This window comes from Oscillospiraceae bacterium (assembly GCA_015065085.1).
Classification (GTDB): Bacteria; Bacillota; Clostridia; order Oscillospirales; family SIG627; genus SIG627.
Window position 1 is genome coordinate 1 of the sequence record SVQW01000015.1, and the last position, 57,671, is coordinate 57,671.

The window sequence follows — 57,671 nt, forward strand, 5'->3', positions numbered from 1 at the left end:
GGAACGATTTTTGTTTCTTTCAAGGCATTTTTGCGCAGTTATATGTACATATTACAAGAAAAAATAACGCCGAAAGGGGCGAAAATCGTCCTCGAAACCGACATGAGTTCGGCTCTTTTCGGCTATACGTAAATAACTGCATAGATGTGACATGTTCCCGGAGCAGGCGTATGTTAGAAAGAAAATCGTTTTGTCACGCAAGTTAACAAAAACAAACAAGCACCCTGTGGTGAGGGTGCTTGTTTGCTGAAAGCAATCATTTATATAAGGAGTTAAGATGAATGCTTAGTTAATTATTTGCCCCAAGCGTTTGCAACAACTTCGTTAACGCTCTTGGTTACGGATTCACCGTATGTGGTGTAGGTTTTTGTGCCGAGAGTGTAAGTAACATAGGGGCGTGCAACCAGCTGAGTATCGCGCTGGTCAATTTCGCCTTCGCCTGTTCCGTCGGGAATGTTGGTAACAACAGCGGTGAAGGTCTTAACGGTTCCCTCGGTTTTGAAGATGTTTTTAGCCTGTACTTTTGCAACATTTTCGCCGCCGATAACAGGAGTGGTACCTGCAAGTCCGATAACGGTACCGAACTCGGTAACGGTGCAACCCTCGGGAACTTGTGCAGTGTCAATGGTGAAACCGAATCTCAGTCCGAAAATACCATCGGCTCTTATCTGTGCACCCAGAGCAGCAACACCGAAATCAGCCGCGGGGATAATCTCGGTAACGGTGTAAGTCTTGTTAACGGTGTAGTCTCTGTTAGCGTAGAAGCTTGAAATGTGTACGGTCACATTTTCACCGTCGATGGTGACTTCAACATCAACATCCTCACAAACAGCCTTGATATCTGCAACGATCATATCTTCAATATCGTCTGCGGATTCAACTACATAGTCGAGTTCAAGCGCTTCAACAGCCGCCTTGGCATCTTCAACAGCCTTGGTTTCGTCTGCACCGAATGCTTTCATGGAAGCCTCGTCGGGGAAGAAAGCAATGTAGTAAAGATCGGCATAATAGTTCTTGGTGGGATTCGCATTGCTCTTGAGCTGGAGGAATATATCCTTTACGGGCGAGTAGTTATAATCGGATGAATCCTTCATGTAAGACAGGCTGGGTGCGCTTGAGGTCCTTGCAAGCCATGTAATTCCGTCATAGCCCGTGTAGGATTTGTGGGTTTTGCTGGCTTTCATTATTGCGCCGCTTGCGGTCTCCGGAACAGTATGGTCGTATAGATACAGAAACTCACCTGTGATTTCTGTGTCGGCACGGGAGTAGAAGCTGCCATTTCCGACCTCGTTGGGGTTATGCACGTTTACAACATGATAACCTGTGCGAGTTGAACCGTCGGCGTCAGGGGTCAAAGGATAATGACTGATATAGAACTGAAATTCAGCCGACCAGTTGGTTTTGAACTTGAATTTTACATATGGGTAATCGTAAAGCAGGAAATGTTCATCCTGAGCCAAAGTGAAAGTAGGTTGGTAAGTCTTGTTTGCCGAGCCGGTTTTAGTCATATTGAGATGGTACAGACCGTCAGCAACAGAAACGGATTCGGCATTATCTTTGTCCTTAATGGAGGAGGTGGGAGTAAAAGCTACGGTGCTGTCATCGTTGAAGGTCATTAATTTGTAGGGGTCGTTGCTTTTATAGGAGTAAGCTATCATTTCAGATTCGCTGCTGAAGAATGCAATGTACTCAACCTCTGCATATAAGTCAGCACCGTTGAGACTGGTTATTGTATCTGCATCCATGCCTCTCAACATGATGAAGAAGGTTTCTACCGGTGCCGGTTTGGTTTCCGAGGGGAAAGTGGGACGTGTTGTATTTGTTGCAGAATGTCCCGAGGTTGTCAGTGCATTATTCTTATAGCTGTATGAATATCTGATGTATGAGGTGGCGGTATCGGGGTGCTCTGCGAGCTCCTTTTCTGTCGGGTTTACAGTCGTTGCGGTTATACCTGCTGTACCATGGGGTGGAGCATAAAGCGAAACGGTTTTCCAACCTTCGGTTGCAGCAACACTTTTCTGATGATACAAGTAACCGCCGCCATCTGCACTGAGGTAAAATTGAAGTGTTTTGGGGTAGTTTGTCCTATATTTGAACTGAATATAGGGATAGTCATAAAGATTGAACTGGTGGTCAGCAACCGGAACTTCGAAGTTTGTGCGCTGAGGCGCTTCAATAGCTGTTCCGTCTGCTTTTGTGAGATTTGCAAACGGTATGTCAATTCTTGCAAGACCATTGGATATTGTGGTGGTACCCTTGGCGGATACATCGTTTTTTGCATCACCAAGGATAGAACCGTCTTTGCCGTCAAAGCGTATGATTTTTGAATCTGCCATTGCAAAAACGGTCAATATCATACACAAAGAAACAACAAGAAGCGCGATGCGGAAAAGATTTTTTGCGTTCATGGTTTTTCCTCCTGAAAAAAATTAAAATAAAGTGTTTTGTATCAGAAACACATTTAAATATATGTAATCATCCATGGTGGGGATGTTCACATCAAAAACGGCAATGTGAGCTTAACTCACATGAAGAAAGAACATTGTTTTTCATGACAGTGCATTATAAAAAAGATGGGAAAATTATATTCTTGCAAAAATATTTACACTAATCATCCATAGTATATCATACCATGAAATAAAAGTCAATATATCATTTGATATAAAACAAGCATACATTAAAATATATAGTAAATATCAATTTCTGTAATGCAAGAGGATTAGTTACCTCATTCGGAGTGGCGTGTTTGAGGCTTGTGATGTGGATTTGGCTTCACTTATGTATTGACATTGTCTCTGTTTTGCGGTATAATGTCAATTGTAGGCATTTTATGTTTATAAAACTATGTAAAGGAACAGTCAAAAATGAAATACATACTTTCAGCCGAAAAAATTCAGTCCTTTGAAGGAGATATACTTCCTCTCAGACTTATTGCCGACAGTGATATAACCGACACCGATATAAAATGGTCTGTGTCCGGGGAATGTGTTCAGCTTCGTAAGTTTACCGGAGAAAATTATACGGGCGGCGGCTTTGATGACGCAGAGAATAACCGTACATGCCACATAAAGCTTCACGATCGTGTGCTTCTTACATTGCTTAAAAAAGGAAAGTCAAAGGTCGTTGCAGAGGTGGACGGCGAAAAATATACCTGCACCGTAATCGTAAAGGCGCACAAGGCTAAAAAAGGAAAACGCCCCCAATACTACATAGGCGACCTGCATGTTCACACCACCATGGAGCACGACCATGACCGTTTCTGCGCACGTACTGTCGGGCTTCCCGTTGATACTCTCAATTATATGAGAAACGAAAACAAAATAGATTTTTCCGTTATCAGCGACCATGGCTGTTGTCTTGACGAAAAATGCTTTTTTAATGTTTTTGAGGTGACACGCGACGGCGAGGATTGCCCTGTCGTTTTTGCCGCCAGTGAATCAGAGGTTTCGCATTGGCAGGTTGACAGATTCGGAAACCGCCACAAGAATTCGGGCGAGATGGTCGTATTGAACTCCGATGCCTTTAATAACAGCGATAACTGGGAGGAGTTTTATTCCGAGCTTGCCCACAGCCCCTACGGTGTTGTAACACTGGCTCATCCTCAGATTATCGGCACGCCTGCAGGGGGCGGCGGCGGTGTGTGGAACTTTTCACTGGATAAGAATAACACCCCCGAATTCAAATCCGTGCTCCGCCTTATTGAAAGCGGAAACGGCTCTGACCGCTCGTCCAATTTTATAAATGAATATATGTATTCCGTGGCCCTTGACCAGGGCTTTAAGGTGTCTCTTACCTGTTCCAGCGACAATCATGGTGCTCCCTGGGGTTACGAAGCCTGCCCCGGCAAAACTGTTATAATGGCGCGTGAAAAGAGTCGCGAGGAATTTCTGTATGCTCTTCGCGAAAACCGCGTATATGCAACCGAAAGCGGAAATGTAAAGGTGTACTACACCGTAAACGGCAACCAAGCACCCTGTACGGTGGAAAACGTTACTAAGTACAATTTCCATGTCGAGGTTGATTATTTCCGTGAGGATGAAACCACAGTACCCGTAAAGCTTGAGGTAGTCAGCGACTACGGAAAAAAGGTCAAAACCATTGAGGGCGCTTTTGAGGGAACGGCAGATTTTACTGTGGAAAGCGAAACCGCAAGATATTTCTATCTGCGCTTCACCGACTCTGTGGGACATAAGACCTGGTCCTGTCCGGTATGGACGGGACGTGAATTTGACAAAACCGCAAAATGTCTGCCTTGTCAGTACACGGTTGGAGAGCAGGAAGAGCTCAAGCCCATTCCCAAGGACGGTTTTACTGCTGTTGATGAGCTGAGCGGTAAAAATGCGGATGATATAGTTAATGACACCGTTGATACCGAGTGGACGAGCGGACTAGGCACAGCAAGCTTTGTTATTGATATGAAAAAAGAACACACTGTCCGAGGTGTAGGTCATTATCCCGTATTTCTGCCTGTGACAAATGGTCCCGATGTAAAGGAAAAAATGGGCGGTTTCGCGGCAGAGTGCGAAATTTCGCTAAGCCTTGACGGACAAAGCTACGAAAAATGCATTGACGGATTTGTACGTATCTATGGCGGTGAGGTTATTTTCTCATTTGAACCGACAAAAGCAAGATACGTGAAATTTGACGTAAAATCCAATATCGGTCAGCTTTCCGGATTCCCGCAGCACAGTAACTATCCGCTTCTCATGAACGAACTTACGGTATTTGAATAAATATAAGGCTGTATCAAAAAAGGCTGTATCAAATTTTTGATACAGCCTTATATTGTTTTTGTAGTTTTATATGTGTATTATATAGCTTGGAAGTTTATATTTTTTTCTTTTGCGTATTCTTCTGCCGCACTTCCCGAAGGTGCGTGTATCGTGACGTTTTCACATCTGAAAAAAACGTCCTTTCCGAAAGTTTTGACACTTGCGGGAATGGTTATATCCTTAAGCCCGTAGCATCTGCCGTATGCCCAGTCGCCAATGCTTTTTACGGTATCGGGCAGAGTCATTTGGGTAATGTTTTTACATCCGTCGAACAGGCTGTTGCTTACACGAGTAACACCGTAAGGCACCTTCATTTCGGTAACACCGAAGCAATCATAGAACACAGCCTCGCCCATGAATTTGATGTTTTCGGGAATATCGATTTTTTTAAGCTCCATGCATTCCCATAATGAGTTTTGACCCAGGTATGTAACGCTCTTGGGAATTACAAGGTCACAAATGCTGATGCACATTGCAAAAGCGCCCTTGCCGATGGTTGTAATGCCGTCATGAAGCCTGATGCTTTTAAGCTTTTTGCACTTGTAGAACAGCCATTCGCTTACCTCGGTAAGACCCTTTGGAATATTTGCGTATTCCAGTGCAATGCATTCGTAGAATATATTCTTGCCGAGCTCTGTTACACTCTCGGGTATGACAATGCCTTTGAGTGAATTGCATAATGCAAAGGCACTTTGACCGATGCGTTTTAAACCATCGTTGAGCTTTATATTTTCAAGACTTATACATCTGAAAAACGCGTAATCACCGATAGAGGTGAGAGCTTTGGGTATGTTTATGCTTTTAAGCGCCTGACAATGAACAAATGCACCATTTCCGATTTCGGTAACACTTTCGGGCAAAAAAATGCTTTCCATATTCTCGCATCTGTCAAATGCGTATTCGCCGATAGTCTTAATGCCGTCGGGTACTTTAACCTCGGCATCATTGCCGCAGTACTTTTTAAGAATATCGTTTTCAACAATAAAATCCATATTTCGTCTCCTTTTCGGATGTTAAAAAGATTTTACGTCATTATAGCATTTTTTCACCTGCAAGTCAATATTTTTACCAAAAAACATTTTGCGTATTTTGTTGAAATATTCACAAATGGATGCTACAATGTATATATAACAAAAGAATAAACGCAGTTCATCTGAATATTTCGGTATTCGTTATCGGACATATGAAATACTGTGTTCGATGATAAGGAAATCGCGGTGAGAATCCGCGGCAACAGCCATTACCGTATCTCCCGCAGGTTGGGTCAAGTCGGAATGCTTATCGTTCTGCGCACATAAAAGTCTCTTGGGCAATGGGGGGATTGTGTATCGGGGCGGGGACGCGTACCCACGCCGTTCTTTGGCCTGGCAGGATGCCGAAGATTTTTCACAAGTACCTCTTGAAGGTACTTTTATTTTATCCTTTTGAAAACACGAAAGGATGCATAAAATGAAAAAAACATTAAACTCATCAGTTCTTATTGTACTTGCGCTTACTTTTATTGTCTGCCTTTTTTCCTGCACTGCACCGGATAATTCCGACGTGTGGGAGAATGCCGTTTACAAAGAGAATACCGAATTGGGCAACGGCGCAAAAGTCGTAACTGCAGAGGTTACGGCGGCGGAAAAGACAGTAGCGTTTACAATACACACAGACAAGCAGACCGTGGGCGAGGCTCTCATGGAGCACGGGCTTATTGACGGCGAACAAGGTCCCTACGGACTGTACGTGAAGGTCGTAAACGGTATTACCGCAGATTACGACGTTGATCAGAGCTATTGGGCGTTCAACATAAACGGCGAATATGCCATGACAGGTGTGGACAGCACTCCCATAGCAGAGGGTGAAGTATATCAGCTTGTGTACACAAAGTAAAAAACGTGCGGTAAACATACGGGAAATGGCAGTTTTTGCAATGCTGGGCACCGTTATGTTCTGTTCAAAAATATTAATGGAAATCCTGCCAAACATTCATCTTCTGGGTATGTTCACAATGACATATACCGTTGTATTCCGCAAAAAGGCACTTATACCGATATATCTGTATGTAATGATGAACGGCTTGTATGCCGGCTTCACATTCTGGTGGATGCCCTATCTGTACATTTGGACGATTCTTTGGGCGGCAACAATGCTTCTGCCGAAAAAAATGCCCAAAAGAATAAAATGCGTTGTCTATCCTGCCGTATGCGGTATCCACGGCTTTTTGTTCGGCATACTTTATGCACCCGCGCAGGCTTTGATGATGGGTTTTGGTTTTGAGCAGACACTTGCCTGGATAACTGCGGGTTTGCCGTGGGACATTGTTCACGGAATAAGTAATTCCATTGTGGGTATGCTTATTATCCCGCTGAGCCAAGTTCTTGAAAAGCTTATGAAAAGGCAGAATATTGTTTAAAAACTGTTTGCGGAAATTTTTAATATCACGAAAACGAAATATTTTGTGCGCATTCAATGAAAAAAACGACAGGTCGAAACCTGTCGTTTTTTCTATCGAAGTGTGGAGACTCGAACTCCAGGCCTCCAGTACCCGAAACTGGCGCGCTACCAACTGCGCTACACCTCGAAATCTTCAATACAGACTATGCTAATGCAAAGATTATTATAACATAATATTCCCTTAAAGTCAATAGCTAAATTTAAAAAAATAGTGCTGACCGAAAAATAATGGGTACTTACACAAAATTGTTGACACGAATTATGTCGAATGTGCAAAAATTGCCGTTTTTTGAAGAAAGTATCAGAATAATTTTAATGTTTTTTGTACATTCTTTTTTCTATAAAAACCTTTAAATAAAGATAAAAATTTCAAAATAGAAACTGCACGATTTGTTAAAAAATTAATTGTATCATATTATCGTCCGATAAAACTACATAGGAGGAATGAAGATGAATAATTCGTTTGATAACTATGAGAACCGCTGGAGCTACGACAGTTATACTTCCGAACAGCATCACACACCCGTGTCTCCCGTAAAAAAGAGCAAAAAGGGATGGAAGATAGCGGGAATGTTCTTTTCCGTGGTGCTTATTGTGGCATTGACTGCCTTTTCCACCGTTCTCATTATGAATGAAGTTTACCCCGCCAACCGTGGCGGTCATATACTTTCGCCCTCGGCTGCAAATATGCCTACGGTGGACAGCACAAATAAGCTTCAGAATTATAACACAAAGAATAACAATAACAACAACATACCCGTTCCCGTTGGCGAGGCGCTCACAAATCAGCAGATAATCGAAAAGGGCAAGCCGGGTGTAGTCGGAATACTTGTTGAAAGCGAAGTATATTCCTTCGGCAGAACCTATACACAGCAGAGCGTAGGCTCCGGTTTTATAGTTACCGTAGACGGCTATATTATAACCAATGCACATGTTGTTGAGGGTGCTACCAAGATTACCGTCATAATGCACGACAAAAGTGAGCACGAAGCAACCCTCGTGGGCGAGGACGCACTCAGCGACGTTGCAGTGGTCAAGATTGAAAAAAATGACCTTCCTGCCGTTGAACTGGGCAATTCCGACGAGCTGGTTCAGGGCGACCCGGTTATCGCAATCGGCACTCCTGCAGGAATTGAATTTGCAGGAACGGCAACTCACGGTATGATTTCTGCCATTAACCGCGATGTTAAGATCACTGACTACTACGGCAACACCACCAAGACCATGACAGTTATCCAGATAGATGCGCCCATCAACTCGGGTAACTCCGGCGGACCGCTGTTTGACCGCTTCGGCAGAGTTATCGGTATGAACTCCCTTAAATTGGGCAACGGCTTTGAGGGCATGGGCTTTGCACTTCCCATAAACGGCGTTATCAGCATAGCTAATGAGCTTATGGAAAACGGTGAGGTCATCGAGCGTCCTGACGGTGATTTTGTAACAGGCAAGGCATATCTGGGCATCGAATTTTATGAAGTGACCGAGGCACAGGCAAAATATTACGATATCCCGGAGGGCGTACTGGTATATCAGCTTACCCCCGGCGGTGCGGCGCTTAAGGCAGGTATACGTCGTGGTGATATAATAATCGGTTTCAACGGAAAAGAAATCAAGAATGCCGAGAATCTGACCGAGGAGATAAACAAAGTAAAGCCGGGAGATAAAGTAACCGTGCGCGTTGACCGCGGCGGCGAAAATATCGACGTTGAAGTAATAATGGGCTATCAGTCGTAACGGATATTTCATTCACAATAAAAATAAGAAGAAAACGGCGGACATTGTCCGCCGTTTTTGATGTTAATTGCGCATTGCAAATTTTAATACTTCACCGTTCTTTTTGATACCATGTACCGACCTATTTTGGCAAGATATTCGTATCCGAATTTTTTTACTTCTTCGGGACCGGGAGCTGAAATTTCGAAATTGAGATTTCCGCGGTAGTTTACCTCGTCCAGCGCCTTAATGATTTCGTCCCAGTCGATTCTCATTGGCTTCCAGGCGTTACTGTAAGGGGTCTGGTAAACGGAGTAGGGGTAAGCGTGCAGGTCGCTTATACCGTCGTTGTCGTGCAGGTGAAGGACGGCAAGTCTGTCACCGCTGATGCGTATCATCTCGGCGGCATCGTCCTGGGTCAGTGGGCCGTGTCCCACGTCAACGCAGATTTTGAATCTTTCGCCCAGACGGTCGCACATATCCACCATTTCCTGCGCGTGGGAGAAAATAGTGGAACAAATATTGGTGTATACGGGATCTACCATCCACATGTTTTCAACACAGCCGTAAACATCGTATTCCTCAAGGTAGGGGATAAGTCTTGAATAAAAGTCAGCCGACTGTTCAAAGTTTTCTTTTACGTAGTAATCGTAGTATCTTCTGCGGTCTATAATGGGGTGAATGACTACATACTTACAGCCTAACCAGTGTGCCGCTTTTATGCAGGCTGCTTCCCTTTTTACTATTTCGTCAATGTTGTGGTCATATTCTCTGGGATGTCCGCCGAACTGTGAGTGTATCTGTCCCACCTCAAAGCATACCTTGTCCGCTTCGCTTTTGAGATTGGTGAAGTATTCCTCTATCTGCTTGTCGGTAACATTGTCAATGTCGCCGAATATGCCGTTTCGGTGGAAATACTTTTCAAACGAAAAATCTACCGCATCAAATCCGCATTCCTTGAGATATGCGAACATCTGCGTGTCTTTTACGGGAACTCCAATGTCGGAAACAGAAATCTTCATATGTAATCTCCTTATATTTGTTGTTGATTTTATTATACAATAATAAAGGTATATTGTCAACGCTTTTACGGTATTTGTGAGGATAAAAAAACACCTTGTCTTTTCAGACAAGGTGAATATGGGAGCTACAGGGATCGAACCTGTGACCTCCTGCTTGTAAGGCAGATGCTCTCCCAGCTGAGCTAAGCTCCCGAACGTGTATTATTATATCACGAAAAAAAGAAAATGTCAAGTGTTTTTTGAAATATTTTTAAAATAGTATTGATTTATTTTTCAAACTTTGATATAATATAAATTCGGATAATACTATAAGGAAGCAGATATATTTTGATGAAAAGAATTTATGCGGCTTTTTTTGTTGTATTGATGTGTCTTTTGATATCCTGCACAAAAAACCAACCGCCGCCCGATATACAACCCCCTGCGCAAGATGACGAGGCTCAGCAGGTGGTTCCGGCACCCGAGCCTGAACCCGAGCCCGAGCCCGAGCCTGAGCCCGAGCCTGAGCCTGAACCGCAACCTGAGCCCGAAGCAGAAGAAAAGTTTTTCAATGAGCTTACCGGACTTGAAATAACCGAACAGCAATCGCTTAACAGGCCCATTGCCGTGATGATTAATAATAATATTCGTTCGCTTCCCCAGTCGGGTATAGCCGCGGCAGATGTTATTTTCGAATGTGAGGCAGAGGGCGGCGAGACCCGAATGCTGGCACTGTATAAATCCTATGAAGAATTGGGTGTCATAGGAAGCGTGCGCAGCGCACGTGATTATTTTATTGATTTCGCGCAGATATTTGACGCGCTTTATATCCACGCGGGCGGAAGCCCTCAGGCGTATGTTCACCTTAAAGAGCGCGGTATAAACAATCTTGACGGCGTGAATATGTACCTTCCGAATTGCTTCTGGCGTGATAGTGAGCGCAAAGCAACCTCGGCTATGGAGCATACCCTTGTGACCTCGGGAGAAAAAATAGCCGCCGAAATCAAGAATTTTGGTTACAGAACCGTTCTTTCCATAAGGTATAAGCCGTCCTTCACCTTCGCTGAGCAACAGTATATCCCCGTCGGCGGGGACGCAAATTATCTTAAAATCCCCCGTGTATTTCCCTCGGAGTTCAATTATGACCCCGAAACCGAACTGTACACTCACACACAGCACTCACGTGTGCAAAGCGACAGGGAAACAGGTGAGCAGCTTACCTTCAAAAATGTTCTTGTGCTGTTTTGCCCACAGAAAATTCTGGGCGACGAAAAGAACCGTATAAGCGTTGATTTTACGGGTGAGGGGAAAGGATATTTTCTTACCATGGGAAAATATATTCCTGTCATCTGGCAACGCGAAAGCCGTGACGGCGGTGTCAGTGTGATTGACGAAACGGGAATGCCCGTTGAGCTTAACCCCGGCAAAACTTTTGTGAGCATAGTTAATTCTTATTACTCCAAAAGTCTTACCTTCAAGTGAAAATAAAGAGAAAGGCATGATAAATATATGAAAAAAGCAGAAGCGCTTATCTCAGGCGAGCTTTTAAAGAAAATAAACTCCATTGCTCCCGATGCTGTTACGGCACAGGATATGGAAAGTATGTTTACCGTTCCCCCCGAACAGGAAATGGGCGATTTGGCATTTGCCTGCTTCAAGCTTTCAAAGGTTATGCGTAAAGCACCCCAGATGATTGCACAGCAGCTTTGCGAGGGCTTTGAATGTGAAGCTGTCAGCCGTGTTGAAGCGGTTGCCGGTTATCTTAATTTTTACATTTCCGACAGCTTCCGTACGAATGTAATGTTGAAAGGTATCCTTGAAAAAGGCGATGACTACGGCAAAATCTCCATCGGCGAGGGCAAGACCATGGTCATTGACTATTCTTCCCCCAATATCGCCAAGCCTTTTCACATCGGACATCTCGGCACTACCGCTATCGGTAACTCCATCAAGCGTATCTATTCCTACTGTGGCTATAACTGCATAGGCATCAACCATTTGGGCGACTGGGGCACACAGTTCGGACGTCTTATCGTTGCTTATAAGAACTGGGGCAGTAAGGAAGCCATTGAACAGCTGGGTGTCAAGGAATTGGCACGCATCTATAAGGATTTCTATGTAAAAGCCGAAGAAGACCCATCTCTCAACGACCTGGCGCGTGCCGAATTCACGAAAATCGAAAACGGCGACGAAGAAGCTCTTGCACTGTGGCGCTGGTTCAAGGATATAAGCCTTAAAGAATTCATGAAGACCTACGACCGTCTGGGTATTTCCTTTGAAAGCTACAACGGCGAGGCGTTCTATAACGATAAAATGGACCGTGTCGTAAACGAGCTTACCGAAAAAGGTCTTCTCAAGGAAAGCGACGGCGCAATGCTTGTTGATCTTGAGGAATACGACATGGCACCCTGCCTTATACTTAAAAATGACGGCTCTACTCTTTACGCAACCCGTGATATAGCTGCCGCTCTTTACCGCAAGGATACCTATGATTTCGATAAATGCATCTACGTTACCGATGCAGGTCAAAGTCTGCATTTTGCCCAGTTCTTCAAAGTAATAGGCCTTATGGGCTATGACTGGAACGATAAAATGGTTCATGTACCCTACGGCAAAATAAGCATAAACGGCGAAAAGCTTGCTACCCGTACAGGTAATGTAGTGCTTCTTGAGGAGCTTTTTGATGACGCTTCTCAGCGCGCACTCAAAATTATCGAGCAAAAAAATCCCGACCTTGAAAACAAGGAATATATTGCTGATAAAGTTGGTATCGGTGCGGTTATCTTCAATCAACTTTCCACAGGCAGAATCAAGGACGTCAACTTTGTCTGGGAGGAAGCGCTCAGCTTCGAGGGCAACACAGGACCCTACGTTCAGTATACCTACGCCCGTACCTGCAGTGTGCTTTCCAAGGCGGATATTCCCGCATCTCTTCCCGAGGGTGTAGCTCTCAACGAGGACGAAAAGGCGCTTATCAGCGTTCTTTCACGTTTTCCTCAGAAGGTGGAGCAGGCGCACAACGACTATGAGCCGTCCTACATTTCACGTTATCTGCTTGATGTCTGTGCCGCTTTCAACCGCTTCTACCACAACTGTCCTATTCTTAAGGAAGAGGGTGCTGTCCGCGATCTGCGCGTAGCTCTTACCAAGGCAGCGAATACCGTTATCGGAAACGGCCTGTGGTTAATCGGTCTGGAAAAAACACCCCAAATTTAAGCTTCGCATTGCCAAAAAATACTGCGTTACGGCGCACTTCAGACTCAGTCGAGTACATTCGGTACACTCCCTCGTCTTCGGTACGCCAAGCCTTGTCTTTTTTGACACTGCTTGCTTAAAGAATCGTAAAAGCTTCGCATTGCTGAAAAATACTGCGTTACGGCACTGTTATTGAAGTGAGCGAAAGCGCCCCTTGCCTAAAGGGGAGAGGGCCACGAAGTGGCGAGGGGATTTGTATGCTCCCCATTTAACTTGAAAATAATAGAATTGTGAGGATAAAATCATGTCAGGACATTCCAAATGGAAGAATATTATGCACAAAAAAGAGAAGACCGACGCACAGCGTGCCAAGATCTTCACCAAAATAGGTAAGGAAATATCCATTGCCGTTAAGGCGGGCGGCCCCGACCCTGTTTCCAACACCAAGCTTAAGGACCTTATTTCAAAAGCTAAGGCAAATAACGTTCCCAACGACAACATTGACCGCATAATCAAAAAGGCGGCTTCCGACGACAGCGAAGCCTATGAGGAAATCGTGTACGAGGGTTACGGACCCTCGGGTATTGCCGTAATCGTCGAGACCACCACCGACAACCGTAACCGTACCGGTGCCGACTTGCGTCACTATTTTGATAAATTCGGCGGAAATCTGGGTACTACCGGTTGTGTGTCCTTCATGTTTGAAAGCAAGGGTATCATCGTTATCGAATCTGCCAAGGCATCCGAGGACGAGGTTATGGAAGCGGCACTCAATGCAGGCGCTCTGGACTTTGTTGTTGAGGACGGCGCATACGAGATTTACACCGAACCTGCAGATCTTGATGCTGTCAAGGAAGAACTTGCTTCTGCCGGTTTTGAATACATTTCTGCTGAGGTTGAAAAGATTCCTTCTACTTACGTAACTCTCACCGACGAAGAAAGCATCACCAAAATGGGCAGACTTCTTGAAATGCTGGACGAGAACGAAGATGTCATCAATGTATGGCATAACTGGGAGAACGAAGAATAAATAGCTTCGAAAAAGCGAGAAATACTGCGTTACGGTAACCTGCAGGCTCAGTCGAGTACATTCGGTACACTCCATCGCCTGCAGAACCCCAAGCCTTGTCTTTCACGCTTTTTCTTTGCTATTAGTTTCGAAAAAGCGAGAAATATTGCGTTACGGGAACCTGCAGACTCAGTCGAGTACTGTGTGTACACTCCATCGCCTGCAGAACCCCAAGCCTTGTCTTTCACGCTTTTTCTTTGCTATTAGTTTTGAAAAAGCGAGAAATACTGCGTTACGGAACCTGCAGACTCAGTTGAGTACTATGTGTACACTCCATCGCCTGCAGAACCCCAAGCCTTGTCTTTCACGCTTTTTCTTTTCTGTTGGCTCATGCTTACACAAACTGCGCATTTTGAAAGCGTGTTTATATCTTCCGAAAGGAACTCACTATGAAAATAATAACTCTCGGCACAGGTCACGGCGACCCCACATATTGTCGCTTTAATTCCTCAACGCTTTATGAAAGTCCCACGGGAGATTTATATCTTTTGGACTGCGGTGCGCCCGCTGATGCACTTATGGTCAGGGTTAATAAGGATATTTCAAGGGTGAAAGCTGTTTTTAACACCCATGTCCATGCCGACCATTTCGGCGGACTTCCCGTGATGTTAAAATCGTATGTCAAGGCGTGCGGAAAGAAAAACAGAGAATGCGCTCTCACGGTTTTTTGTGCTGAAGAGCGTGTTATACAGCCCGTAAAAGACCTTTATACCGCCATGTATGCACAGAGAAGCTACGAATTTGATTCATGCATAACAATGGACACTGTTCATGAAGGAAAGCTGTACGAGGACGAAAATATTTCCGTACGCGCCGTTGCTACCAAGCACATGAACTATTGCGGAGGCACATCATATTCGTTTGTGCTCACCGAAAAGCAAAGCGGAAAGGTGCTTTTGTATACCGGTGACCTTGATGCTGAATTCTCGGATTTTCCTTTGGGAATAAAAGCGGATGTCTGCATTTGCGAAGCCACCCACTACAAGCAGGAGAGTGCGGGAAAGGTGCTTCCGGAATGTGATTTCAAGCGCTTTATATTCAATCATGTTCATGATACCTGGCACGGCGATGAGGGGGAAAAACTTCTTTTGTCACTTAATTCCCATTTGCCGTATCCCGTCAACGTTGCACATGACATGGAAGAATTTGAAATATGATATGTAAAAACAGGCTGAGCCAATGGCTCAGCCTCAGACTGTCGAGAAAGTCGTGATACCGCGACGGAAAAAATTGTATTTAAAAAACGAAAATAAAGCAAAAAATAATTTAACAGCAGGTGATACATCGAATATCACCTGCTGTTTGTCGCTTTTTGCCGCTTCAAGCCTTACCGTACCTTTGTACGCCGACAGGCTTAAATCGGCAAAATATCCCTGACTTTTCGAAAGTCTTACAGTGTGTCGACAGGTTTATCGACACACTGGGGCTGAGCCAATGGCTCAGCCTGTTTTGTGTTTTATTCTTTGCGGTTATTATATTCTTGCGAAAATTTCCTTAAGATGCTTGAGGCCTTTTTCGATACCCTGAATGCAGTCCTCCGCTCCCTCATACTCGATGGAAAGGAATCCCTCATAGCCCGCCTTGAGCAAAATGCGTATGCACTTTTCTATGGGTACATCACCCTCACCCAGTGCACAGCATTTCAGGTAGTTACAGCCGCGGGAAACAAGTGTGTGACCCGGCAACGGCTTTTCTCTCACTGCCATGTCCTTTGCATGAACGTGGAAAGCATACGGTGCAAGACGGCTTACCGCCACAGCGGGATTTTCGTCAACGCACAGAAAGTTGCCCATGTCAATAAGAAGACCGTAGTTATCGTGGTTTACGGCGTTAAACAGTCTTTCCATGCGGTCGCTGTCCTGAGCCAGCATACCGTGGTTCTCACTGCAGGTTCTTATTCCGAGACTCTGTGCATACTCGGTTATTTTTCTTGCGCTGTCTGCCAAATCGGGCAGCATAAGGTCAAAGCTTCTGCCTTTTCCTGCTTTTGCAAGATTCCAGCATACGTCATGGCGCAAAAGCTTTACACCCAATACGGCGGCAATATCAAGCTGATCTTTAACTTTCTGTATTTCTGCCTCTCTTGCCTCTGCGGTGTCGGCAAAAAGATTTGCGCCGATGGTGTAAGCGTTTATTTCAATACCCACTTTTTCCGCTTCTGCCTTTATTGCACGTGCAAGCTCTGTTTTTTCCTCTTTGGTTTCACCCTTGAGGTCGATAAATTCAATGGCGTCAAAGCCCATTTCCTTTGCTTTTGCCACGCAGTCAAGCTGGGTCATTTTGCCGGCGTTGATATATTGGGCAAAAGAATAAGAACTAACTGAAAATTTCATATTTTTTCTCCTTTATCTTATTTATCTGTAAAAAATATCCCTTGCATTTCGTATATTTTCCCGCCTGACATGTAGTAGTTTTTCAGAGCACGGAAAAGACTTGTGGTTTCGGGCAGAACGCTTACATCGCTGACCGAGTTTCTGTCACGTCCGAAAACATGGTAGAAAATACCCTTTGAATCAGACCATACGGCGATGCTGTTGAAGCGTGCCAGAAACTTTGCAATGTTTGTATCTTCGCCCAGAACGTATTTAAGCTGAGGGTCCATAAGCCAGCTGTGGCAATGGAACGCCTTGTAATCATACTCGGGGTAATATTTTGCCAAAAATTCTATACCGCGTGCTATGGAGTCGTCCACCGCCTCGGGGGTCATGCCGCCTCCTGCGGGAATATGCAGACTGACAATGTAGTCTCCCTTTTCAAGCACTTTTTTCCACTGGCTTTTGAGCAGCGTGACGGGGGTGCTCCTTACATATCCCATTTCGGAATGCGGATATCCTGTCCAGGCATCTTCTGTTTCGGTTACCACAGGTGTCCAGCTTCCTTCTTCATCCTCGTAGCCTGTCATGCCGAGAGGATAACCGGTTTTGTGAAGCTGCTTTTCATGTGCAAGTATAACGGTTTCACCCTCGGAATTTCTGAAAACCGTCGCGCCTGCGTCAAATTTTCTTTCAATTTCAATTTCCAGTCTGCCGAGTCTGTAAAGCTTGCAGTCAATTGACAGCTGGAACCATGCCATAAGGTCAAAACCGGGATAGCCGTGATTCTTTATATGCTTTGTTACGGTATGCTCAGGCAGGCGCAGTGCTTCAGTGACAATGTCGTCCGGTATGCCGCGCGCCTTCATTTTTTCATGACTGTATGGTATCATGGTAGCCATAGCGAGTCCGCGAAGCATATCGATTGCAAGATCCGGCTTGCCGTCGGCTGATTTGGGATAGCTGAAAGACATTTCGCCGCGCGCCTTTTCTCTGTTCTTCAAAACAGTTGCAAGAAGCAGAAGAAAAATGCTCAGTGGCTCACTTTGGGAAATCTTTTCTGCTGCCTTGATATAATACTCAAGCACATCGTTGAGAACGCTGTACTTTTCGTGAAGAGCAATGTAGTAAGCAGGGTCGGCATATTTACAGCCGCACTCACTGTACTCCTTTATTACCTCAGGGTATAAGTCGTACCAACGCTGAGGCCATTTTTCGCAGCCCAATTCCCGCATAAGTGTCTCTATTGTTGCAAATTTGTTATCCATGTCGTCTCCCATATCCAAAAAGGTTATAATATAAAAAACACGGGATAGGTCGAATAATACGGTGATATACATTTACCGTTATATTTTAACATATCCCGTGAAGATTTTCAATTTGCGGATTTTTCGTAAAATAGGAATTGTTTATCGAATTTATCCGATAATGCTTTTAAGAAAGTCGCGTGCAGTGATTATGTCTGCGGCAGGGTCTGCACCAACCTCGCGTTCAATGGTCAAGAAGCCCTTATAGCCGATTTCGTCCAACGCCTTGAGATAGTTGGGGAAGTCTACACTTCCTGTGCCCAGAGGAACTTCTTCAAAGAACTTGATACCTGCAATATCCTCAGGTACGGGATGAACTGCGCGGTAGATGTACTCGGGATTGGATTCGCGAAGCTTGTTGCCGTCCTTTGCGTGAGTGTGAACGATGTACTTCTTGAGGGTATGTACAGCCTTTACGGGGTCATCGCCTGTAACCATCTTGAAGTTTGCGGGGTCAAGGTTTACAGCAACACCGGTAGAGCCCAGGTCGTCCAGGAACATTTTCAGTGTATCGGCTGTTTCGGGACCTGTTTCAATGGCAAAGTGAGCTTCCATGCTGTCCGCAAAATGCGCAAGCTCAAAGCATGCTTCCTGCATTATCTTATATCTTTCGTGATTTTTGTCTGCGGGAACAACACCGATGTGGGTGGTGATTATGTCGGTGCCCAGATCTTTTGCAAGCTCAACTATGCGCTTGGATTTTTCAATAAGTTCGGGATTAAGCTCCTTGTTGCCAAAACCTTTTCCAAGGTCTCCGCACAGTGCGGAAAATACCAGACCGTAGGATTCTACCTCGGATTTGAGCGCTTTGCGCTGCTCGGCGCTGAGATTTTCGGGGGAATTTTCACCTTTGGTGGCATACATCTGAATACCGTTTGCGCCTATTTCGGCTGCTTTTTTGATTGCATCGCTGCGATTCATTCTGAAAGATTCAAGAATTACGCCTATCGGGAAATTGAACATAAATACTTTCTCCTTTTGAATGTTGTATTTTGAATAAGATAACAAGTTTATTGTAGCATTATTAAACGGATTTGTCAATATAAAATTTCAATATAAGTATGATAATGGCACGAAAATGTGTATAACGGGTCATGTAAGAGTTGCAAAAAAGGCGAGAATATAACATAATTATTAAAAAAAATGCGAAAAAATTATGTTAAAATCTTGACATACGGGTGAAAAAGATATATACTGTACTAAACAAAATTAAACCATGGAGGTTTTAAAAATGAAATTCACAAAAATTCTTACACTTGCACTTGTTGCTGTTTTTTGCTTTGCAATGCTGGCAGGATGCAGCGAAACCAACTATGCGGCTGACAATGCCGAGTTTGTTATAGGTGTTTCCGGTCCTCTTACCGGAGGTGCCGCAATGTACGGTCAGGCAGTTGCCAACGCGGCTCAGATTGCTGTTGATGAAATCAATGCCGCAGGTGGCTTCAATGGTGTAAACTTCAAGCTGGTTGCTGTCGACGATATGCACGATGCTACTAAGATTTCCACCAACTACTCTTCACTTTACGAAGGCGGTATGCAGGTATCTCTCGGTACCGTTACCACTGCTCCCGGTCTTGAGTTCAAAAATCTTTCCAAGGACGACAACGTGTTCTTCCTTACCCCCTCCGCTTCCGGCGACAAGATTCCCGAGTTTGACAACGGATACCAGATGTGCTTTGCGGACGGTAACCAGGGTAAGGTTGCCGCTGAGTTTGTAAATGCAAACTTCGCAGGTCAGACCATTGGTGCTTTCTACAAGTCCGATGAGGCTTATTCCAAGGGTATTTATGACCAGTTCAAGGCTAACCTTGATGAGTCTGTAACTGTTATTGAAACCACCTTCACCGATGCTAACGCAACTGACTTTTCCACCCAGATTGACACTCTCAAGGATTGCGGATTTATCTTTATGCCTACATACTACACCCCCGCATCTCTCTTTATGACTCAGGCAAAGGATATTATGGCTCCCGAGGCTGTTTACTACGGTTGTGACGGCTTTGACGGCATCGATAACATCGAAGGCTTCGATATTACACTTATTCCTCAGGAAGTAACCATGCTTTCTCACTTCAACTCCAAGGCTACCGATGGTATGGCTAAGGAATTTATCGACAAATATGTTGCAAAATTCGGTGCAGAGACCCTCAACCAGTTCGGCGCATCCGCATATGACTGTGTATATGCTATTTACGGTGCAATGCAGAAGGCTGTTGCGGAGGGTAAGGAAATCCCCGTTAACATCAGCGCATCTGACCTTTGCGAAATCCTTAAGGCACAGTTCGCAGGCGGCTACACTGTTGAAAATGCTGTTACAGGTAACAACATTTCCTGGGAAGCAAACGGCTATGTAAACAAGGGCGCTATCAAATACGTAATCAAAGCGGCAGGTCTGCCTGTCGATGAGAAATAATTCAATACGACAGATTTGATATATTTGGTATATTGCCGGTCATTACGACCGGCAATATACTAATATCCAAACTTTTCATACTAAATTTGATTTTTAAGGTATAAAAATGGAACTGATATTATCTACGCTTATTAACGGTCTGAGTCTCGGCGGAATTTATGCCATGATAGCTCTGGGCTACACCATGGTTTACGGTATCGCCAAAATGCTCAACTTCGCTCACGGCGACATTATTATGGTGGGCGGATATGTTATATATGTCTTTATGGCGCTGAAAAATCCCTTGCTTGCCATTATTATGGCGGTTGTTTTCTGTGTTATACTGGGCATGACAATAGAAAAGATTGCATATAAACCCTTACGCGGTGCATCTCCTCTGGCAGTTCTCATAACAGCTATCGGCGTAAGCTACCTGCTCCAGAGTCTGGCGCAGATGATTTTCGGTTCTGCCAATAAAATGGTAACCGTTTATGACTTCGGTTCAATAAAATTCATGGGTGTTTCCGTACAGGTGTCTGCGCTGGTAACACTGGCGGTAACGGTTGTTGTCATGACGGCACTTACAATGTTTGTAAAATATACCCGTATAGGACGTGCAATGATTGCCGTATCAGAGGATAAGGGTGCGGCACAGCTTATGGGTATTAATGTAAACGGTATTATTACAATTACGTTTGCCATCGGCTCGGCACTGGCGGCACTGGCAGGTCTTTTCTATCTGCTTAAAGCCCCCAGCATTTCAAATACTCTCGGCGCAATGCCGGGTATCAAGGCGTTCACAGCCGCGGTTATCGGCGGTATAGGCTCTATTCCGGGCGCTATGCTGGGCGGAATACTGCTCGGCATGGTAGAGTGTATTTCCTACAAAATAACAGTTATCGCTCCTTACACGGATGCTATCGAATTCTCAATTCTGATAATAATTCTCCTTGTAAGACCGACAGGCTTTCTCGGTAAGAAGAGGAGGGAAAAAGTATAATGAAAAAATTGAAAAGAATAAGCTGGCAGCATTATATAAATTACATTGTGATCGGTATTTTTACTGCCGCAATGTCAGTTATCACCTTTACGGGCGGACATCTCAGCAGCTCTTTGCTGTACCTTTTGGAAAAAATGGCAATAAGCATAATACTTGCAGTGTCCCTCAGCCTTGTTGTAGGTTTTTTGGGCGAGCTTTCGCTGGGTCACGCAGGCTTTATGTGCGTGGGCGCATATCTGGGTGGTAAGCTTTCCGCAGTACTTGAACCTGTAATAGGCAACAGCCCTCTTAACTTTGTTATATGCGTTATTGCAGGCGGTGCAATTGCGGCAGTGTGCGGTGTTGTTATCGGTATGCCTGCTTTGAGATTGCGCGGAGACTACCTTGCCATTGTAACACTGGCTTTCGGCGAAATAGTAAAGTCCATTTTCCAGAACACAAGCGACGATACCTTCGGCGGTGCGTTGGGTCTTGCAACTCCCAGATACGACAAAAAATATCTTTTCATTTTTGCCTTTGTTCTGGTGATTATTACACTTTTTATTATTCAGAACTTTATCCGCTCCAAGCACGGCAGAGCCGTTACCGCCATACGCGATAACGAAATTGCCGCACGTGCAAGCGGTATAAACGTTACTAAGTATAAGCTTCTGGCGTTTACCGTATCTGCGTTTTTTGCAGGTATTGCGGGTGTTTTGTACAGCTTCTCCAACTACAATGTTCAGAGTGCCAAATTCGGCTATAACTATTCCATTGAAATTCTGGTTATGGTGGTTCTTGGCGGCATGGGAAGCATAAACGGCTCCATCATAGCCGCGGCGCTCATAACCTTCCTCAATACCAAGCTTGCAACTATTCTCACGGGTGACCTTGCAGTGCTTCAGAATTTCCTGTACGCACTTATTCTCATAGTTATAGTTATTTATAATAACGCTCCCGCACTCAAGAACTTCCGAGATAAATATAATTTCGGTACGCTGATTTCCAAGGTGTTCAAGCGCAAGCATGACCCGGCAGACAGACGTGACGACAAGGCAAAATGGGACGTTGTGCCTACTAAAATAGAAATGAACGAGATTCTTTCCATCGATATGACACCTCAGGACAAAAAAGGAAACTACGGAAACGGAGGGGATAACTGATGGCTGAATATATTCTTGAAACTAAAGGTCTGGGTATTTCCTTCGGCGGTCTTAAGGCGGCTCAGGACGTCAATATCCGCATAAAGAAGAATCAGATATATGGTCTTATAGGCCCCAATGGCGCGGGAAAAACAACTATTTTCAATCTTCTCACCGGCGTATATAAGCCTACTGCGGGAACTTTTTATTTGGATGGCGAGGAGATTAAGGGACTTAGACAGGACAAAATAAACCACAAAGGTATCGCTCGTACATTTCAGAACATCCGTCTTTTTAATAATATGACGGTTGTACGAAATGTTATGGTGGGTCTGCATGACCGACCCGAATATAAATGCAGTGTTTTGGAGTCATTTCTGAGATTGCCCCGACATTTTAAGGTGGAAAAGGCTATGCGTGAAAAAGCCAAGGAGCTGCTTCGCATTTTCGACCTTGAAGAAGAACGCAATAATCTTGCCTGCAATCTGCCATACGGCAAGCAGAGAAAACTGGAAATAGCACGCGCTCTTGCCACCAACCCCAAGCTGTTGCTATTGGACGAGCCTGCGGCAGGTATGAATCCTCACGAAACAGAAGACCTTGTAAAGACCATAAGATTTATACGCGACCGCTTCGACATGACCATTCTGCTTATTGAGCACGACATGAAGTTCGTGTCAGGTCTGTGCGATGAGGTTACTGTCCTCAACTTCGGTACTGTGCTTGCCGAGGGTGACACAAAAACTGCCTTGAACGACCCCGAAGTCATAAAGGCATATATCGGAGGTTAATCCATGGCAATGCTTGAAGTAAAGGATTTAGAAGTATACTACGGCGTCATCTGTGCGCTTAAGGGTATAAGCTTTGAGGTAAATCAGGGCGAGATAGTAACTCTCATAGGCGCAAACGGAGCAGGTAAAACAACTACAATGCAGAGCGTTGTGGGTCTTATCCCCGCAAGGGCGGGCAAAGTGACCTTTGACGGAAAAGACATCACAAAGGTGCCCTGCCATAAAATAGTCCATATTGGCATGACCCAGGTGCCCGAGGGCAGACGTATATTCCAGGAACTGACCGTGTACGAGAATCTCCTTATGGGCGCTTACTCTATCAAGGATCAGTCGGGCTTTAAAAAGGACCTTGATGCTATTTATACCCGTTTTCCGCGTCTTGCTGAACGCAAAAATCAGATAGCAGGTACTCTTTCGGGCGGTGAACAACAAATGCTTGCCATGGGACGCGCAATTATGAGCCACCCCAAGCTTCTCATGCTGGACGAGCCGTCTATGGGACTTTCACCGCTTCTGGTGGATCAGGTGTTTGAAATTATCAAGGACATCAATAAAGACGGAACAACAATTCTTCTCGTTGAGCAGAATGCGGGCAAGTCGCTTGCAATTTCTGACCGTGCCTATGTTCTGGAAAACGGAAAAATTGTTCTCACGGGTACAGGCAGTGAGCTTGCCGCCAGTGAGATGGTTAAGAAAGCATATCTTGGCGGTTAAAACCGAAAGGAATTTTATATGGAAATAAATCAGATAGAACTGGTTATGGAGTCGCAGAAGAATATTGCGCTAATAGCCCACGACAGCAAAAAACATGACCTTATTGACTGGTGTAAAAAGAACAAGGAAATTCTTGAGCATCATTTCCTCTGCGGAACGGGAACAACCGCAAAGATGGTTGCTGAGCATACGGGTCTTCCCGTGCGCGGCTACAACAGCGGTCCTCTTGGCGGAGACCAGCAGATAGGTGCACGCATTGTAGAGGGCAAGATAGATATAGTCATCTTCTTTTCCGACCCCCTTGCCGCACAGCCTCATGACCCCGACGTAAAGGCGCTTCTCAGAATAGCGCAGGTTTATGATATTCCCATAGCAAATAACCGTGCAACAGCGGATTTCATAATCACCAGCCCTTACATGGAGGGTACCTATTCTCATATGCTTAAAAACTTTAAAGCCGAAGTTAACCACCGCGCCAAAACACTTTGAATTTAATTTTATAATGATAATGAGGGGGAGCCTTTTACAAAAGGCTCCCCCTCAAACTCCCCCGCGAAAACTTGAAATTAAATAAAAAATAGGAATTATTCCAACAAATTGTATATTTTTCTCCAGTATATGCTATTACAGATTGCTGAAATTGTTTTGACTATTTGAGATATTATACATGTTAATGACACCAGAAACAAAATAACAATCAGAAAAGTATCAACAAATTTTTTAATATAATTCATATGCATATAAGGCAATAACAATCTGATTAAACAAAGCGATGAAATGGCATAAAAGCCATAATGTAACGCAAGTAATCCAACAGTATCTGCGTAACTGTTCACGTTTTGCGTTTTATCTACTATGCGGTTGTACTTACAATACAGAGCTTTTTTTGAATTGCTCAACATACTTACCTTTTTATTAAATATTTTTAGTCTGTACATGTTTAACTTGTAGCTGTTGCTGACACGAAGATAGTCGTTTTTTTTACGCATGATTTTATTTATTATGTAGTAATAATAATTAATGTTATGATAATTTTTATTATTTATTTGGTAATATTTATTGTAATTATATCATATAAAAAAATAGTTGTCAAGAGTGTATAATAATTCTTGAGGTGAAAACGTAAAATGAACGATGAATTTGCTCAGAATTATACCAAAATCGGTCTCAAAGTGTCATATTATAGAAAACTTAAGGGCATGACACAGGAACAGCTTGCAAATAAAATGAATGTTGCTACCAGTTTCATCGGACAGATTGAAGCACCTAATATATATAAACCAATAAGCCTTGATACACTTTTCAGAATTGCAAAATGTCTGGAAGTTGAGCCGTATAGATTTTTGGATTTTGAATAACAGATTACCGACAAAATAACGGTACGCCTTGGCGTACCGTTATTTGTGTTTACTAATGTTTAATTGTCTTGAATTTCCATGCACACGTTACATTTATTCTTTATATCAAAAGCTTCAAAATAGCGCTGTTCCATGGGTATCCAATCGTCAAAAAAACGTTGCGCCATATCGGGATTGCGGTGCAGTATGCGCTTTTTCTGCATTTCGGGGTCGATATTCAGAAAAACACTTAAATTGTAATACTTACTAAGCTCCGGACGCATGCAGTATGCACCCTCAATGACAGTCAGCTTTTTGGGGATTATTTCAACTGCGGGTTGCATTTTCATTGAAGTACAGTCAAAACGGCGGTAATTTACAGTTTTGTTTTCATTAAGCGGTTTAAGTACTTCTTCATGAAACCTTTCATAGTCAACATTTCCGCCGATTTGCTCAAAGCGTTCGGGTGTGCGCTGATGAGGCTGTAAAAAGAAATCGTCCATGTGAAAAACGGTGCAGTCATAAACCTCTCCAAGAATTTTTGCAAGAGTGGTTTTTCCGCTTGCCGCGCTACCCTCTATTGCAACAACAGCATTTCCCTTTGAAAGCAGCATGTCAATTCTCGTGAACAGCTCCGTAAACGGAATGAATTTGTTTGAAATTACACGGTATGCGGGCTGATACTCTTTGTTGAAGCTTTCCGAGTGGTGCAAGGCGGGGTAGCCTTCCGATTTCCATTTTTGCACCGCTTTTTCAAACTCGCTTTTGTCAAGCGGTATGGCACCGTCCGAAATAAGCCTTTTCAGAACGGCAAGCTTTTCTTCAAGAAGATTTTCACTTTGCTTGGAGCATTTTGAGGAAAGGTAAAACAGCTTGGCGAATGTTTCACGGCTCATGCCGTTGTTTATAAATCCAAGCCACACACGACTGTAATCCCCGTCAAGCACTTCAATAAGCTCTTTTGCGCGGGGCTTTTGTTCCAGCTCCTCAGATATGCGTTTCAGTACATCACGATAATCTGAAATCATGTGCTCACAGCCGAAACAACTCTGGTGCAGAAATTTGAAAAGGTCGCCGATTTGTGCTTTATTATATGTATTAAAGTGGGTGATAAGTCTGTTGCGGGTAGAGCACATTTATAAAATTCTCCTCAGCAAAGCTTTTTGAAAACAGGTGTTTTTTCAAGGACAATGACAATAATGGGTACAAGTATAATTTGGATTACAATACCGGGAATTGCATTGGTGAAAGCGCCCGCAACGAATGCGGAAAGCCCGAAAGTGTTTCCTGCCATGCCCATGCAAACAAACATTGCTGCTCCCCATACCAGTCTGCCCAGTATCATTGAAATAATGAGGGAGCAGTATATAAAGGGGATTCTTTTTGGGAAAAGCTTATAGAGAATACCGCAAAGAGCGCCGTAGGCGGCAAGCTCAAAAGCCATGCATATTGCAGTAAGTATGGGCGGCATACCCAACATAAGCGAACGCATCAGCGGAGCTATAACACCCACTGCCAGTCCCCAGTGCCAACCGCAGATAAATCCGCATAAAAGAACGGGAATATGCATAGGACAAAGCATAGAGCCTATTTCGGGTATTTGTCCTGTCAGAAATGGCATTACATAAGCCAGTGCTGCAAAAAATGCTGCCAACACCATTTTCAGAATATGTGTTTTTGTTTTCATGTTTCTTCCTTTCTGTGCATTACACAAACCAAAAGACATACGCCGACCTTGTGGACGGCATATGTCTTGTGACATAAATTCATAAATGAAAGTGTTATCGGCTTGTGCCGCGGAAGTAAACTTGTGTTTACAAACTACGGTATATTATATCATATGAATCCCGAATTGTCAATGAGTATATGTTATTTCCGGATTATATTCTCTATTTTCTTAAGTGCATCGTTTATCATGTCACTCACATTCATACCGTCCACGCCCGCGATAAGATTGTTACAGCGATTTGCGGGAATGAGGATTTTGACAGCATTGCTTTGCGAGACGGCGAGAGCCATATCGGGCGTTATTTCACCCAGCATGGAGTCCGCAATCACAATGCCTATCGGACCCACAATTATGTCAGCTGTACGGCAATTTACGACCACGGCATTTTCACCGGTGGCACATAGCTTTGCACCGCCCTTTATCATGGCGGAGGTCGCAATGGTATTAGTTCCCACCGCAACAAGCTCGATATCTTTAAAACGCGCCAGAATAGATTCGCACAGCTCTTTGCCCAGCTTTCCGCCCTGACCGTCTATAAGCAGAATTTTCATATTGTTACCTCTAAATACAGGGAACGACATTTTGTCGTTCCCTGTCAGTTACATTTATTGCGGACTTACGCTGTAGTTGGGCGCTTCCTTGGTGATGTAAATGTCATGAGGATGGGACTCCTTAAGACCTGCGCCGGTAATGCGTACAAACTGAGCATTTTTCTGCAAAGTGGTAACGTCGGGAGCACCGCAGTAGCCCATACCGCTTCTCAGACCACCCATGAGCTGATAAACCGTGTCAGCCAGAGTTCCCTTGTAAGGAACACGTCCTTCAACGCCCTCGGGAACAAGCTTTTTGTTGTTTTCCTGGAAATATCTGTCCTTTGAACCACACTGCATTGCGCTGATAGAGCCCATACCGCGGTAAACCTTGAAGCTTCTGCCCTGATAGATTTCGGTGTCGCCGGGGCTTTCTTCACAGCCTGCAACCAGTGAACCTACCATTACAACGTCAGCACCTGCCGCGATTGCCTTGGTTATATCACCGCTGTATTTAACACCGCCGTCTGCAATAACGGGAATACCGTGCTTCTGTGCAACACAGGCAACGTCATAAACTGCACTTATCTGAGGCACGCCTATACCCGAAACAACACGGGTTGTACAGATAGAACCGGGACCTATACCTACCTTGACCGCATCGGCACCTGCCGCAATGAGCTCCTCGGCTGCTGCTGCGGTAGCAATATTACCTGCAATAACCTGAACGGTGGGGAATTTAGCTTTAACCTTGGAAAGGGCGTTTACAATGTTCTGGGAGTGACCGTGAGCCGAGTCCAGAACAAGAACGTCAGCACCTGCCTCTATGAGAGCACCTGCTCTGTCAAGTACATCCTTGGTGGCACCGATTGCCGCACCGCATACAAGTCTTCCCGCGGCATCCTTTGCTGCATGAGGATATTTTACTGCTTTTTCGATGTCCTTGATTGTTATGAGACCCTTGAGATGTCCATCGCTGTCAACAAGAGGAAGCTTTTCTATACGATGCCTTGAAAGGATTTCCTTCGCCTGCTCGAGAGTGGTACCCACATCGGCAGTTACAAGATTATCCTTGGTCATAACGTCTTCAATTTTCATATCGTGATTGGTCAGAAAACGCATATCACGGTTGGTCAGAATACCAACAAGCTTGCCGTCACGGCAAATCGGCACACCTGAAATACGGTATTTGCCCATAAGCTGATCAGCTTCGTAAACATAGTTTTCGGGGGCAAGGAAAAAAGGATTGACAATAACACCGTTTTCGCTTCTCTTAACGCGGTCAACCTCCTGAACCTGCATTTCGATGGGCATATTCTTGTGTATTATACCTATGCCGCCCTCACGCGCTATGGCAATAGCCATGCGGCTTTCGGTGACAGTATCCATTGCGGCTGTCATGAGCGGGATATTAAGTCTTATTTTTGAGGTCAGATTGGTGACAAGGTTGATATCCGCAGGCAGAACATCGCTTTTTGCAGGAATCAAAAGCACGTCATCAAATGTCAGACCTTCTTTGATAAATTTTTCACTGTAAACGTCGTTAACCATTTCAGCACCGTCCTTTATTTTATTAAATCAAAAAGTTCAATATTGAATTCTTCTTTCAGCATCATGCCCAGCTTGCAAACGGGAAGCCCCACAATGTTGAAAAAGTCGCCCTCGGTACGCTCCACAAAGATGCTCGCCGTGTCCTGAATACCATAGGCGCCTGCTTTGTCCATCGGCTCGCCCGAAGCAATGTATTTTTCGATTTCGTGAGAGGAAAGCTCACGGAATTTTACTCTTGTAACCTCGTAATCCACGGCAATTTTGTTGTCGTAGGCTATGGCAACGCCGGTGTATACCTCATGCCAGTTGCCCGACAGCATGGTAAGCATTGTGAAGGCATCGTCCTCGTTTTCAGGCTTACCCATTATCAGACCGTCGTAGGAAACTACTGTATCTGCACAGATTATAAGATCGTCATCGTTGTAATTTTTCTGTTCCCTTGCCGCCCTCAGCTTGCGTACCGCAAGCCCCGAAACGTATTCGTCGGGAGGAAGGTCGGGAACATTTTTTTCGTCCGCGTCGGAAGGAGCGGTTTTAAAGCTTATACCCAGATTCTGCAATATTTTCTGACGTCTTTTGGATTTGGACGCGAGAAATATGTTCATTGGTTTAGTCCTTTCGAAACTTTTATGTATTTTCACCCATACTTCTGGCAACTGCGGCTTTGAAAAATTCGTCTGCATCATGGCTCTTGCTGTCCGCTTCGCTTTTTTGTGACGAAGTTTCGACAAGCTGAGAGACATTCAGTATTCCGCGCTGATGCCAGCTTTCAAGGATGGAATTCATGTATTTGAGAGAGGGCTTTGAAATGCGGTCCACAGTTATCTCATACGCTTTTTCAACCAGACAAAAGTCAATACTCCACTCCTTGAACCATACGCCTATAAGTTTTTTCTCCGAAGGCGTCAGTTCCCTTGAAGTAAATCCGCACAGTTTACGGAGCTTATGCTCTTGCTCGTTATACCTAAGCTTTGCACCGAGATAATCCTCTACATCGCTGTAACGGGTTATGTTGTTGTCGCTCATGGTTATGAGTATTTTTTCCATGTACCCCAACGACGGCTTTTCAATTATACAGCAGTGCTCCGCGACCAGCATAATGATGTCGGGCTCAAAGCCGAGATTGTCGTAAAAGGAGTACAGCATAGAAAGCTGAGAGGGGTTAAAAAGCTTGTTAAACTTGTGTTGGCAGAAATCCACCAGTGCTTTCATGCCCGTTGTGTTTTCGATAGCCTGAGCAACCTGTGCCGCAGGATAAATGGGACGCGCACCCGGTTTTTTCACAACAGTATTTTGTTCCTCTGAAGCGGAATTTTTGCTTTTGAGAGCTTTTGCGCTTTTAATTATTCCTGCGCCTCTCCAAAATGCCAGGGAAAAATTCACTTCCTCATCGGAAAGAGAGAGCTTTTCGGCAATTTCATGAATATTCTCGGCGTCAAAACCGTTTTTTAACTCGGAATAAAGAAAAATTATGACCTTCAAGTCGCTTTCCGAGGCGCCTGCAAGATGAGGCAGGATGTCGCGCGGTAAGCCGAATATTCCGTCATTTTCTGCCGACTTCAAAATATAAGGCATATCCGTCTTTCCTTTCTCACCGCAGATTTTAGAATATTTACATCTATTATAACATAAATCTTGACAAAATTCAATATGTATTATGAAAAAAAGAGGTATATCTCACAATTATCTTTTGTGCTTTTTTATGAATAAAAGAAGCGCCGTGTGTTTTTCACACGGCGCATGATTTTCAGTTGATTAAAGAGTGTTTGCAGAGCCGAGAACGTCCTTGATTTTGTGAGCAACCATAGCCTTAACCTCGGAACGTGCAACGGTGAGGTAGGTTCTGGGGTCAAATACGTCGGGCTGGTCGTGCATTACACGGCGGATACCTGCAGTCATGGCAAGACGGATATCGGAGTCGATATTAATCTTGCAAACTGCAAGAGAAGCTGCCTTTCTGAGCTGTTCCTCGGGAATACCTACTGCATCGGGAAGTGCGCCGCCGATGGAGTTGATTTCCTTAACGTGAGCCTGAGAAACAGAAGAAGCACCGTGAAGAACGATAGGGAAGCCGGGAATTCTCTTCATGATTTCTTCGAGAATGTCAAAGCGCAGCGGAGGGGGAACAAGAATGCCCTCTTCGTTTCTGGTGCACTGCTCGGGCTTGAATTTGTAAGCACCGTGAGAAGTACCGATAGCGATGGCAAGAGAGTCAACACCGGTCTTTTCAACGAATTCTTCGACTTCTTCGGGACGGGTGTAGGAGGAGTCTTCATCGGAAACATTTACATCGTCCTCAACGCCTGCAAGTCTGCCCAGCTCGCCTTCAACAACAACGCCGCGTGCGTGAGCATATTCAACTACTTTCTTGGTAACGGCAATGTTATCTTCAAAGGTGTGATGAGAGCCGTCGATCATAACGGAGGTAAAACCACCGTCGATACAAGCTTTGCAAATTTCGAAATCAGCGCCGTGGTCAAGGTGAAGAGCGAGGTCGATACCGGAATCGGCGATAGCCGCCTTTGCAAGAGCGAGGAGGTATTCCTGCTTTGCATACTTTCTTGCGCCTGCGGAAACCTGAAGAATTACAGGGCTCTTAAGCTCTCCTGCGGCTTCGGTAATAGCCTGGATGATCTCCATGTTGTTGATGTTGAACGCGCCGATAGCGTATTTACCGGCGTAAGCTTTTTTGAACATTTCGGTTGTATTAACCAATGCCATTGTGAAAACACCTGTCTTTCATAATATTATATATAACAGATATATTATACATTTTTTGTGCAAAAAAGCAATAGAATTTCCGAAATTCACAGAAATTTTTCATTTGTGCTTTCAGAAACGGTTTGATAATGGAAAGATAGTATTGTAATTAAATAGGTTTTATGATAGAATAGATGCATAGGAAAAGCAAGGGAGATATTACTATGAAACACATTGTTCCCGGGGTTCAATTTCCCCTTGATACTCATGAACGCACCGAATCGGATTTTACCGAACTGGATCGCTTGTACAGCGGTAAAAAGGCATACTTCGGTGACTTTCACGCCCATGCCGCAACAGGCGGCACCAGTGACGGAGAAACAACGCTTTCCGAATGGAAACAAGCTATGGAAAAAATGAATATGGATTTTGTAGGTATAATGGATCACCGCCAGGTTCGCCATATGTATCTTGACGAATTCGATCCGTCATTTTTTCTGTATGGGACCGAGCCGGCGGGCGTATGGCATGAGCCAAGACTGGTTTTTCACTATCTCATGATTTTTCCACAGCGCGGAACTTTGGAAAAAATACTGGAAGAATTTCCTGATGTATTTGAATTTGAAGGCACAAGCGAGGGACATTTCAAGTACATACGTGTTGATAAGAACCGTTTTATGCAGGTTAAAGATGCGGTTATTGAAGCGGGCGGCGCGTTCATCCACGCTCACCCGAAGCAGCAGATGGAGAGCACCAATGTTGATGATTTCAATTTTGGTGACGGCACAGGAATGGAAATAATATATACCACCACCTTTAACGACCCGCTCAATCCTCATACTGTTGCAAACTACAAGTTGTGGACGGAGCTGTTGTCTAAAGGCGTGAAAATGTACAATACTGCCACAAAGGATGCCCACGGAGCTCCCGGTATCAGCGGTCTGAATGCGGTTTATGCCGCGGAAAAGCACGCCTCGGATATTGCAATGTGCGTCGCAAAGGGAAATGTGAATTCGGGAATTGCGGCAGTAAAAATGTGCATCGGTGAGGCTTGTGTCGGCGCGACAGCAAAATACGAGGATGGAATGGAGCTTCAGCTTAAGGTTGACGATTTCCATTCAAGCTTCGATGTGGCGGGCAATTACCGTGTGGATATTATTACCGATAAGGGAATTGCGTATTCCGCACCCCTTACCCCGGATTTTGCGGTAAGTCTTAAGGTGAAAAAGCGCGCTTTTTACCGTGCCGAAATACTACGTGAATGTGATGGTGCGCCCATGGCAATCGGAAACCCGATATGGCTTGACTGATATTAAAAAGGTATTATGCCGAGGCATAATACCTTTTTGTCATTATACTGCCTGCCATACTATACGGTTGCCATCGATGGAGCAGGTGATTTTTCCGCTTTCCTTAAGCCACGCAAGATATGAACGCAGGGTACTGCCAATGAGTACGTATTGCTCATAGGTCATGGTGAGGGCGTAATGAGTGAAAACACTGTCAAGCAATTCTTCAAAGGTCACGGGCTTACTGCACAGAGTAACTATTTCCGTTGCTATTGACATCACTTTGTCACGGTTCAGCTTGGCTAAATCGGAAATATCCTTTGTCGGCTGCGCGTGAGAGGGGATATATACCGAAGCGGTTATGCTTGGCAGAGCTTCCAGTGTTTTAAGGTAAGCCTCTGCATCATAAAGAAACGACAGATGATATTTTTCGAGTGCTGTTTCACTTGAAAGACAGTCGGCAATAAAAAATGTTCCGTCGGGTAATTTAAAGCCCACCATGTCAAAAAAATGACCCGGCAGAGGGATTATTTCCACTTCTTTCGGAAAATCCGCATCCTCAAAGGAGCTCACATCACATGGCTGAGCCATTAAGAATTTGTGCTTCAATTCAGAAAACGGAAAACCGCCGTACAGAAAAGCAGGCTCGAGAATTGGATTTTTAGTGAAAGCGGCTTCAATTCCACCTGCAAAAACTTTACAGCCGTATTGGCTCTGAAGGTAGGCGCATCCGCCGATGTGGTCGGCATTGGAATGCGTGATGAGTATTCCCTTGAGACACCAGCCCTGCTCGTCAAGAATTTTTTTGCAACGACGGCCCGCATCCTTGTCGTTTCCGCTGTCGATAAGGTATGCGTCACAGTCGTTTTTCAGATAAATTCCTATTTTGGCAGGGGATTGTATGTAATATGAAATGTCGCTGATTTTAACAAGCTCGTACATGTTATCACTCCGTAAAATTATTTTGTACAGTATACATCATTTTTACAATATTGTCGAGCTTTTTCAAAAAAATACACAATAAAACTGCAAATTCCACAAATATTGCAATATATTTGTTGACTTTTTATTATGTATGATGTAGAATATAAATACAAGTTGAAAATATGTTTTTTAAAAGGAGATAGAATTATGGAACTCAGAATTTGTTTGGATTCAAAGGCGCTCGGCAAATCTGCCGCAGATTATATCGTAGGGCTTCTTCAGCAGGCTATCAATAAAAAGGGACACGCGAGAATACTTATGTCAACGGGCGCTTCCCAGTTTGATACCATTGCTGCACTTATCGAAAAGGACTTTGATTGGAGCAAGGTTGAAATGTTCCACCTTGATGAATATGTAGGCATAGAGGAAACTCACATAGCTTCCTTCCGCAAGTACCTTAAGGAAAAATTCATTTCAAAGGTCAACCTTAAGGCGGCTTATCTTATAGACGGCACTCCGGAATGTATTCCTGCTATCACCGAAAAGCTCCGCGAGGAAGAAATTGATGTCGGACTTATCGGAATCGGTGAAAATGCTCACATTGCGTTTAATGACCCCCCTGCAGATTTCGATACCAGGGAAGCATATATAGTTGTTAATCTTAATGACACCTGCAAAAAACAGCAGGTGGGCGAGGGCTGGTTTGCCACAGTTGATGACGTGCCCAAGCAGGCGGTTTCTATGACCTGCTATCAGATAATGCAGTGTAAGCACATTGTTTCCTGCGTTCCTCATTCCGTTAAGGCTAACGCTATTCATGACACTCTCGTGAATGACCTTACCAATATGACCCCTGCGACACTTCTCAAAAAGCACCCCAGCGCAGTTATTTACACCGACCTTAATTCCGCCGCAAGAGTTAACGGCGCAGAGATAAAATTTGATATTTGAAATAATTTGGTTTTGTTGCTGAGCGGAGGAGCCTTTTTAAGGCTCCTCCGCTCAAATCACCCACAGCAAAATTTAAAGATAATATTGTTATATATTAATTTCTATTATTACTTTTTCATTCTTCCCGGCGTATTCCGGTGTAATGTAATAATCATGCTTATCACCTCATATACTGATTATATCATGCTTTCATTATATAATTCAATAGTCTATATGTAAAAACATCTGATGTATTAATATATCTTTATAAAATGAGATATGGAGTGATTAGGTGATAAGGCTTAACGCAATGGAATTGTTAAAATCACGCGGTAAAACAAAATATTGGTTGTATAAGCAAATGGGTATGAGTTATCAGAATTTTTCAAAAATGATAAACAACCAAACCAAGTCAATACAATATGAAAACATCGAAACCATGTGCTTTCTTTTGGAATGTACACCGAACGAATTGTTTGTAATAAGCGACGATTGATAAAGAAAAAAGGTTTTCGCAAATGCGAAAACCTTTTTTGTTTATAATTTCGTGTATTACAGCTGAGGACCCGCTTTTACAAGTGCTTTGCCCGCGTCGTTGCCGGTGTACTTAACAAAGTTCTTAACAAAACGTGCTGCAAGGTCTTTAGCCTTTGCATCCCACTCAGCAGGGTCTGCATAGGTGTCGCGGGAGTCAAGAATCTTAGTGTCAACGCCGGGCAGCTCGGTGGGAACAGCAAGATTGAAGTAAGGAATGGTCTTGGTTTCAGCCTTGTTGATGGAGCCGTCAAGGATAGCGTCGATGATTCCGCGGGTGTCCTTGATGGAGATACGCTTGCCGGTACCGTTCCAGCCGGTGTTTACAAGGTATGCCTTTGCACCGCTCTTTTCCATCTTCTTAACCAGCTCTTCTGCATACTTGGTAGGATGCAGTTCCAGGAATGCCTGACCGAAGCAAGCGGAGAAGGTGGGGGTGGGCTCGGTAATGCCGCGCTCGGTACCTGCCAGCTTGGAGGTGAATCCGGACAGGAAGTAGTACTGAGCCTGCTCGGGTGTAAGGATAGAAACAGGAGGCAGTACGCCGAAAGCGTCAGCGGAAAGGAAGATTACGTTCTTTGCATCGGGAGCTGCGGAAACGGGACGAACGATCTTTTCGATGTGGTCGATGGGGTAGGAAACACGGGTGTTTTCGGTTACGGAGCCGTCAGCAAAGTCGCAAACGCCCTTCTCATCAACGGTAACGTTTTCAAGCAGTGCATTGCGCTTGATAGCATTGAAAATGTCGGGCTCGGATTCCTTGTCAAGGTTGATAACCTTTGCATAGCATCCGCCCTCAAAGTTGAACACGCCCTTGTCGTCCCAGCCGTGCTCGTCGTCACCAATGAGGAGACGCTTGGGGTCGGTGGAAAGTGTGGTCTTACCTGTACCGGAAAGACCGAAGAACAGAGCGGTGTTTTCGCCATTCATGTCGGTGTTTGCAGAGCAGTGCATGGAAGCTATACCGTTAAGGGGCAGGTAGTAGTTCATCATGGAGAACATACCTTTTTTCATTTCGCCGCCGTACCAGGTGTTGAGGATAACCTGTTCACGGGAGGTGATGTTGAAAACAACTGCGGTTTCGGAGTTGAGACCCAGCTCCTTGTAGTTTTCAACCTTTGCCTTGGATGCGTTGTAGCATACAAAGTCGGGCTCGAAGTTCTCAAGCTCTTTTTCAGTGGGGTTGATGAACATGTTCTTTACAAAGTGTGCCTGCCAAGCAACTTCCATAATGAAACGGATAGCCATACGGGAGTCTTCGTTAGCGCCACAGAATACGTCAACAACGTAAAGCTTCTTGTCGCTGAGCTCCTTTATAGCAAGCTCTTTAAGAGCCTTCCAGGACTCTTCAGTGCAGGGATGGTTGTCGTTCTTGAACTCGTCGGAGGTCCACCAAACGGTGTCCTTGGAGTTTTCATCCATAACGATGAACTTATCTTTGGGGGAACGTCCGGTATAAATACCGGTCATAACGTTTACAGCGCCCAGTTCGGTTGCCTGACCCTTCTCAAAGCCCTCGAGAGCGGGATCGGTTTCAGCCACAAACAGCTCCTCATAAGAAGGGTTGTGGATGATTTCCTTGGCACCGGTAATGCCGTACTTTGTTAAATCAAGCTGTTTCATTTTATTGAACCTCTTTTCATATTTTTTTGTTTTTGATGACCGCAGGTCAGTTTCTTGCAATATTATATGCATCTTTTACTGCGGTAGCCAAAGGGAAATTTTGTTCATTTGCGCCAATTTTAACAAATACATTATATCACAAAACATTTTGCTTGTCAATGACTATAAGGTAAAATTTGCATAAAGTCACGTTTCTTTTTCAATTTGCTAATAAATTGGAAAACCCGACGGCAAATACCGTCGGGTGAAAAGTTATTCCTCGTCAACAAAAACCTTTTTCACTGCTTCAAGATAGCCGTAGCCGTCCACATTGTCCGGCTCAAGATAGCTGGATTCCGTCCATTCGTTCCAGCTGTTGACGGTGATGAGCTTTACATTCGTTTTGTCGGCAAAAGCCTTTGCTTTTCTCAGTGCGTTTTCAAAATGCGCGGGACTGCAGTTGTTCATTGTGCCCGGCCAGAACATTTCAAATCTGGGATTGTTGTCCCAGCCGATGGAAACATGGGGGTAGTAGGGGACTTTGTATTCCTGTACCATCTTTGCCCATTCCTTTTCAACGTCAACCATGACATCGGTGTAGTCTCTGTCCATTGCGGCAAAGTGTACGAACTGATAGTGGGTGAGGGAATCAAATCCCAGCTCTTCAATAAGCTTTACGCCCGTTTCGGTCACACCGCCGTCTACGCCGGTCAGGTTTCTTTCCTGCCTGCCGCTCCAGCGGATGAACTGGAAGTGCACACCCGTAAGCCCCGCCTTTACAGCCTCGTTCTCCAGCCATATAAGCGCTTCTTTTGCCTTTTCGACACCGCCCAGACCGTTTACGAAGTTGTTGAGGTCGTAAATGCTGACAACCGGCTTGCCGTCAATGCGATAGTAGTTGGGACGTGTGAAGTACATATCAATCCAGCGCTTGCCGATAATCTCAAACTGTGTGCGGTCGACCGCTCCCTGCCAGACGTTGGAGCCTTGTCCCTTTTTTCCGGCGATTCTCTTGTCCCAAACAGTGTTGGCATCATGGTTAGCCCACATGATGTAAAACTTCATATCGCCGTTGTTGGGGGCTTTAAGAAATCCGTTGTCCAGACATTGCTCCAGAAAAGGTCTGTTGTCATACCAGTACCAGTCGTATATAAAAACATTGACACCGTGAGCCAGTGCGGCATTTATCTGACCGGCCATGACAAACGGGTCTGCCTCATTGACATATCCCCAAACGGGTTTTCTGTTCCAGTAATAACCGTTTTCCTTGCGTACGGAATTTTTGACTGTCTGCCATTCACCTATGCCCTCCGGCCAGAAAATACGGCTTCTGGGCTCGTCACCCGTATATGCAGGCCATATGTATGCGGCGATATCGTATTTACTCATGATAATTCTCCTTGATATAATACCTTTTGCTTATATTATAATGTGTTTATTTTGAGTTGTCAAGAACAATCACAAATATGGCTCAATTTTTCCACACGAAGTTGTAATTTATGGATTCTCCGCCGTCTACAAGAATATTCTGACCCGTACAGAAGGCGTTGGTTACCGTAAGGAAAAAAGCCCATTCTGCAATTTCCTCGGGAGTTGCCCAACGCTTCAGCGGTGTTTCGTCCATGATTTGCGACCATAAATCAGCATCATTGATAACACATTCGTTCAAAGGTGTCAATACACCTCCCGGGTCGAGGCTGTTACAGGTGGCACCATATTTTGCTATCCGCATGGCGACATTTTTGGTGTACGCCAGAATTCCGCCCTTGCTGGCACAGTATTCCGGAAATTCAGAGCCGGTGTGGGCACTTGCCGAGCCTATGTTCAGCACGGAACGGATTTTTTCCTGTACACCGTATTTTTCGGTGATGTGAATGAGGGCTTTAAGATTTATATCAATATCGTCCTCGTTTTGCGTACCTGCGTTGTTTATTAAAATGTTGACATCTTCGATGTGGGGAAGACTGTCGTAATCCCGCACGTCGCATACATAATGAATGTATTCCGGATGGCTTATTGTTTCTTTTTGTCTGTCAATTCCGAAAACCGTGTGACCGTCCTTCAGAAAACGCTGTGCAATGGCTTTGCCGATGCCCTGTGAAGTTCCTGTTATAAGTACTTTCATTTATGTCCTCCGTTAATATAATCAAGGTATTCCTGTCCGATTTTATGTTTTTTCCATGCCGTGATTATGCGATACCCGATAGGCGAGAACACAACTTCCATAATAAGCTCCGCTACGGCACCTGTCAGAGCGCACATGGAGCATTGTAAAAACGTCCAGCAAAATCCGTCCCAGTAAACGGGTGCAAAAAATATAAACACGATAACAGAAAAGATAAGGTTATCCATGAATTGACCGATAAAGGTGGAAATGTAGGCACTTGCCGCATACGCAAGCTTTGAATCGGGATTTTTCCTGAATTTCTTTGTAATTACCCAATTCAGAAAATTATTTATCACCGCAGATGCCAGAAATGCAACGGTACTGCCCAGAAGTATGAACCATGTACCCCCGAGAATACCGTCAAGTGCGGTGTAATCGTTGGCACTTGAGGGAATTATGCTTGCAACATAGAATACGGCGCAAGTAAGCAGATTTATGGAGGAAGCAAGCACCGCAACCTTATTTGATGCTTTCGGACCGAAATACTTTGTGATTATGTCCATACACATAAAGGAAAGCCAGGAAATCAGTATTCCGCCGTCGAGAGCTATCCATTCGGATTGAAAAAGGGTTTTGTTTGCCAGAAGATTCATGGATATGACGCTGACTACAAAAAGGGAAACAACGGTTGAGGGGATGTTGCGAAGCAGTATTTTTGTTTCCTCCCGTTCGCGTTTTATGCATAAAACGAATGAGGAAAGCACATTGTTTGACATAATATCTCCTAAAAAAATATGGTTTTGCATTTTGCAAAACCATAACTGAAAAAGTATTCTTAAGCATTAGTCCTGGTTTTGTTTAATGACAGGATGGTACAAACGAACTGTCACGGCAATTATTAGCAATTATTAAAAGAAGCTACTGCGAAAAACGACCAAGTCAGCGACTTGGTCGTTTTCTATGGGAGCGGGTGGATTCGGACCACCGAAGTCACTGACAACAGATTTACAGTCTGCCCCCTTTGGCCACTCGGGAACGCTCCCATAAATATTAGGTTAAGTTGCGTGGAGCTGGTGAAGGGACTTGAACCCCCAACCTGCTGATTACAAATCAGCTGCTCTGCCAGTTGAGCTACACCAGCATATGCTGTGATGCGGAACTGTCGTTCGCAACGTATTGTATTATATCACAGTTTGCTCGGTTTGTCAATAGCTTTTTTAAATTTTTTTTGGATTTTTGAAAAAATATGTTTTGAATATTAAAAGGCTGTCTGACGGTGTAACGTTTACAGACAGCCTTTTGGTTAAATCTTCAGTTTTTCCGACCGTTCCAGCATTGCATCCGCAATAACACGCCCCACGTTGAATATATTTTCCATAGCCACATTGAAAATATCAGCCGCTTCCTCACTGTCGTCAGAGGTGAGACTGTGCTGGGTGGTGACAGACCAGAGCTTTTCCGGGGTCATATCGTTCGTGAAAACGTCCATATTCACCGCACCGCGCACAGCTATGAAGCGGTCAAGCATTCCCATTCTGTCCATTACAACTGCCAGTGCGGAATCCTCCATTTCGGAGGATATGAACGGGTCGGGACAACCGTATGCTTCGGTCATGGCAATTCCGTTTGCATGTCCGCGCATACCTTTCCAATAGTTGTCACCCGAAAGTGTGGTGGCGCGCAGTACTGCGGGTTCGCGTATTGCCCATTCTGCACCATCAAAGGCGTCTGACATGTATTTTCGTGTTAAAGGTGTGGTTTTCGGAACTATATTTTTAACAAGCTCGTACACCTTTTCACACAGCTTTTTGTCCAGCACTTTGAAGGATGAGCTGTTGTATGATGCGTCCGGCATCCAGGTGGTAAAGCTGTCGCCGGACAGCTCGGTGCTGTCCACTCTGTGACCTATATCATAATCTACGCAGGCGGTTATGAGATATACATCTCCCATAACACCCTTTTCGTACGCCGCACCGCAACATCCCGTGCTGAGTACGTAGGCATCTGAAAAGTCAAAGCGTGCGTCGGTCAGCAGGACAGTGAGGCTGATTGCGGCGTTTACCTTTCCCATGCCCGCAACGTACAGTGCAACACCGTTTTTCACATAAAGCTTGTTATTTTCGTATGCAGCGACAATTTCATACTCCTCTCCGCCCTTGACATAGGCGTCGTAGTAGAACTGCGCTTCGCCGGGTGCATCTCCGCTCATTTCTCCCACCTCAAATTTGGGGAGAATGAGAAGTTTTATTTTAATTTTTTCCATAGTGTGTTCCTTTTGTAAGCATCAGGTCTGATTGCCCGCAAACTGAGTAATATAAAGCTCGTAATATCTGCCCTTCTGAGCCAGAAGCTCCTCGTGATTGCCTATTTCCACAACTCTGCCTTTATCCATAACAACTATCTTATCCGCATCACGAATGGTGGAAAGACGGTGAGCGATTATAAGGCTGGTGCGGTTTTTCATAAGCTTCACCATTGCATCCTGAATATTTTTTTCGGTACGTGTATCAACCGAGGAGGTAGCTTCATCCAGTATGAGTATCTTGGGGTCGGCAAGCACCGCGCGGGCGATGGCGAGAAGCTGGCGTTGACCCTGAGAAAGATTGGAACCTGCCTGTTTGAGAAAGGTATCATACTTTTCAGGCAGACGTTCAATAAAATATGATGAATTGCTCATGTCCGCCGCTTGCTTGACCTGCTCAAGGCAGGCAGTCATGTCCGAATAACGGATGTTGTTGCAGATAGTATCGGAGAACAGTACCGTATCCTGAAGAACGATAGCGATATTACGTCGAAGCTCGTCCGTTTTGATGTCGTTGATATTTACGCCGTCAATAAGAATTTCACCGCTGTCAATATCGTAGAAGTGCATCAGGAGGTTTACAACTGTGGTTTTTCCGCTTCCCGTTGCACCTACAAGTGCGATTTTCTGTCCCGGCGATACGTCAAGGTCAAAGTCGTAAAGTACCTGCTTGTCGGGCACATACGAGAAATTTACGTGATTGAAAGAAACCTCGCCCTTTATGTTGCTGAGGTCTCTGTCACCGCCGTCATCCTCGTCGGGCTGGTCGATAAGCTCGAATACACGCTCTGCACCTGCAAGAGCGGTCTGTAATGCACCGTACAGCATGGCGATTTCGTTGATGGGGCGTGAGAACTGTTTTGCGTAAATGATAAATGCTGAAATATCACCAACCGAAATCAATCCGTTCAGTGCAAAATATCCGCCGAATGCCGCCACTATAACAAAGCTTATGTTGGAAATACAGTTCATTATGGGGCCCATTGAACCGCCCAGAATTTCGGCGCGTATGCTTACGCTTGTAAGCTCGTCCGACATGGCGTTGAATTCCGATATTACGTGTTCCTCACTGCTGTATGAAACGATGGTTTTGTATCCTGTTATCATTTCCTCCGAATGACCGTTGAGGCGTCCCAACGCTATGGAACGTTTTTTGTACATGCGGCGCATGATTTTGGAAAGATACTTTGTTACAACAATTGTAAGAACTACCGTCAGCATTGTTATAAGGGTCAACTGCCAGCAGTAGTAGAACATTATTGCTATTGTTCCCACAATTGTCAGTACACCCGAAACCAGTGAGCCAAGACTTTGTGATACGGTGTTTGAAATGTTTTCAACATCGTTGGTCATACGGCTCATTATATCGCCGTTGGAGTGGGTGTCAAGATATTTTATGGGGAGATTTACTATTTTGTTAAACAGGTCGTGACGCATATGCCGTACTATACGTTGGCTGAGATGTGCCGAAAGAAGTGTCTGCCCCAGTGTGCACAGCACGTTGAGTGCATATACTATGAGCAGTACCGCCAGAATAACATAAAGCTGTTCCCAGCCTCCAAGGTCAATGGAGTCGATTGCCTGTCCCTGCAGTGCAGGCGCAATAAGAGAGGTGAGGGTTACAAGAATTACCGCGATAATAAGAGGGAGAAGAAGTTTGGCTTCCGTTTTGAAATAACTCAAAAGACGGCGTATGGTTTTTCCTGCATCTCTTGGCCTTTCAACTGCACGTCCCATAGCACCGGGACCGGGACCGCGACGCATCATGGGTCGGTTTTGCATGGGATCCTGTTCTTTGAACATTGTACCTTGACCGGGTCTTTTCTCAAAGCCGCGGGGAAGCTCTTTGGCATTGTTTTCGGGAGTCATCATATGTTGTCACCTTCTTCCTTAAGCTGTGAGCGGTAAATGTCACTGTAAATATCCGATGTCTTTAACAGCTCTTCGTGTGTGCCCATTGCGCTTATTCTTCCGTTTTCAAGCACGGCTATACGGTCGGCGTTCTTTACGGAGGCAATTCGTTGAGCAATTATTATTTTGGTGGTGTCGGGACAATGCTCTTTCAGTGCCGCATAGAGATTTGCTTCGGTTTTAAGGTCGAGAGCACTGGTGGCATCGTCAAAAATAAGTATTTCCGAATTTTTAAGTACCGCACGCGCAATTGAAATTCGCTGCTTCTGACCGCCCGAAAGCGAATGTCCGCCCTCGGTTACAGGGGTGTAGTAGCCATAGGGAGCGGCACAAATAAAATCGTCCGCCTGGGCGATTTCCGCCGCTTTTTTAATTTCCCACTCGGTAGCATCCTGCTTTCCGAAGCGTATGTTTTCTTCAATGGAACGGGAATAAAGCTCCGCTTTTTGCAAAACCGTTGTTATACGGTTTCTCAGATCTTCAAGGGTATAATTCTTTACGTTGATGCCGTTTACCAGGACCTCACCCTCGGTGGCATCGTAAAAACGGGGAATAAGATTGATAAGCGAGGTCTTTCCGCATCCCGTTGCACCCATTACAGCAAGTGTTTCACCCTTTTTCAGCTTGAAGGAAATGTTGTCCAGCACCTTTTCTCCGCCCGAGTTGGGGTAAGAGAAACTCACGTTTCTGAACTCTATTTCGCCGCATATGGTATTTTCCTCGGGAATGGTGCCGTCGGTTATAATCTTTTCGCTGGAAAGTACTTCATTGATACGGTCGGCGGAGGCCTTTGCACGTGTGAATACCTGGAATATGTTTGCCATAAAGGTTACACCGTGAAGAATCATTGCAACATAGGTTATTGCCGCCATTATTTCACCTGTTGTAATGCCGGCACCGCTTTTTACATTAAGACCGCCTACCATTATAACGCCTACCACACATAGGTTGAGAACGATGTTCATGCAGGGTCCCATGAATGCCAGTAAGGATTGAACTCTGAGGTTGACTGAGCAAAGCTCGTCGTTGGCTTTGTCAAAGCGTTGCATTTCGTAATCTTCTTTTACGTATGCCTTGACAACACGGGCGCCTGCCACATCCTCCTGCATTACGTTGTTTACTCCGTCCAGCTTTTTCTGAACCACGGTGAAAAGCTTTGAGGCTTTTCCCATGAAGAAGATTACTATCAAAACCACAAAGGGCAGACCGCAGGCGGTTACCCATGCAAATACGGGCGCCTGACGGTACAGCATGATAATACCGCCTATGAACATGAAGGTACTGCGCACAAATCCGCGCACCGACATCATAACAAGAAACTGTACCTGTGTTACGTCATTGGTAAGACGGGTGACAAGTGAGCCGGTGGATATTTTGTCGGTCTGCTGAAAGGAGAGATTCATTATTTTTGAAAAAAGATCTTTTCTCAGGTCATTGCCGAATCTCTGACCCGCAAGGTTTGTAAATACACCGCACAGAAATCCGCTGATACCGCCCAGCAGTACCAGAACTATCATTTTTAAGCCTACATCCAGAACGAGTGCCATGTTTCCCGCCAGAACGCCGTCGTCAACAATGGTTTTCATCAGGTCGGGCTGTACAAGGTCCATGCCTATTTCGCCCAGCATGAAAAGCGGTGCGATTATGAGCAGAAACCAATATTTTTTCAGATACTTGAACATTTCTTTTCCTTTCTATAATTGCTTAGCTATTATGTCATTGATTTTTTGCAAAGTGCGGTTAAACATCTCCTTTTCACTGTCATCCAGTGCGTCGGAAATTACTTTTTCCGCATGCTGGATTTTCTCGCGTATACGGTTGTCGCACTCTATCCCTTTGTGTGTGAGGGACAGCTTGGCGTATCGTCTGTCGTTGTCGTCCGTTTCCTTGTTTATATAGCCCGTAAGCTCCATTTCCTTGACGGTACGGCTGATGGCGGCATAAGTTGTGTGGCTGAATTGTGCCAACTCCTTCTGACTTGCCTCACCATGGCGCGCGAGAAACATGATGACAGTGCGGTAGGAATCGGGAATACCCGCTTCCATGGCAATTTTGCGCATATACCCGCCCCAGGCGCGGTCGGTATGCTTTAATGTAAGCATTAACGGCTTTTTTTCCATTTTTCCTCCTTCAAAACAATTAGTTATCAAATTAACTGTTTTGTATTATAGCATACATTACCTTATTTGTCAATCAATATGTGAAAAAACATACGTTATTAACCAAAATTTAAGTATTGACAAAACCGAAAAACAGGTGTATAATAAGGATGTATATCTGGGCTCGCAGTGAAACGCCCGTGCGTAAGATGCTTACAGAGAGAGGTCGGTGGGTGAAAGACCTTACATCGCGTGACGGGATACCTGGCTGCATAAGTGAGCGCCGCAGGAAATGGCGGCCGTATTCCGCGTTAAGGAAAAATGAGTTAAACACTCGGGTGGAACCGTGTATCAGGCACCCCGACATTTGTCGGGGTGCTTTTTTAAGTTTGAAAATATTTTCACATAAAAGAAAGAGGTACAAAATGATTAAGATTACTCTTAAAGACGGCTCAATAAAGGAGCTTGAAGCCCCTCAGAGCGCCTACGAAATTGCAAAAGGTCTGAGCAATAAGCTTGCAAAGGTTGCGCTTTGCGCAAAAATCGACGGCGAGGTACGCGACCTTGCCACCGTTATTGACAAGGATAGCACTCTCGAAATTCTCACCTTTGAGGACGACGAGGCTAAAAAGGTGTACCGCCACACCGCCTCCCACATTCTTGCACAGGCAGTAAAAAGACTTTATCCCAATGTAAAGCTTACTATCGGTCCCGCTATTGAAAACGGTTTTTACTATGACTTTGACAGCGAAGAAAGCTTCTCTCCCGAGGTGCTCACCAAGCTTGAAAAGGAAATGAATAAAATAATGGCGGAGAATCTCCCCATCGAGCGCTTTACCCTCAGCCGTGAAGAAGCTGTAAAACTTATGACCGAAAGGAACGAGCCTTATAAGGTTGAGCTTATCAATGAGCTGCCCGAAGGCGAGGAAATATCCTTCTACCGTCAGGGCGAATTTGTTGACCTTTGTGCAGGCAGCCACCTTATGTCCACCGCTGCAGTCAAGGCGGTAAAGCTTACCCAGTGCACCGGTGCATACTGGAGAGGCGATGCCAACAACAAAATGCTTCAGCGCGTATACGGTACCGCATTCCCCAAGGCAGAGGAGCTGAAAGCATATCTTGATGCCGTTGAAGAAGCCAAAAAACGCGACCACAATAAATTGGGACGCGAGCTTGAATACTTCACCACCGTTGACTCCATCGGTCAGGGACTTCCCATACTTCTGCCCAAGGGTGCGCGTACCATTCAGCGTTTACAGCGCTGGGTAGAGGACACTGAGGAAAAAGCAGGCTACCTGCTCACCAAAACTCCTCTTATGGCAAAGCGTGACCTTTACCGCATTTCGGGTCACTGGGACCACTATCTTGACGGTATGTTTATTCTGGGCGATCCTATGGACGAAACCAAAGAGTGCTTCGCGCTTCGCCCCATGACCTGCCCGTTCCAGTACCAGGTATACCTCAACCGTCAGCGCTCTTACCGCGAGCTTCCCATGCGTCTGGGCGAGACCTCTACATTGTTCCGCAATGAGGACAGCGGTGAAATGCACGGTCTTATCCGCGTACGTCAGTTCACCATTTCCGAAGGACATCTTGTTCTTCGTCCCGACCAGCTTGAAGAAGAATTCAAGGGCTGTCTTGACCTTGCAAAATATTTTCTCGGCACTGTCGGAATGCTCGAAAACTGCACTTTCCGATTTTCTCAGTGGGACCCCGCTAACCCCAACAACAAATATGAGGGCACCGCGGAGCAGTGGAATACCGCACAGGAAATTATGGGCAGAATACTCGACAATCTGGGTATCAATTATACTATCGGTATCGACGAAGCTGCATTCTACGGACCTAAATTGGATATCCAGTATAAAAACGTGTTCGGAAAAGAGGATACCATCGTAACCATCCAGATAGATATGCTTCTTGCCGAAAAGTTCGGTATGTACTATATCGACGAAAACGGCGAAAAGAAGCTTCCTTACATCATTCACCGTACCTCTCTTGGCTGCTACGAGCGTACTCTTGCTTACCTTATTGAGCAGTTTGCAGGCGCAATGCCTACCTGGCTTTCTCCCTTACAGGTTGCAATTCTGCCTATTTCCGATCGTCAGCACGAGTTTGCCGAGGATATGGCAAAGCAGCTTGAAATGTGCGGCGTAAGAGTAGAGGTTGACACCCGTAACGAAAAAATCGGCTATAAGATACGTCAGGCACAGCTTGAAAAGACACCTTACATGCTGGTCATCGGTGACAAGGAACAGCAGGACGGCACCGTTGCACTGCGTGCACGCGGTATCGGCGATGTGGGTGTTCTCAGCTTCAATGACTTCAAGGCTAAGCTTCTTGAAGAAATTTCCACCAAGAATAAAGATATTACCATTAAGAGCATATGAAATATATAGGAATTGATATCGGCGGTACAAAAACCGCCGTTGTCGTTGGTAACGACAAGGGTGAAATACTGAAAAAGACCCGTTTTGATACTCCGAAAGTAAATGAGGCGTTGAAGAATATATGCGACATTATTGATGCCGAGTCGGATTTCTGCTCCATAGGCATAAGCTGTGGAGGACCGCTGGACAGTAAAAAGGGCATAATTCAGTCTCCACCCAATCTTCCCGGATGGGATGATATACATATTACAGATATGCTGACAAAACGTTACGGTGTACCTGCGTATCTTTGTAACGATGCTAATGCCTGTGCACTTGCCGAGTGGAAATTCGGTGCGGGAAAAGGGTGCGATAATATGATATTTCTCACCTTTGGCACGGGACTTGGTGCCGGGCTTATACTGGACGGAAAGCTTTACGAGGGTACCAACGGTATGGCAGGTGAGGCAGGACATATACGTCTTTCGCCTTTCGGCGGAGTGGGTTACGGCAAGGCAGGCTCATTTGAGAGCTTTTGCAGCGGCGGCGGTATTGCACAGCTGGCACGAACCCGCGCACTGGAGCTGTTTCAGCAGGGAAAAAAAGCGGCTTTCTGTCAAAATCCGGACGAAATTAACGGTATAACCGCAAAAACTGTTGCGGAATACGCCGTAAACGGCGACAGCGATGCACTTGAAATATTCCGTATCTGCGGTGAAAAGCTGGGCGAGGGGCTTTCGGTGCTGGTTGATATTTTAAATCCTCAGCGTATTGTAATCGGAAGCATTTTCGCCCGTTGCGAACAGCTTTTAAGACCGCACGCGCAGCGTGTTATGGAAAGGGAATGTCTTGCCGTGTCGCTGGGTGTGTGCGAGCTTGTGCCCGCACAGCTGGGCGAATCTATTGGAGATATGGCGGCTCTTGCCGTTGCGGTTTCACACATAAATTGAATCGAGGTAGAAATGGAACAGCTTATTTTGCGCTATCCTGCGCTTGAAGTTTGTCGCGAGAGTATGCATAAGGCATTTGATATGCTTTTTGAAACATACTGCTTGGGCGGAAAAATATTACTTTGCGGCAACGGCGGAAGCTGTTGTGACTGCGAGCACATTGTAGGCGAATTAATGAAAGGGTTTATGCTTGAAAGAAAGCCCTCGGAAGAGTTCGTCTCACAGCTTGAAAAGCTTTACGGCAGACAGCTTGCCGAACAAATGGCAAAAAATCTCCAGGGTGCAATCCCTGCAATTTCACTGCCCTCACAGGCATCCGTAATATCGGCATTTTCAAACGATGTGGATGCTGATATGGTTTATGCACAGCTCGTTTACGGCTATGCAAAGCCGGGAGATACCGTTGTGGGTCTTACCACCTCGGGAAATTCTCTGAATGTAGTTAATGCATTGATGGTTGCCAAGTCTATGGGAGTAAAAACATTGGCGCTTACAGGGAACAAGCCCTCAAAGTGCGACGAAATATGCGATTGTGTTATAAAAGCGCCCGAAAGCGAAACATACAAGGTTCAGGAATATCATCTTCCAATATATCACTGGCTGTGTGCACAGCTGGAAAAAAAGATTTTCAAAAGTTGAGAAAGAGGGCGTAAAGGTTGAATAAACAGCCGAAAATCAAGAAAATCGACTATTCATGGGTGATTATCGGATTGTGTATTATGATGATTTTCACCTGCCTGGGCTTTTGCAGTTCAAACAGAAGTCTGTACCTTTCACCTATAACCCAAGCGCTTGATATAAAGCGCAGTATTTTTTCGATAAGCGACAGCGTACGTTTTGTAACTACCGCCGTGATAAATCTTTTTTTCGGAACACTCATTGCACGTCTCGGTGTCAAAAAGCTTATCGGTGCAGGTTTTTTGTGCCTCATATGCTCCTGCCTGCTCAATGCTGTGGCAAGTAATGTACTTGTTTTTTATCTTGCGGGAATGTTCCTTGGCCTTGGCCTTTCCTGGACAACCACAACAATGGTAGGTGCGATAGTCAACAGATGGTGCACCAATAACCGCGGAACTGTCATGGGTGCCGTACTGGCATCCAACGGGCTGGGCGGTGCACTTGCGGCACAGATAGTCACTCCGATTATCTATAACGGTGAGCCTTTTGGTTACAGAAAAGCATATTTTCTTATTGCGGCACTGCTTGTAACAGTGGGCGCTGTTATACTGATTTTCATGAAAGAAGAACCGTCGGGCGGTTCAGGTAATTATACCGCCGCCAAAAAGAAGTCAAAGGGCCAGTCATGGATTGGTATGGAGCCCAAAGTGGCTTTCCGTAAGAAATGGTTTTATGCTGCGGCGGGATGCATTTTTCTTACGGGAATGGTACTTCAGGGGATTTCAGGAATTGCCGCCGCGCACATGAAGGATGTAGGACTCGATGCGGACTTTATCGCTGCAACCCTCAGTATTGGCTCTCTTGCGCTGACCGGCTCCAAGCTTCTGAACGGCATCATGTATGATAAGCTTGGTTTGCGCTTCACCATGACAGTGTGTGATGTATGTGCCGTGATTACTATGCTTATACTGGCATTTATGGCAAACTCTTTTTTGGGTCATGTTCTGGCGTGGTCATATACAATTATCCATGTTATCGCATTACCGCTGGAAACGGTAATGCTTCCGCTGTTTGCGGCGGATTTGTTTGGTGAAAAAGCCTTTAACAAAATGATGGGCTTGTTCGTATCCATTAACACGGCAGGTTACGCTGTGGGCACTCCCGTGGTTAATATTGTGTTTGACAAATTCGGAACATATAAGCCCATACTTTTTATATGCGCCGGCATAATGGTGTGTGTTACAATTGTTTTTCAGTTTATACTCACCGCGGCACACAAAGAAAGAGACAGAATAATTAAAAATGCTGAGTGATCGGCGCAGTATCCCAAATGATACCGCATTCGGTTTTAAAACCGAATATATCGAGTTGTCGTAAGACAACATATAACTAATAAAAAAACCTCTGAATTTGACTTTTCATGTCGCTTCAGAGGTTTTTATTTATTTTTTTTACTATCCTTCAGAACACAACACCATTCACTCAGCATTTTTCTTTGCCTGTAATCCTTCGCGTATCTTCCAGCTTATAAATCCGTAAAGGTCATTTACCAGAAACATTACAAAGCATATTATCATGGGGAAGTATTCAAAGCTTTCAATGGTTGCCATTATCCACAGAGCTATAAGAACTATGTCGTTTGCCGCATAAGCAACTGCATAATAGGAATTGCGCATCATCAAAAGGAAGCAGGCAACGTAGCTTGTTGTTACCGAAACAGTGCTTGTCAAAAGATTGGGGGTGTCAAAGAATTTGAGAATATAGTAGAATACCCATGTCACAAGTATTGCCGAAACCACCATTATGACTTTTTGTGTTTTTGTAAGGCGGTGTATCTCCACCTCGTTTCTGTCCTCGCGGAAAGGGTGCTTCAACCAGGTGATAACCGACATTGCGGCGATGGGCACACTCATGCCTACGTAGGTTATCATTTCACCGTAATACCTGAAGCGGTATGACACCACTGCATAAAGAATGCCGAATATTACTGACAGTATTTGTCCCCACACGTCACCACGTGCCGCAAGTATCAGCGCCGTAACACCCATTGATGTGGCGATAAGCGTGATGGCATCTATATTGCCGCACATGATGTTGGATGTCAGCGTGACAATAAGCGAAACACTCCATAAAATCCATTCCCATTTTGTAAAGGATTTAAACGGATTTTTAAACATAAAATACCTCTTTCAAAAGAAAAGCGCCCGAAATACACATCTTCAAAGACCTAACGATGTGTATACGAGCGCTTATTTCTAAACGTTGGGGTTACCCGGTGGCAACCGCTTTGTGTTTTATTATTTTGTACCGAAAATTCTGTCGCCTGCATCGCCCAGACCGGGAACGATATAGCCGTTTTCGTTGAGACATTTGTCAAGGCATCCGCAGTATATCTGAATGTCGGGATGAGCCTCGGCAAGAGCTTTTACGCCTTCGGGTGCGGCAATAATGCACATAAACTTGATATGTGAGCAGCCACGCTTCTTGATGGCATCAACCGCCGCCAGAGCCGAGCCGCCTGTCGCCAGCATGGGGTCAAGCAGAGTTACCATACGGTTTTCGATATCGTCCGGCAACTTGCAGTAATACTCGTGCGGCTCCAGTGTATCATGGTCGCGGAACATACCGATGTGACCGACCTTTGCGGTAGGAACAAGGGCGTGAATACCGTTTACCATACCAAGTCCTGCACGCAGTATAGGCACAATGGCAAGCTTTTTACCGCTGATGGTTTTTGCCATGGTTTTGGTAATGGGGGTGGTTATTTCTATTTCCTCGGTAGGAAGATCGCGCATGGCTTCATAGCCCATGAGCGTTGCAATTTCTTCAATGAGCTGACGGAACTGCATGCTTCCCGTTTTTACATCGCGCAGAAGAGTAATCTTGTGTGATATAAGAGGATGGTCAAATACTGTAACGTTGGGATACATAGTACACTTCCTTTGAATTTAAGGGTTATTATTCTTCGGTTTTTTCTTTCTTTTCACCGATGGAAAGCAGGAGATTTACAATAACACCTACAACAACCGCTACGAACAGACCGGAAATGTTGAGGGTTATATCGCCTATGGTAACATTGAGACCGCCGATAGCATTTATACCAAGACCGAATACCAGTATGCAACCAACAACTATAAGGTTCTTGGAAGCAGTGAAATCAAGGTTGGATTCAGCCAGTGTTCTGATACCGATAGCCGCAATCATGCCGAACAGCATAACCTCTACACCGCCCTTAACAGGACCGGGAATAGTTTGCAGAACAGCACCGAACTTGCCGATAAATGCAAGAACAATAGCGATAACTGCGGTAACTCGGAGAATCTTGGGGTTGTAGTTCTTAGTGGTAGCCAGAACGCCGGTGTTTTCAGAATAGGTCGTATTTGCGGGACCGCCGATAAGACCTGCAAAAGCGGTTGCAAGACCGTCACCCATGAGGGTTCTGTGAAGACCGGGATCCTTGAGGAAGTTCTGTCCTACAACGGCACTGTTGGTGGTAACGTCGCCGATGTGCTCCATAAAGGTTACCAGTGCGATGGGAGCAATGGAAAGAATGTAACCGGGGTCAAACTCGGGAAGAGTTATAAACTGAACACCGTTTACATCGGTTGTCATAAACGGAACATTTATCCAGTGCGCGTCCGCGATAGCCTTGAAGTTCATAACAGACCAGTCAAGAACGCCGATAAGGCAAAGAATGATGCAAAGAACATAACCGCTGGCAAGACCAATGAGAATAGGCACCAGCCTGAAGAAGCCCTTGGCAAAAATAGAGCATACAATAACTACTGCCAGTGTGAATATTGCGATAAGTACGTTAGTGAGAACCTCGGGGGTCATATTGCTGTTAAATCCGCAGTCGGTAATAGCGGTGGAAGAAAGCTGAATACCGATAACTACGATAACGGGACCTGTAACGATAGGCGGGAAAATCTTTTTGATGTTGTCCGCGCCTACAAAGAAAGCGATAAGCGAAAATAAAAGATAAACAAGACCTGCAACGATTATACCGCCCTGCACCTTGGGAACAAGTGTGGGGTCAACAATTCCCTCGGCTGTATAAACACTGCATGCGCCCAAAAAGGCAAAAGAAGAGCCCAGGAAAACGGGAACCTTACCCTTTGTGCAAAGGTGGAAAATAAGTGTTCCGAGTCCTGCGGCTAAAAGTGCAGTGGAAGGATTAAGACCTGTAATAAGGGGAACGAGGATAGTTGCGCCGAACATGGCGAACAAATGCTGAACTGCAAGGACATAATCGGTGGGTTTGAGCTTTTGGTTAGTCATTTTTGTTTCCTCCTGTTTTTTAATAGCATGTGCTATTTTTATTATTATAACAAAAAAACGTAACAAATGCAATAGTTTATATAAAATTTCTCTACAAATTTCGACAAATTCCCATTTAAAGGAAATCGTGAAAACGGCAGTTAACCGTTCTCACGATTTTATGTTTCAGAAATTATTCGGAAGATAATTTTCCTCACACTCTGCCGTTACTTCCGAAGATACGGATTTTGGCACGTACGGCTTCTCTCATTCCCGCGCGTGCTTCTTCAAAAACAAAGGCAGGCCAGGTGGAGGGGTTAGTAATGGTATTAAGTTTATTTTTCAATCCTGCATTCAGCGCGTAGATAACGTCGGAAAAGATGTTTATTTTGGTAATTCCGTGTGCTATGGCTGTCTGCATCTGCTCGTCCGGTGTGCCGCTTCCGCCGTGCAGCACAAGGGGACGGTCGCATACTGCGGTTATTTCGTCCAGACGGTCGATGCGCAGTGTGGGAGTTTTGAGGTAAACGCCGTGTGCTGTTCCGATTGCAACCGCAAGTGCATCAACATCTGTCTTTTCAACAAATTTTATTACCTCTTCGGGTACGGTGAGAGTGTCCTCGGGGTCTTCGTTGTTTACCTTGTCATTGATATTTCCCACCATGGCGTTTCCTACGTGACCTAATTCAGCTTCAACGGTAACACCGTGTGCGTGCGCATAGGCGGTCACCTCTGCGGTGATTTTTGCATTTTCTTCAAAGGGCAGAACCGAGCCGTCAAACATTACCGAGCTGAAGCCTGCCGCAATGCCTGCCTTGATGGACTCAAGGTCGGTTGCATGGTCCAGGTGGAAGCAAACGGGAACAGTGTAAAAATCCGATGCGGCACGCACCATTGATGTAATGAGATTAAGTGCTTTTCCCTCAAGGTCAACACCCAGACCCATCAGAAGGGCAGGGGAGCGTTCCTGTTCGCACACGTCCAGAACAGCACGCATCATTTCGTAATTGCTTATGTCAAAGGCAGGGATGGCGTAGTGCTTTGCCTTTGCATCCGCAAGCATTTCTTTCATGGTAACCAGCATATGTATATCCTCCGTAAAACTATAATACTTGACAAGATTTTATTTATGAATGACAGCCTCTTTCGCGGAGGAGTTCGAGAATAACATCGGGATTGTTGCAGGTAATAAGATACGCTCCGCATTCAATGGCTCTGTCCACACTTTGTGCATCCCTTACACCGGCGCCTGCCCAGGGTTGAACGCCCTTTTTCAGCATATCGCCGAATTCCTCTTTTGAAGCAATGTATTCCTTTTCGCCGAACATACATACACAGTAGGCATAGCTGTACGGGTCAACCGATATCGGACCAACGTGCTTGGAGCAGGGGTAATATACGTGCTGTCTGTACTTTTTGGCGTACTTTTTGAAAACATATTCATTAAGCCCTGCGTGCCCGGAATTAATTACACAGCGGTCGGCATAGCCGTATTCGTCTATCATGGCAAGCACCTTGTCGCATACACTGTATGCCCACTGCTCCTGCCCTTGCGTGGGATAAACCTTAAGCTCTACGTCTATTGTGAGCGTGGGATGGTCCTTTATGAGTTCAAGAAATTCCCTGAACGTAGGCACTTTTTCACCCTTGAAGCATTCTCCCTTTTTTATCCCCGCATCCAGAGCTTTAATTTGTTCAAGTGTCATATCCTTTACAGCACCCGTCCCGTCGGTTGTGCGGTCGACCATTGCGTCGTGCATTACAATAATTTCGCCGTCTTTTGTGGAATGCACATCCATTTCTATTTGGTCAACACCCAACTCAAGCGCTTTTCTGAACGCAATCATGGTGTTTTCGGGATACTTTTCACACCATCCTCGGTGCGCCGCTACATAAATGTTTTTTTCATTCTGCGACCAGTAATTCATGATAACTCCTTATTTGCAGTAGGTGAATTCTTCCCAGGGGATGTTCACTTCTTTTTTGTCCGAAATTATTTCATCTATGTGCATGAGAAGCGGAAAATCCTTTGCATCAAGAATACCCTTTTGTACGTTTATTTTTATAGCCTTTGCAACTCTTACCGCAACCACAAGAGATTCCAGCGTTACGCCGTTAAGCTCCTCTTTAGCTTCATCTATATTCAGACCGCGCCCCAGAAGAATACCCACAAGGCGGGTTCTTCCGCCGTAAACGGTGACGTAAAGGTCGCCTGCTCCCACGCACAGATTGTCAAGAGAGGGCGCGTTCTGGAATGCCAGAAGCTTTGACATCTCCTTAACCGCCTGACCGAATACCGCCGCCTGGGAATTGAAATGCAATTCGCTGTCAAGCCCGAATTTTTTCTGATTGAGACCTATTGTGAGCGCAATACCCAGTGCGTAGCCGTTTTTGAGAGCAACGGCACTTTCTATTCCGGTAACATCCGTGGAAAGGCTGATGTGGTAATAGTCGGTTGCCATAATACTTTTGAGATACTTCAAAACCTCAATATCTTTTCCGCAAAATGCCACCTCTGTCTGGTCATGAGCCACAAGCTCATAACTTGTGCAGGGACCGCCGATGGCGTTGAGCGACAGCTTTTTGCCGATGGAATCAAGCTTTTTTTGCCATATGTCGGGATAGGTTATGAGTTTTCCGTCGGGGGTGTCCATAAGCCCCTTTGTAACGGTGAGTACTTTCATATTTTCGGGAAGGATGGGCAGAATTTTATCTGCAAACCAATCCACTCCGAAGCTGCTGACACCGCCTATTACCATGTCACAGCCTTTAAGTGCCTCGTCAAGCTCCTCAATCTGATAAAAGCTTATGCCGTGGGGAAAATCTTTTGTGAATTTGGGGTGTCTGTTGGTTTTTCTGCAAGCGTCTATAATATCACGGTCAAGATGTGTGCCTACAATGCGTACATCGTTGCCGTTTTCCTTTGCGGGGAAAGCCAGCGCCGATCCCATCATGCCCGAGCCGATGATTGTAACTGTTGCCATAAAATAGTCCTTTCGATATTTAGTACCGTATTATTATAACCTTTTTCTACCTGTTTGTCAATACGACAAGCGGTATAGTTTTGATTTGCATACAGTCATATTTTGCTTATTCTGTTACGTTTCATGTATTCGGTGGGTGTCGTTCCGGTTTTAGCCTTGAAAGCACGGCAGAAATGGTATTGATTTGAAAAACCGCATTCATATGCCACTGCATTAATTTTAAGTATGCCGTCCGACAGAAGCTGCTTTGCCCTGTCTATGCGTATGTCGGTAATATATTGCTTGGGGGTTGTATTGTATATGCGGTGAAAAAGCTTGCGGAAATATACCTCGCTTATATTGCATTCATCGGCAAGCTTTTGGTTTGTCAATTCGTGACAGGTATAATTTGATTTAAGATATTCTATGGCAGGCTCAAGTATGCCGGGTGACTGAATATTGTCGCAGTAAAGTCTGTGAAGGATATCATAAAAAATACTCATTATTTTCGTCCTGTTGCCATCAAAAAGCGACAGAGCTTTCATTTTTTCAAAATCCTTTATGTACGTTTCCGGTGATTTTACAGGTATAAGTACCATTGTGTCGGATATGAATCCGGCACTTGTAAAATTAATAACGGGAAAAGCACCGCTTTTGTCACCGTACAGATGGTATGTCTGAGCCTGAGGAAGAATTATTGCATGACACGGGTCGGAAATGAAGCTTTTTCCTTTGTGAGTGTACGTAATCTGACCGCTCGCGCAAAATGAAAGAGCATAGCTTTTTCGATCGACTATTTTTTCCTTGCGCCCTTTAGGTGAAAAAACGGTAAAAATATCAATAATATCGGTAACTGTCATACTGTTGAGAAATTCCACAAAACCACCTCTTGGTTTAATTATATCTGTTTTATCAAAAAAATCAAGAGTTTTATGCATAAAAATATCATAAACATCAAATTTCTATCATTTTACACATTGAAAACATGCTTTTCGGGATGTATAATTGGTTTACAAATAAATGATAGGATGTGATTTTGTGAATTTCAATAATAAAACTGCAATTTCAACGGGTGCTGCTTCAGGCATGGGACTGCTTTTTGCGCAGTGCTTTGCACAATTGGGCGGTAATGTAGTGATG

Annotated in this window: 51 protein-coding genes, 4 tRNA genes and 1 pseudogene (1 of these 56 running past the window's edge); 22 read left to right on the top strand and 34 right to left on the bottom strand. The window is 44.8% G+C overall.

Features of this window, described 5'->3' with window-relative positions; all coding sequences use genetic code 11:
* Nucleotides 1-293 precede the first annotated feature (293 nt).
* On the bottom strand, nucleotides 294-2,408 hold the full coding sequence (locus E7588_09020) for a hypothetical protein (protein MBE6689395.1): 2,115 nt from the start codon (nucleotides 2,406-2,408) through the stop codon (nucleotides 294-296).
* 456 nt (nucleotides 2,409-2,864) lie between these two features.
* Here E7588_09020 and E7588_09025 point away from each other — a divergent pair, with 456 nt between their 5' ends.
* Nucleotides 2,865-4,733, top strand: coding sequence for a discoidin domain-containing protein (locus E7588_09025; GenBank protein ID MBE6689396.1), 1,869 nt, complete (start codon nucleotides 2,865-2,867; stop codon nucleotides 4,731-4,733).
* A 77-nt stretch (nucleotides 4,734-4,810) separates the two neighbouring features.
* On the opposite strand, the gene E7588_09030 is transcribed toward E7588_09025, so the two are convergent.
* Nucleotides 4,811-5,764, bottom strand: a complete 954-nt coding sequence (locus E7588_09030) for a leucine-rich repeat domain-containing protein (GenBank protein ID MBE6689397.1) — start codon at nucleotides 5,762-5,764, stop codon at nucleotides 4,811-4,813.
* A gap of 448 nt (nucleotides 5,765-6,212) precedes the next feature.
* Here E7588_09030 and E7588_09035 point away from each other — a divergent pair, with 448 nt between their 5' ends.
* Together E7588_09035 and E7588_09040 are read left to right on the top strand one after the other, a co-directional pair.
* Nucleotides 6,213-6,647 (top strand): DUF4430 domain-containing protein, encoded by a 435-nt coding sequence (locus tag E7588_09035; GenBank protein ID MBE6689398.1) that lies wholly within the window; start codon nucleotides 6,213-6,215, stop codon nucleotides 6,645-6,647.
* A 25-nt stretch (nucleotides 6,648-6,672) separates the two neighbouring features.
* A complete protein-coding gene (locus E7588_09040; protein MBE6689399.1) occupies nucleotides 6,673-7,170 on the top strand; it encodes a hypothetical protein in 498 nt (165 codons plus the stop codon).
* Nucleotides 7,171-7,265: 95 nt separating this feature from the next.
* Here E7588_09040 and E7588_09045 read toward each other — a convergent pair.
* Nucleotides 7,266-7,338, bottom strand: a tRNA-Pro gene (locus E7588_09045).
* Between the two features lie 317 nt (nucleotides 7,339-7,655).
* Here E7588_09045 and E7588_09050 point away from each other — a divergent pair.
* The gene (locus E7588_09050; protein MBE6689400.1) at nucleotides 7,656-8,945 is read left to right on the top strand and encodes a PDZ domain-containing protein; all 1,290 of its coding nucleotides are present in this window, start codon (nucleotides 7,656-7,658) and stop codon (nucleotides 8,943-8,945) included.
* A gap of 83 nt (nucleotides 8,946-9,028) precedes the next feature.
* Here the strand turns inward: E7588_09050 and E7588_09055 are convergent, their stop codons facing one another.
* The 3 genes and pseudogenes from E7588_09055 to E7588_09065 form a co-directional block, all read right to left on the bottom strand.
* Nucleotides 9,029-9,946 (bottom strand): sugar phosphate isomerase/epimerase, encoded by a 918-nt coding sequence (locus tag E7588_09055; protein MBE6689401.1) that lies wholly within the window; start codon nucleotides 9,944-9,946, stop codon nucleotides 9,029-9,031.
* 119 nt (nucleotides 9,947-10,065) lie between these two features.
* Nucleotides 10,066-10,138, bottom strand: a tRNA-Val gene (locus E7588_09060).
* Nucleotides 10,139-10,395: 257 nt separating this feature from the next.
* Nucleotides 10,396-10,482 (bottom strand): annotated as a pseudogene (locus E7588_09065) (endoglucanase).
* A gap of 952 nt (nucleotides 10,483-11,434) precedes the next feature.
* Between E7588_09065 and argS the strand changes: the two are divergent.
* The 3 genes from argS (at nucleotide 11,435) to E7588_09080 (ending at nucleotide 15,346) form a co-directional block, all read left to right on the top strand.
* Entirely contained in the window at nucleotides 11,435-13,141 is a 1,707-nt protein-coding gene (gene argS, locus E7588_09070; GenBank protein ID MBE6689402.1) for an arginine--tRNA ligase, read from the top strand.
* A 283-nt stretch (nucleotides 13,142-13,424) separates the two neighbouring features.
* Nucleotides 13,425-14,150, top strand: a complete 726-nt coding sequence (locus E7588_09075) for a YebC/PmpR family DNA-binding transcriptional regulator (GenBank protein ID MBE6689403.1) — start codon at nucleotides 13,425-13,427, stop codon at nucleotides 14,148-14,150.
* Nucleotides 14,151-14,578: 428 nt separating this feature from the next.
* Nucleotides 14,579-15,346: a ribonuclease Z gene (locus tag E7588_09080; GenBank protein MBE6689404.1), complete on the top strand. Its 768-nt coding sequence runs from the start codon at nucleotides 14,579-14,581 to the stop codon at nucleotides 15,344-15,346.
* Between the two features lie 315 nt (nucleotides 15,347-15,661).
* Here E7588_09080 and E7588_09085 read toward each other — a convergent pair whose 3' ends face one another.
* The 3 genes from E7588_09085 to E7588_09095 form a co-directional block, all read right to left on the bottom strand.
* On the bottom strand, nucleotides 15,662-16,522 hold the full coding sequence (locus tag E7588_09085; GenBank protein MBE6689405.1) for a sugar phosphate isomerase/epimerase: 861 nt from the start codon (nucleotides 16,520-16,522) through the stop codon (nucleotides 15,662-15,664).
* Between the two features lie 17 nt (nucleotides 16,523-16,539).
* Entirely contained in the window at nucleotides 16,540-17,769 is a 1,230-nt protein-coding gene (locus tag E7588_09090; protein ID MBE6689406.1) for a hypothetical protein, read from the bottom strand.
* Nucleotides 17,770-17,919: 150 nt separating this feature from the next.
* Nucleotides 17,920-18,771 (bottom strand): sugar phosphate isomerase/epimerase, encoded by an 852-nt coding sequence (locus E7588_09095; protein ID MBE6689407.1) that lies wholly within the window; start codon nucleotides 18,769-18,771, stop codon nucleotides 17,920-17,922.
* 253 nt (nucleotides 18,772-19,024) lie between these two features.
* On the opposite strand from E7588_09095, the gene E7588_09100 reads away from it, so the two are divergent.
* The 7 genes from E7588_09100 (at nucleotide 19,025) to E7588_09130 (ending at nucleotide 25,184) form a co-directional block, all read left to right on the top strand.
* Complete coding sequence (locus E7588_09100; GenBank protein ID MBE6689408.1) at nucleotides 19,025-20,221, top strand: amino acid ABC transporter substrate-binding protein; 1,197 nt, start codon at nucleotides 19,025-19,027, stop codon at nucleotides 20,219-20,221.
* A 106-nt stretch (nucleotides 20,222-20,327) separates the two neighbouring features.
* The gene (locus E7588_09105; GenBank protein MBE6689409.1) at nucleotides 20,328-21,200 is read left to right on the top strand and encodes a branched-chain amino acid ABC transporter permease; all 873 of its coding nucleotides are present in this window, start codon (nucleotides 20,328-20,330) and stop codon (nucleotides 21,198-21,200) included.
* Complete coding sequence (locus E7588_09110; protein ID MBE6689410.1) at nucleotides 21,200-22,342, top strand: branched-chain amino acid ABC transporter permease; 1,143 nt, start codon at nucleotides 21,200-21,202, stop codon at nucleotides 22,340-22,342. Before E7588_09105 ends, E7588_09110 begins: the two co-directional genes overlap by 1 nt.
* Entirely contained in the window at nucleotides 22,342-23,112 is a 771-nt protein-coding gene (locus tag E7588_09115; protein MBE6689411.1) for an ABC transporter ATP-binding protein, read from the top strand. Before E7588_09110 ends, E7588_09115 begins: the two co-directional genes overlap by 1 nt.
* A 3-nt stretch (nucleotides 23,113-23,115) precedes the next feature.
* Nucleotides 23,116-23,826 carry an ABC transporter ATP-binding protein gene (locus tag E7588_09120; protein ID MBE6689412.1) on the top strand — a complete coding sequence of 237 codons (711 nt, stop codon included), beginning with the start codon at nucleotides 23,116-23,118 and terminating at the stop codon, nucleotides 23,824-23,826.
* An 18-nt stretch (nucleotides 23,827-23,844) separates the two neighbouring features.
* A complete protein-coding gene (locus E7588_09125; protein MBE6689413.1) occupies nucleotides 23,845-24,315 on the top strand; it encodes a methylglyoxal synthase in 471 nt (156 codons plus the stop codon).
* 638 nt (nucleotides 24,316-24,953) lie between these two features.
* Nucleotides 24,954-25,184 carry a helix-turn-helix transcriptional regulator gene (locus E7588_09130; protein MBE6689414.1) on the top strand — a complete coding sequence of 77 codons (231 nt, stop codon included), beginning with the start codon at nucleotides 24,954-24,956 and terminating at the stop codon, nucleotides 25,182-25,184.
* A gap of 59 nt (nucleotides 25,185-25,243) precedes the next feature.
* On the opposite strand, the gene E7588_09135 is transcribed toward E7588_09130, so the two are convergent.
* From E7588_09135 to fba, 7 genes are all read right to left on the bottom strand, one after another.
* On the bottom strand, nucleotides 25,244-26,299 hold the full coding sequence (locus E7588_09135; GenBank protein ID MBE6689415.1) for a hypothetical protein: 1,056 nt from the start codon (nucleotides 26,297-26,299) through the stop codon (nucleotides 25,244-25,246).
* A gap of 14 nt (nucleotides 26,300-26,313) precedes the next feature.
* Complete coding sequence (locus tag E7588_09140) at nucleotides 26,314-26,850, bottom strand: ECF transporter S component (GenBank protein MBE6689416.1); 537 nt, start codon at nucleotides 26,848-26,850, stop codon at nucleotides 26,314-26,316.
* A 182-nt stretch (nucleotides 26,851-27,032) separates the two neighbouring features.
* Nucleotides 27,033-27,443 carry a DUF3842 family protein gene (locus E7588_09145; GenBank protein ID MBE6689417.1) on the bottom strand — a complete coding sequence of 137 codons (411 nt, stop codon included), beginning with the start codon at nucleotides 27,441-27,443 and terminating at the stop codon, nucleotides 27,033-27,035.
* Between the two features lie 54 nt (nucleotides 27,444-27,497).
* Nucleotides 27,498-28,973: an IMP dehydrogenase gene (guaB, locus tag E7588_09150; protein ID MBE6689418.1), complete on the bottom strand. Its 1,476-nt coding sequence runs from the start codon at nucleotides 28,971-28,973 to the stop codon at nucleotides 27,498-27,500.
* A 14-nt stretch (nucleotides 28,974-28,987) separates the two neighbouring features.
* Nucleotides 28,988-29,578, bottom strand: a complete 591-nt coding sequence (gene maf, locus E7588_09155; protein ID MBE6689419.1) for a septum formation protein Maf — start codon at nucleotides 29,576-29,578, stop codon at nucleotides 28,988-28,990.
* A 22-nt stretch (nucleotides 29,579-29,600) separates the two neighbouring features.
* On the bottom strand, nucleotides 29,601-30,548 hold the full coding sequence (locus tag E7588_09160) for a DnaD domain protein (GenBank protein MBE6689420.1): 948 nt from the start codon (nucleotides 30,546-30,548) through the stop codon (nucleotides 29,601-29,603).
* 180 nt (nucleotides 30,549-30,728) lie between these two features.
* Entirely contained in the window at nucleotides 30,729-31,694 is a 966-nt protein-coding gene (fba, locus tag E7588_09165; GenBank protein MBE6689421.1) for a class II fructose-1,6-bisphosphate aldolase, read from the bottom strand.
* 203 nt (nucleotides 31,695-31,897) lie between these two features.
* Here fba and E7588_09170 point away from each other — a divergent pair, with 203 nt between their 5' ends.
* Complete coding sequence (locus E7588_09170) at nucleotides 31,898-32,983, top strand: hypothetical protein (GenBank protein MBE6689422.1); 1,086 nt, start codon at nucleotides 31,898-31,900, stop codon at nucleotides 32,981-32,983.
* Between the two features lie 42 nt (nucleotides 32,984-33,025).
* Here the strand turns inward: E7588_09170 and E7588_09175 are convergent, their stop codons facing one another.
* Entirely contained in the window at nucleotides 33,026-33,904 is an 879-nt protein-coding gene (locus tag E7588_09175) for an MBL fold metallo-hydrolase (protein ID MBE6689423.1), read from the bottom strand.
* A gap of 189 nt (nucleotides 33,905-34,093) precedes the next feature.
* Between E7588_09175 and E7588_09180 the strand changes: the two genes are divergently transcribed.
* Together E7588_09180 and E7588_09185 are read left to right on the top strand one after the other, a co-directional pair.
* A complete protein-coding gene (locus E7588_09180) occupies nucleotides 34,094-34,837 on the top strand; it encodes a glucosamine-6-phosphate deaminase (GenBank protein MBE6689424.1) in 744 nt (247 codons plus the stop codon).
* Nucleotides 34,838-35,108: 271 nt separating this feature from the next.
* On the top strand, nucleotides 35,109-35,312 hold the full coding sequence (locus E7588_09185; GenBank protein ID MBE6689425.1) for a helix-turn-helix transcriptional regulator: 204 nt from the start codon (nucleotides 35,109-35,111) through the stop codon (nucleotides 35,310-35,312).
* A gap of 56 nt (nucleotides 35,313-35,368) precedes the next feature.
* Here E7588_09185 and pckA read toward each other — a convergent pair whose 3' ends face one another.
* From pckA to E7588_09235, 10 genes are all read right to left on the bottom strand, one after another.
* Nucleotides 35,369-36,973, bottom strand: a complete 1,605-nt coding sequence (pckA, locus tag E7588_09190; protein ID MBE6689426.1) for a phosphoenolpyruvate carboxykinase (ATP) — start codon at nucleotides 36,971-36,973, stop codon at nucleotides 35,369-35,371.
* A gap of 252 nt (nucleotides 36,974-37,225) precedes the next feature.
* Nucleotides 37,226-38,341 carry a hypothetical protein gene (locus E7588_09195; protein ID MBE6689427.1) on the bottom strand — a complete coding sequence of 372 codons (1,116 nt, stop codon included), beginning with the start codon at nucleotides 38,339-38,341 and terminating at the stop codon, nucleotides 37,226-37,228.
* Nucleotides 38,342-38,423: 82 nt separating this feature from the next.
* A complete protein-coding gene (locus E7588_09200; GenBank protein MBE6689428.1) occupies nucleotides 38,424-39,077 on the bottom strand; it encodes an SDR family oxidoreductase in 654 nt (217 codons plus the stop codon).
* Nucleotides 39,074-39,835, bottom strand: a complete 762-nt coding sequence (locus tag E7588_09205; protein MBE6689429.1) for a VUT family protein — start codon at nucleotides 39,833-39,835, stop codon at nucleotides 39,074-39,076. The genes E7588_09200 and E7588_09205 overlap by 4 nt, the downstream gene beginning before the upstream one ends.
* Nucleotides 39,836-40,020: 185 nt before the next feature.
* Nucleotides 40,021-40,102, bottom strand: a tRNA-Tyr gene (locus E7588_09210).
* Between the two features lie 22 nt (nucleotides 40,103-40,124).
* Nucleotides 40,125-40,200 (bottom strand) — tRNA-Thr (locus tag E7588_09215).
* Nucleotides 40,201-40,362: 162 nt separating this feature from the next.
* Nucleotides 40,363-41,322 (bottom strand): hypothetical protein, encoded by a 960-nt coding sequence (locus tag E7588_09220; GenBank protein MBE6689430.1) that lies wholly within the window; start codon nucleotides 41,320-41,322, stop codon nucleotides 40,363-40,365.
* 21 nt (nucleotides 41,323-41,343) lie between these two features.
* Nucleotides 41,344-43,164, bottom strand: a complete 1,821-nt coding sequence (locus tag E7588_09225; GenBank protein ID MBE6689431.1) for an ABC transporter ATP-binding protein — start codon at nucleotides 43,162-43,164, stop codon at nucleotides 41,344-41,346.
* 65 nt (nucleotides 43,165-43,229) lie between these two features.
* On the bottom strand, nucleotides 43,230-44,954 hold the full coding sequence (locus tag E7588_09230; protein MBE6689432.1) for an ABC transporter ATP-binding protein: 1,725 nt from the start codon (nucleotides 44,952-44,954) through the stop codon (nucleotides 43,230-43,232).
* A gap of 12 nt (nucleotides 44,955-44,966) precedes the next feature.
* Complete coding sequence (locus E7588_09235) at nucleotides 44,967-45,392, bottom strand: MarR family transcriptional regulator (GenBank protein MBE6689433.1); 426 nt, start codon at nucleotides 45,390-45,392, stop codon at nucleotides 44,967-44,969.
* 404 nt (nucleotides 45,393-45,796) lie between these two features.
* Here E7588_09235 and thrS point away from each other — a divergent pair, with 404 nt between their 5' ends.
* Genes thrS through E7588_09255 form a run of 4 tightly spaced genes read left to right on the top strand, consistent with a single transcriptional unit; the run spans nucleotide 45,797 to nucleotide 50,621 of the window.
* On the top strand, nucleotides 45,797-47,761 hold the full coding sequence (gene thrS / locus E7588_09240; protein ID MBE6689434.1) for a threonine--tRNA ligase: 1,965 nt from the start codon (nucleotides 45,797-45,799) through the stop codon (nucleotides 47,759-47,761).
* On the top strand, nucleotides 47,758-48,690 hold the full coding sequence (locus tag E7588_09245; GenBank protein ID MBE6689435.1) for an ROK family protein: 933 nt from the start codon (nucleotides 47,758-47,760) through the stop codon (nucleotides 48,688-48,690). Before thrS ends, E7588_09245 begins: the two co-directional genes overlap by 4 nt.
* A gap of 12 nt (nucleotides 48,691-48,702) precedes the next feature.
* Nucleotides 48,703-49,329: an SIS domain-containing protein gene (locus tag E7588_09250; protein MBE6689436.1), complete on the top strand. Its 627-nt coding sequence runs from the start codon at nucleotides 48,703-48,705 to the stop codon at nucleotides 49,327-49,329.
* A 17-nt stretch (nucleotides 49,330-49,346) separates the two neighbouring features.
* Nucleotides 49,347-50,621 (top strand): MFS transporter, encoded by a 1,275-nt coding sequence (locus E7588_09255; GenBank protein MBE6689437.1) that lies wholly within the window; start codon nucleotides 49,347-49,349, stop codon nucleotides 50,619-50,621.
* Nucleotides 50,622-50,786: 165 nt separating this feature from the next.
* Here E7588_09255 and E7588_09260 read toward each other — a convergent pair whose 3' ends face one another.
* From E7588_09260 to E7588_09290, 7 genes are all read right to left on the bottom strand, one after another.
* A complete protein-coding gene (locus E7588_09260; protein ID MBE6689438.1) occupies nucleotides 50,787-51,485 on the bottom strand; it encodes a nicotinamide mononucleotide transporter in 699 nt (232 codons plus the stop codon).
* Between the two features lie 120 nt (nucleotides 51,486-51,605).
* Nucleotides 51,606-52,238 (bottom strand): uracil phosphoribosyltransferase, encoded by a 633-nt coding sequence (locus tag E7588_09265; protein MBE6689439.1) that lies wholly within the window; start codon nucleotides 52,236-52,238, stop codon nucleotides 51,606-51,608.
* Nucleotides 52,239-52,266: 28 nt separating this feature from the next.
* Entirely contained in the window at nucleotides 52,267-53,589 is a 1,323-nt protein-coding gene (locus E7588_09270) for a uracil-xanthine permease (GenBank protein MBE6689440.1), read from the bottom strand.
* A gap of 193 nt (nucleotides 53,590-53,782) precedes the next feature.
* The gene (locus tag E7588_09275; protein MBE6689441.1) at nucleotides 53,783-54,652 is read right to left on the bottom strand and encodes a class II fructose-bisphosphate aldolase; all 870 of its coding nucleotides are present in this window, start codon (nucleotides 54,650-54,652) and stop codon (nucleotides 53,783-53,785) included.
* 43 nt (nucleotides 54,653-54,695) lie between these two features.
* Nucleotides 54,696-55,496 carry a hypothetical protein gene (locus E7588_09280; protein MBE6689442.1) on the bottom strand — a complete coding sequence of 267 codons (801 nt, stop codon included), beginning with the start codon at nucleotides 55,494-55,496 and terminating at the stop codon, nucleotides 54,696-54,698.
* 9 nt (nucleotides 55,497-55,505) lie between these two features.
* Nucleotides 55,506-56,552, bottom strand: a complete 1,047-nt coding sequence (locus E7588_09285) for a glycerol-3-phosphate dehydrogenase (GenBank protein ID MBE6689443.1) — start codon at nucleotides 56,550-56,552, stop codon at nucleotides 55,506-55,508.
* A 95-nt stretch (nucleotides 56,553-56,647) separates the two neighbouring features.
* Nucleotides 56,648-57,469: a helix-turn-helix transcriptional regulator gene (locus E7588_09290; GenBank protein ID MBE6689444.1), complete on the bottom strand. Its 822-nt coding sequence runs from the start codon at nucleotides 57,467-57,469 to the stop codon at nucleotides 56,648-56,650.
* An 82-nt stretch (nucleotides 57,470-57,551) separates the two neighbouring features.
* Here E7588_09290 and E7588_09295 point away from each other — a divergent pair, with 82 nt between their 5' ends.
* A protein-coding gene (locus E7588_09295; protein MBE6689445.1) for an SDR family oxidoreductase crosses the window boundary here: on the top strand, nucleotides 57,552-57,671 show its beginning. The gene runs 651 nt beyond the window's last position; the window shows 120 of its 771 coding nt (coding positions 1-120); it begins with the start codon at nucleotides 57,552-57,554; its stop codon lies off the right edge, out of view.

What these genes read in the sequence shown, in the direction of transcription:
- E7588_09235 (MBE6689433.1), bottom strand. Translation starts at nt 45,392, where the DNA reads ATGGAAAAAAAGCCGTTAATGCTTACATTAAAGCATACCGACCGCGCC.
- E7588_09265 (MBE6689439.1), bottom strand. Translation starts at nt 52,238, where the DNA reads ATGTATCCCAACGTTACAGTATTTGACCATCCTCTTATATCACACAAG.
- E7588_09180 (MBE6689424.1), top strand. Translation starts at nt 34,094, where the DNA reads ATGGAACTCAGAATTTGTTTGGATTCAAAGGCGCTCGGCAAATCTGCC.
- E7588_09095 (MBE6689407.1), bottom strand. Translation starts at nt 18,771, where the DNA reads ATGTTCAATTTCCCGATAGGCGTAATTCTTGAATCTTTCAGAATGAAT.
- E7588_09170 (MBE6689422.1), top strand. Translation starts at nt 31,898, where the DNA reads ATGAAACACATTGTTCCCGGGGTTCAATTTCCCCTTGATACTCATGAA.
- E7588_09100 (MBE6689408.1), top strand. Translation starts at nt 19,025, where the DNA reads ATGGAGGTTTTAAAAATGAAATTCACAAAAATTCTTACACTTGCACTT.
- E7588_09035 (MBE6689398.1), top strand. Translation starts at nt 6,213, where the DNA reads ATGCATAAAATGAAAAAAACATTAAACTCATCAGTTCTTATTGTACTT.
- fba (MBE6689421.1), bottom strand. Translation starts at nt 31,694, where the DNA reads ATGGCATTGGTTAATACAACCGAAATGTTCAAAAAAGCTTACGCCGGT.
- E7588_09115 (MBE6689411.1), top strand. Translation starts at nt 22,342, where the DNA reads ATGGCTGAATATATTCTTGAAACTAAAGGTCTGGGTATTTCCTTCGGC.
- E7588_09030 (MBE6689397.1), bottom strand. Translation starts at nt 5,764, where the DNA reads ATGGATTTTATTGTTGAAAACGATATTCTTAAAAAGTACTGCGGCAAT.
- E7588_09135 (MBE6689415.1), bottom strand. Translation starts at nt 26,299, where the DNA reads ATGTGCTCTACCCGCAACAGACTTATCACCCACTTTAATACATATAAT.
- E7588_09280 (MBE6689442.1), bottom strand. Translation starts at nt 55,496, where the DNA reads ATGAATTACTGGTCGCAGAATGAAAAAAACATTTATGTAGCGGCGCAC.
- E7588_09090 (MBE6689406.1), bottom strand. Translation starts at nt 17,769, where the DNA reads ATGGATAACAAATTTGCAACAATAGAGACACTTATGCGGGAATTGGGC.
- E7588_09290 (MBE6689444.1), bottom strand. Translation starts at nt 57,469, where the DNA reads ATGCATAAAACTCTTGATTTTTTTGATAAAACAGATATAATTAAACCA.
- E7588_09260 (MBE6689438.1), bottom strand. Translation starts at nt 51,485, where the DNA reads ATGTTTAAAAATCCGTTTAAATCCTTTACAAAATGGGAATGGATTTTA.
- thrS (MBE6689434.1), top strand. Translation starts at nt 45,797, where the DNA reads ATGATTAAGATTACTCTTAAAGACGGCTCAATAAAGGAGCTTGAAGCC.
- E7588_09175 (MBE6689423.1), bottom strand. Translation starts at nt 33,904, where the DNA reads ATGTACGAGCTTGTTAAAATCAGCGACATTTCATATTACATACAATCC.
- E7588_09025 (MBE6689396.1), top strand. Translation starts at nt 2,865, where the DNA reads ATGAAATACATACTTTCAGCCGAAAAAATTCAGTCCTTTGAAGGAGAT.
- E7588_09270 (MBE6689440.1), bottom strand. Translation starts at nt 53,589, where the DNA reads ATGACTAACCAAAAGCTCAAACCCACCGATTATGTCCTTGCAGTTCAG.
- E7588_09110 (MBE6689410.1), top strand. Translation starts at nt 21,200, where the DNA reads ATGAAAAAATTGAAAAGAATAAGCTGGCAGCATTATATAAATTACATT.
- E7588_09050 (MBE6689400.1), top strand. Translation starts at nt 7,656, where the DNA reads ATGAAGATGAATAATTCGTTTGATAACTATGAGAACCGCTGGAGCTAC.
- E7588_09245 (MBE6689435.1), top strand. Translation starts at nt 47,758, where the DNA reads ATGAAATATATAGGAATTGATATCGGCGGTACAAAAACCGCCGTTGTC.
- E7588_09225 (MBE6689431.1), bottom strand. Translation starts at nt 43,164, where the DNA reads ATGTTCAAAGAACAGGATCCCATGCAAAACCGACCCATGATGCGTCGC.
- E7588_09040 (MBE6689399.1), top strand. Translation starts at nt 6,673, where the DNA reads ATGGCAGTTTTTGCAATGCTGGGCACCGTTATGTTCTGTTCAAAAATA.
- E7588_09285 (MBE6689443.1), bottom strand. Translation starts at nt 56,552, where the DNA reads ATGGCAACAGTTACAATCATCGGCTCGGGCATGATGGGATCGGCGCTG.
- E7588_09075 (MBE6689403.1), top strand. Translation starts at nt 13,425, where the DNA reads ATGTCAGGACATTCCAAATGGAAGAATATTATGCACAAAAAAGAGAAG.
- E7588_09195 (MBE6689427.1), bottom strand. Translation starts at nt 38,341, where the DNA reads ATGAGTAAATACGATATCGCCGCATACATATGGCCTGCATATACGGGT.
- E7588_09080 (MBE6689404.1), top strand. Translation starts at nt 14,579, where the DNA reads ATGAAAATAATAACTCTCGGCACAGGTCACGGCGACCCCACATATTGT.
- E7588_09130 (MBE6689414.1), top strand. Translation starts at nt 24,954, where the DNA reads ATGAACGATGAATTTGCTCAGAATTATACCAAAATCGGTCTCAAAGTG.
- E7588_09120 (MBE6689412.1), top strand. Translation starts at nt 23,116, where the DNA reads ATGGCAATGCTTGAAGTAAAGGATTTAGAAGTATACTACGGCGTCATC.
- maf (MBE6689419.1), bottom strand. Translation starts at nt 29,578, where the DNA reads ATGAACATATTTCTCGCGTCCAAATCCAAAAGACGTCAGAAAATATTG.
- E7588_09205 (MBE6689429.1), bottom strand. Translation starts at nt 39,835, where the DNA reads ATGTCAAACAATGTGCTTTCCTCATTCGTTTTATGCATAAAACGCGAA.
- E7588_09250 (MBE6689436.1), top strand. Translation starts at nt 48,703, where the DNA reads ATGGAACAGCTTATTTTGCGCTATCCTGCGCTTGAAGTTTGTCGCGAG.
- E7588_09230 (MBE6689432.1), bottom strand. Translation starts at nt 44,954, where the DNA reads ATGTTCAAGTATCTGAAAAAATATTGGTTTCTGCTCATAATCGCACCG.
- E7588_09085 (MBE6689405.1), bottom strand. Translation starts at nt 16,522, where the DNA reads ATGAAATTTTCAGTTAGTTCTTATTCTTTTGCCCAATATATCAACGCC.
- E7588_09200 (MBE6689428.1), bottom strand. Translation starts at nt 39,077, where the DNA reads ATGAAAGTACTTATAACAGGAACTTCACAGGGCATCGGCAAAGCCATT.
- E7588_09125 (MBE6689413.1), top strand. Translation starts at nt 23,845, where the DNA reads ATGGAAATAAATCAGATAGAACTGGTTATGGAGTCGCAGAAGAATATT.
- E7588_09140 (MBE6689416.1), bottom strand. Translation starts at nt 26,850, where the DNA reads ATGAAAACAAAAACACATATTCTGAAAATGGTGTTGGCAGCATTTTTT.
- E7588_09145 (MBE6689417.1), bottom strand. Translation starts at nt 27,443, where the DNA reads ATGAAAATTCTGCTTATAGACGGTCAGGGCGGAAAGCTGGGCAAAGAG.
- guaB (MBE6689418.1), bottom strand. Translation starts at nt 28,973, where the DNA reads ATGGTTAACGACGTTTACAGTGAAAAATTTATCAAAGAAGGTCTGACA.
- pckA (MBE6689426.1), bottom strand. Translation starts at nt 36,973, where the DNA reads ATGAAACAGCTTGATTTAACAAAGTACGGCATTACCGGTGCCAAGGAA.
- E7588_09055 (MBE6689401.1), bottom strand. Translation starts at nt 9,946, where the DNA reads ATGAAGATTTCTGTTTCCGACATTGGAGTTCCCGTAAAAGACACGCAG.
- E7588_09020 (MBE6689395.1), bottom strand. Translation starts at nt 2,408, where the DNA reads ATGAACGCAAAAAATCTTTTCCGCATCGCGCTTCTTGTTGTTTCTTTG.
- E7588_09275 (MBE6689441.1), bottom strand. Translation starts at nt 54,652, where the DNA reads ATGCTGGTTACCATGAAAGAAATGCTTGCGGATGCAAAGGCAAAGCAC.
- argS (MBE6689402.1), top strand. Translation starts at nt 11,435, where the DNA reads ATGAAAAAAGCAGAAGCGCTTATCTCAGGCGAGCTTTTAAAGAAAATA.
- E7588_09160 (MBE6689420.1), bottom strand. Translation starts at nt 30,548, where the DNA reads ATGCCTTATATTTTGAAGTCGGCAGAAAATGACGGAATATTCGGCTTA.
- E7588_09105 (MBE6689409.1), top strand. Translation starts at nt 20,328, where the DNA reads ATGGAACTGATATTATCTACGCTTATTAACGGTCTGAGTCTCGGCGGA.
- E7588_09220 (MBE6689430.1), bottom strand. Translation starts at nt 41,322, where the DNA reads ATGGAAAAAATTAAAATAAAACTTCTCATTCTCCCCAAATTTGAGGTG.